Raw genomic sequence first — 55604 nt, forward strand, 5'->3', positions numbered from 1 at the left:
GATGCTCCCACGACCCAGCCATCACAGCCAGGCCCGCAGGGCAACTTCTCTATCTTACCGATCCCGTTTCCGTTGTCAAGTCCGAGTTTCTTCGGCCTGACCGTGGGAACGGACCAGCACCTTCATCCTTTTCACTCAGCGAGTGTCTGGGATTCGGGAGGTGTTCGATGCTTGACGGGAGCCGGTCCGAGGACCTCCGCTCAACCGTTTGGGGCGAACAAGTAATAAGTTACGCGGATCCCGGGGATCCGGCAAATCAGGGCGGACCGCCGGGCGTGTCGCGCGGAAACCCGCCTCACGGCGCTGTCTTCGACGGCGGCGAGAGCACGCCCCTCGATCACGCCCACGCGCGCGCGACTGCGTTCGAGAACAGGTGCGTCCGACTACGGGTGCATTCGACAGGGAGGGAAACCGGCGTCGTCCCTCACTCCCCGCGGTCACTCCGGCCGCCTGCTCGAGCGAGCACGTCGGCCTAGGGAGCCCGTAGGGACAATGAGAACCCGGTAAAAGAAGAAAGCCCCCGGTGCTCACCGGGGGCTTTCATGTTCTGTGGACCTAAGGGGATTCGAACCCCTGACCTCCTCGATGCGAACGAGGCGCGCTACCAACTGCGCCATAGGCCCGTGAACGAGATCTACGCTATCACGACGAAAGCGCTGCTCGCTTCTGCACCGATCAACCGGCGGCACGACGCGAGAGCATCTCCCGCACATGCGCCTCGATCTCGGCATCGTCGACGAATCCCATCTTCGCGTACGGAGACGACGCGGCAGGAAGCTGCACGGGTGCGGCCGGCGCCATCTGCTCGGCGCGCTCACGCAGCGCTGCGACTCTGGCCGCCTTGCGGCGCTGCTCCTGCGCCTCGATCTGGGCCTGCGCCGCCTGCGCGCGTGACCCCGACACGGACACGAGCGGCTCGGGCAGCGGACGCGGAGTCCACGTCGCCGGCCCCTGGTCGTGCAATACAGGCGTCGCGCGCTCCGCGATCGGTGCCTTCACCTCGTGGGTGGCGCGCGCCGCACGATTCGCGACCGCAGCCATCCTCTGCAGCGCGATCCCGGCGGGCAGGATCAACGCCCCACCGAGCCACAGCAGCAAAGACGAACCGGCAGCCACGAGCTGCCAGACGCCGAAACCGACCACGGCAAGACCGAGCAGGAGGGAGATGGTCGCGACCATGCGCACCCTGCGACGGGCACGAGCACGACGGATCACCGGGTCGGCTCGGGTCGCAGCAAGCTCCTGGCGAAGCGACTCGAGCTCGGCGGCCTCACGTTCCGACTGCACCCGCTTGGCGAGCTTCTGCTGAGCCAGCGCCGTGCGGGCGTTCAGCTCGACGTGCACCTCGCCCGGCGTCTCGCTCGTCTCGGCGAGGATGCGGAGCGCCTGGTTCAGTCGAACGGCGTTGCGTTCCGCGGCGTTGTACTGGAAGCGGCCTCTCCACGACGGGAGGAGATAGAGCATCCAGAGGAGCACGGCGACGAGCACGATCACTCCCCCGCTCAGCACCGGCCCGTCCATATCGACAACGGTACGGGTTCGGAGGTGACTGAGCCGTACAGAAGGGCGCGTGTCGCGGCGAGTCCGTCAGGATCGCCCGGTGATCACCGGCTCAGAGAGCGATGCGGTCGGACGGGGGCACCGTCGCGGCGTCGGGCGGCACCTGACCGCTGAGCCAGCGGGCGAGCACTCCCTGAGGGACATCTTCCCGAGTCAGCGCGAACGCGTAGTGGTCACGCCAGTCGCCGTCGATATGGATGTACCGGCGGCGCAGCCCCTCGTAGCGGAACCCGAGCTTCTGGACGATCCGAAGGCTCGCGGCGTTCTCCGGCCGGATGCAGATCTCCATCCGATGCAGTCCGTACTCCGTGAAGCAGGCATCGGTCGCCAGCGCCACGGCGGTGGGGGTGATGCCCCGACCCGCGAAACGCTCACTCACCCAATACCCGATCGTCGCCGAACAGAGGGAGCCTCTCGAGACTCCCCACACGTTCAGCTGCCCGGCGACCTCGCCGTCGTACTCCATGACGAACGGATAGCCCGAGCCGTCACGGTACTGCTGAAGCAGTCGGCGGATGCTGAGCCGCATGTCGAACGAGACGGAACCGTAGGGGACGGTCGCCTCCCACGGCTGGAGCCATGATCTGTTCGCGAGCAGCTCGTGCTGCAACGGACGGGCGTCCTTCGCACGCACGAGCCGCAGCTCGATCGGTCCGTGTCGCATTCCCGTCGCCAGATCCATGCCGCACCGACCTCCGCAGAATCGCCTAGAGGCGCTCTGCGAACTCCTTGAGCCACGGCCGCAGCTCGGGGCCGAGGTCCTCCCGATCCGAGGCGAGCTGGACGATCGCCTTGATGTAGTCGACGCGGTCGCCCGTGTCGTAGCGGCGTCCGCCGAAGACGACACCGACGACGCCGGGGCCCTCGGGATCGGTCGCGAGCTCCTGCAGCGCATCCGTGAGCTGGATCTCGCCGCCCTTGCCCGGCTCGGTGCGCTCGAGGATCTCGAACACGGACGCGGGAAGCACGTAGCGGCCGATGATGGCGAGGTTCGAAGGAGCGTCTTCCGCCGCCGGCTTCTCGACCAGACCGGTCACACGGACGGCATCCGAGCCCTCGATCGGCTCGACCGCGGCCGCGCCGTACATGTGGATGTTGGCCGGGTCGACCTCCATCAGGGCGATCACTGCGGCGCCGGTGCGTTCGTGCTCGGCGATCATGTCGGTCAGGAGCGGATCGCGCTCGTCGATGAGGTCGTCGCCCAGCAGCACGGCGAACGAGCTGTCGCCGACGTGGGTGCGCGCGCGCAGGACCGCGTGTCCGAGACCCTTCGGCTCGCCCTGTCGGACGAAGTGGATGTCGGCGAGGTCGCTGGACTTCATCACGCGCTCGAGGCGCCCCGTGTCGCCCTTCTCCATGAGCTTCACCTCGAGCTCGGGCACCGAGTCGAAGTGGTTGGAGATCGCGTTCTTGTTGCGGCCGATGATGACGAGGATGTCGTCGATACCAGCGTCCGCCGCCTCTTCGACGACGTATTGGATCGCCGGCTTGTCGACGACGGGAAGCATCTCTTTCGGCATCGCCTTCGTCGCGGGCAGGAATCGCGTGCCCAGTCCTGCCGCGGGAATGACGGCTTTGATCTTGTGGTCAGCCATCCTCCCAGCCTAGCGGTGAGCGTCGCCGTAGACTCGGAGCCATGTCGAATGACGTCGAACACGCCAAACGCGCACTCCGCGCCGAACTGCGCGAACGACGCCAGCTCCTCTCCGATCCGCAGCGCGAGGCCGCTGCCCTGGCGATCGGCGAGCGCCTCGACGCCCTGGTAGACGAGCTCGGCGCGCGGTCGATCTCCTGCTTCCTGTCGACGACGACCGAGCCGGGCACCCGTGACTTCGTGACGAGGGCGGTGCGCCGCGGCATCCGTGTCCTGCTGCCGGTCACCCGCGCCGACGGCTTGCTGGACTGGGCGGTGGCCACCGACGACGACGAGGTCGCCGAGGGTCTGCATGGTCTGCCGGAGCCGACCGGAGAAGTCCTCGGGCCGATCGCGGTCAACGACGTCGACCTCATGATCGTCCCGGCCGCCGCCGTGGACCGCACCGGGATGCGGATGGGCTGGGGACGCGGTTACTTCGACAAGACGATCGGCTCCATGGAGCAGTGCCCGCCCGTCTACGCGGTCATCTATGATTCCGAGGTACTCGACGAACTTCCGCGAGAGGTGCACGACCAGCCCGTGAACGGGATCGTGACACCGTCGCAGACTCTCACCCTGTCGCCTCGGCGACGCTGAACCGCAAGGACCCCCATGCCCACCTACGCCTATGCCTGCACGTCGTGCGGACACAAGTTCGACGCCGTGCAGAGCTTCGCGGATGACGCCCTGACGGTGTGCCCCGAGTGCGGCGGCCAGCTGCGCAAGCAGTACGGCTCGATCGGCGTGACCTTCAACGGGTCCGGCTTCTATCGCACGGACTCGCGCGCCAAATCCGGTGGATCCTCAGATGCTTCGACATCATCGAAGACGGAATCGACGACGAGCGCCAAACCGGCAGCTGCGTCGACTCCGGCCTCCTCGTGAGGCCCTGATCTACTGGGGGATCCCATGCTCAAAGGTTTCAAGGACTTCCTGCTGCGCGGGAACGTGATCGATCTGGCCGTGGCGGTCGTCATCGGCACGGCGTTCACCGCGATCGTGACCGCCGTGGTCAACAGCATCATCAACCCCTTCATCTCGCTCTTCCTCAAGGCGGACGCGGCAGGAGAGTTCGGGATCCCCGTTCCGAACATCTACGGGGAGACGGTGACGTTCCCGATCGGCGACCTGATCTCGGCGATCATCAGCTTCCTCGCCGTCGCCGCTGTCGTCTACTTCGTCTTCGTGCTGCCGATGAACACCTTCAAGGCCCACGTCGAAGCCCGCAAGGGCACGCCGGCCGAGGAGCCGGAGGAGGAGCCCGCCGCAGCAAGTGAGGCCGAACTCCTGGTGGAGATCCGCGACCTGCTCAAGGCTCAGCGCGGCGCCTGACGGCCTCCGCTCTTACGCGAGACGCACGGTTCCTCTTCGGAGGGACCGTGCGTCTTTCGTTCGTGGCGCACTCGCCGTCGAACGATCAATAGTGCGGCGGCACGTCCTGAATGAGCTGATCATCGTTCGGGCCCTTCGCACCCTTCGGTCGGGCACGCGGCGGGGCCGGATGATCGGTCCCGGTCTCCGGCGCGGGGTCGCTCCCGGGCACCGGCGTCAGTCGTGCGCGACGCGATCCGGGGACTCGCACCACCCGCTGACGCGGAACATCAGGGTTGACCTGGTCAGTCATTCGGGGTGTCTGCGATATCGAGCGGCTGGGTGTCGTTCTCAGCCCGCGGCACCGTATCGGAGATACCCAGCACGGCGGCGATACGTGTCGCGACCGTCGCCGGATCGCTGTAGAGATCGAACGCATGCACGCGCACGTAGTGCCAGCCGAGGCGACGGAGCACGTGCGGCCGCAGCCGCAGCGTCTCGCGCAGGGACTCTCCGCGCGACTCCGGGTCGGGCTCGATCACGACCGCTTTGCCCCCGTGCTGCGCGACCAGCGGCAGGAGTCCGCGATAGTCGACGTCGACGGAGGCTCCGAGCCTCCGCAGTTCCCTGGCCAGTGCGAGGGTGAGCGGATCGGCCAGATCCTCGAGCCGAGCATCCCTGCCGCGAGCGGCGAGGCCGCCGAGGATAGACATGAGTGTGGCTGCGCCGTGCTCGAGGCGTCCGTCATCGAAGGAGGACGGACGGATCGACGAGACGAGGACCATCGAGCGGCGCGCTCGGGTCATCCCGACCGTGAGGAGACGCTCGCCGTCGGGTGTGGAGAGGTCGCCGAAGTCGCTCAGGACGCGCCCGTGTTTGGTGAGTCCGAACCCGAGCGAGAAGATCACCCGATCGCGGCTCTCGGCCACGGACTCCTCGAGGGTCAGGACGGCGAACGGCTCCGCAGTGTCCCGACCGACGAAGTCCGCTACGTCGGAACGTCCGGCGAAGGCGGCGGTGACAGCGGCGCGCACGCGCTCGGCGTGACGCGCGCTGGCGGTGACGACCATGAGGGATTCGGTCGGCCGGTGCACGGCGTGCTCGACCACGAGGGTCACCACGCGCGCGACCTCGGCATCGGGGCTCTCGACCGCACCGGACACCGGGTCGGGGGTCCCTGTGCCGCCCTCGACGTAGTCGACCGTGAGGCTGCCTCGCCCCAGATACGAACCCGCCCACGGGAGGGACACGATCTCGCCCCCGTAGAACGCGTCGTTGATGAGCTCGGCGAGATCCTCGCCGCCGGCGCGGTAGCTGCGCGTCAGAGTCATCACGGGCAGGAGCTCGGACAGGCGCTCGAACACCGAGACGTCGTCGAACGGCACCTCCGCCTCCCACGTGTCCTCCGGATCGACGGCGATGTGGAACGGCGTGGGACGCTGCGTGACCGGATCGCCGAACGCGACCACCTGGCGTGCTCGACGGATCGCCGGCGCGGCCTCTGCGAGGTTGATCGCTGCGGCATCGACGAGCAGCACGGTGTCGAACTCGACCGACTCCGGGATCTCGGGAACGAGGTACGGGGAGGAGATCCAGACGGGTGCGAGGACGTCGACGAGTGTCGGCGCAGCGCTGACGACCTGCGCCGTGGTCGCGGCGGGCTGAGTCAGCGCACGCCGGAGATGCTGCGACTGCTGGGGTTCATCGACGATCGCGATCCGCCACTGGTTGGCGAGCTGCCATGCGAGCAGGGGGCCCGCCATCGCGGCGTGCGCCTCGTCGACGAGCCGGAAGTCGCGTTCGAGGCGATCCACGACGGCGGTGTTCGCACCGAGGAGCGCGCGGTTGTCCTGCAGGGCGCGCTCGAGGAGCGACTGCCACCAGGCGAACTCGAGCTCCTCCCCCACCTGCGACTCGGCCACGTGCCGCACCGAGAGCTCCGCGAGCAGCGGCTCGAGCCCGAGGAGCGCGAGTCGATCGCGCAGCTGCGCGCGTTCCACGAGGTTCTCGAAGACGTCGGATTTGGCGGCGAGACCGGCAAGAGTGCGGACGAGCCGTGCGACAGGGAGCGATGCCAGCGGCTCGCGGCGGCCCAGCGCGGCATCCAGCTCGGCGAGCTCGGCCTCGACCCGCTGCCAGGCCACGTACACGTCGGCGAGACCGAGCGGGATCTCCGGTGCAACTCCTGCCTCGACGTACCGCTGCCACTGAGTGCGCTGGGTCTGGATCCGCAGCAGCGCCTCGTGCATCTCGGTGACGTGGACGCCGGGACGCACGTACTCCTTCGCCAGCCGCCGCAGCCGCCGCCGATTCGCTCCGGAGAGACCAGGGGCGTCACGACGCGAGCCGTGCGCCTGGATGAGCTCGCCGAGCGGCCGCTCGAAGACGGTGGGACTGAAGCGGTCGAGCGAGTCGCGGATGCCCTGCAGCAGGCGCAGATACTCGCCGAGCTCGTCGATCGTCGCGAACGGTCGCATGTGCGTCTGAGCGATCAGTTCGTAGCCGCGCTCGAGAAGAGCGGGGACGCTGTCCGAGTGCAGCCGACCGGCCAGCTCGTGCGCAGCCCGGGCTGCCTCGGTGCTGGTGAAGGTCACGCCGTACCACGGCGAATCGTTCGGGCCGAAGCGGAACTCGCCGAGACGTGCAGCTTGCGCGAGCGCTTCTGCCGCCTCACGTCGATCTGCCGCGAGCCGGCGAAGGGCATCGGTTCCGAGCCGGGCGGTGGTCGACGGCGGCACCGGCAGCGACGCGAGCCGGGTGAGCTGGCGGGTCGCGTCGAGCACCGAGGCGTTCACGCCGGCGATGGGAGCCGTGAGCGCCTGGCGATAGTCGCGGAGGACCGTCCGGAGGCGCACCAGCGCGTCGTCGACCTCGCTGACCTTGGGGGCCGTCGCCTTCTCGTTGCGGCCGATCGCCCTGACCAGGTCGCGACGCACGCTCGCCGGCGAGATCGCCAGGCTGTCGAGCCCGATACCGGCGAGCCGATGACGAACGCCGTCGAGCGTCGAACGACGGGCCGAGACCACGAGCACGCGCTTGCCGCCGCGGACGAGTTCGCCTAGCGCATTGATCACCGTCTGCGTTCCGCCTGTGCCGGGGAGCGTCGCCACCGTGAGCGAGTGCCCGGCGGCGATGCGCGCGAGAACGGCTTCCTGCTCGGCGTCCGCGTCGAGAAGGAGGTTGTCCGATGCGGGAGCCCGATCGTCGGGTCCGGTGTGGTGGGGCGTGGCCCGAGGCGCCGTCACACGCTCGCGATCGCCGACATGACCGCCCAGCGCGTTGAGGAGCACGTGATCGAGGCTGCCGGCGTCACGCGCCATCGCTCCCGAGACGTCGGCGAAGGTCGACACCACCAGGCGCGGCTCCACCGAGAAGGTGTCGATCGAGCGGGTCAACACCCGCAGGTTGTCGATCACGGGTTGCGGCTTGAAGATCCCGCCGTCGTACGCGAGCGCTGCCAGCGATGCCGCATCGATCGACAGGCCGAAATGGTCCCGGGCGATGCGGACGAGTTCGGGATTGACTTCGAACGCCCCCTGGAGCTTGAGTTCGAAGTCGGAGTGATGCCGGCGGATCGCCAGCGGCCGCAGCAGAACCGGCGCGGCGAATCCTGCTCCGCCGATGCGCCACCGGGCGACTCCGACCGCCAGGTGCACCGCCTCGATTCCGCGGACCGTGCGCAGTTCGGTGTTCTTCGCCGTGATGCGCTCGGCGGCGAGACGCGCCGTGCGCAGACCCACCTCGTCGCGGAAGAGATTCGACAGGAGCGTCGATTTTCCGGTGATGAATTGCGGCAGGCTGCCGGGATGGGCCTTGGAGATGTCGATGCCCGATTCCGGGCTGTCGCGGAAGCTGACCAGCGGAGACGGGCCGCCGAGATCGGCCGCTTCCGCCCTCAACCGGGTGCGCTCAGCCTCGGCGGCATGGGCGATATCGACGCCGGTCGTGGTCTCGTGCAGATCGCCGATGGACACAGCAGCGTCCGCCGCTGTGTTCTCCGCAGTCTTGTCATCACGTCGCCACACAATGACACCCTAGGCGCGAGACCGGGCGAGCTGGGGTATCCCAGGCGGGTTTCCGCCGAATCTCCGCCCTCGAGAGCCGATCCACACTTCTCCTGCCCTGAGCCGATCAGCGTCATGTTCTCCACTCCGCCCGGGAGGCCGGCACTCCCCGCACAGCGATGCCGGTCAGGATGGTCGCATGACGTTCCGCTATGACTTCGCCCCGACTCCGTTCGGCGACGCCCTCGCGGTGTTCTCGGACGAGGGCATCGTGCGATTCGACCTCTCCGAGTCCGAAGACCCGCTGGTGCCCTGGCTTCTCGAGGGCATCACCCGACAGCTGGGCACCGTTCCCGTCCCCGACCCCGGTGCCGCCGACGAGCTCGCACATCTTCTGGCCGACTATTTCGACGGTGATCCGGTGCGCTTCGACCAGCACCTCCGGCTCGACTGGCGGCTGGTGGATGGTTTCGCTCTTGCCGCACTGCAGACGATCTGCACGATCGAATGGGGCGAGACCATGAGCTACGGGGAGATCGCCGTCCGCGCCGGCCACCCCGGCGCGGCCCGCGCGGTCGGCACCGCGTGCAGGCTCACGCCGTTCTCGATCATCGTGCCGGTGCATCGCGTCGTACGGTCGGACGGAAGCATGGGCCAGTACGGCGCGCACCCGGAGCGCAAGCGATACCTGCTCGACCTCGAGGCCGGTTGAGCGGAGCGGACGCAGACGTGGACCCGGCGAGTAGGCCGCCGGGTCCACGTCTTGCTCGGGTCCGATCCTCCGGACCCCTCGGTCAGTGCTCGACTGCCTTCTCCGCGCCGAACCCCGTGAGGGAGCGCACTTCCATCTCGGCGGCGAGCTGCGGAGACTCCTTGCGGGAGCTCGTCACCGTTCCGAGCCAGCCGAGAAGGAAGCCCAGCGGGATCGAGACGATCCCGGGGTTGTTGAGGGGCCATACGGCGATGTCGATCCCGGGGATCATCGATGTCGGCGTTCCGGAGAACACCGGCGACAGCATGATGAGCAGGATCGCCGAGCCGAGCCCGCCGTACATGCTCCACACCGCGCCGCGCGTCGTGAAGCGGCGCCAGAAGAGCGAGTAGAGGATGGTCGGCAGGTTGGCGGAGGCGGCGACGGCGAAAGCGAGCGCGACGAGGAACGCGATGTTCTGCCCCTGCGCTCCGATGCCACCGAGGATCGCCAGGATGCCGATCACGATCACCGTGCGACGGGCCACCCGAACCTCGCCGTTCGGGTCGGCTTCCACCGGGTTGCCGGCAGCATCCTTGCGCCCCTTCTGGATCACGTTCGCGTAGATGTCATGCGCGAACGATGCGGCCGCCGTGATCGTCAGCCCCGCGACCACCGCGAGGATCGTCGCGAAGGCCACAGCGGAGATGAAGCCCAACAGCACCGGACCGCCAAGCCGGAGCGCGAGCAGCGGCGCCGCGGAGTTGACGCCGCCAGGAGCGGCCGCGATCACATCCGCCCCGACCAGTGCGCCGGCACCGTAGCCGAGTACGAGGGTCAGCAGGTAGAAGCCGCCGATGAGCCAGATCGCCCAGACGACCGAGCGACGTGCCTCCTTCGCCGTCGGCACCGTGTAGAAGCGCATGAGCACGTGCGGCAGGCCCGCGGTCCCGAGCACCAGCGCCATGCCGAGGGACAGGAAGTCCCACGGGTTCGCGCCGTACTGCAGCCCCGGAGCCAGGATCGCATCGCCCTTGTCGGAGTTCGCCACGGCGGCCTCGAGAAGGGTGTTCAGGCTGAACCCGTTGATCGCGAGCACCCAGATCGTCATGCCGACGGCACCGCCGATCAGCAGGACCGCCTTCACGATCTGCACCCAGGTGGTTCCCTTCATCCCGCCGATCAAGACGTAGACGATCATCAGCAGTCCGACCACGGCGATCACGATCGACTGGCCGAGCCGTCCGTCGATGCCGAGCAGCAACGACACCAGCCCACCTGCGCCGGCCATCTGCGCGAGCAGATAGAAGAAGCACACGGCGAGCGTCGTGATCGCGGCCGCCATGCGCACCGGCCGCTGCTTCAGACGGAACGACAGCACATCCGCCATCGTGAACTTCCCGGTGTTGCGCATCAGTTCCGCCACCAGCAGCAGCGCGACGAGCCAGGCGACCAGGAAACCGATCGAATAGAGGAAGCCGTCGTAGCCGTTGATCGCGATGGCGCCGCAGATGCCGAGGAAGGACGCCGCGGACAGATAGTCACCGGCGATGGCGAATCCGTTCTGCGGTCCCGTGAAAGAACGGCCGGCCGCGTAGTAATCGGCAGCCGTCTTGTTGTTGCGGCTGGCGCGTATGACGATGAAAAGCGTCACCGCGACGAAAGCCAGGAAGATCGAGATGTTGAAGACGGGATTGATTTCGAGAGCGACCGGATCGACCGCCGTGCGGATCGCGTTCATGCGTTCTCCTGCGCCTTCTCGAGTTCTTCACGGATCTCCGTCGCCAGCGGATCGAGCTTTCGATTGGCGAACGAGACGTACGCCATCGTTATGCCGAACGTGGTGACGAACTGTCCGAGACCGAGGAGGAGCCCGACGGTGATATCGCCCCACACCCGTTGCCCCATGAACTCGGGAGCGAATGCGGCAAGAAGTACGTAGGCGAAATACCACAACAGGAAAAACACGGCTAGCGGAAAGATGAACGATCTCTGGGTGCGTTTCAAACTCTGGAACCGTGGAGACTGCTCGACGGCGATGTAGTCGATCCGACCGTTCGAATCGGCGTGCGTCTGATCACTCATGGGGCCTCCTTGCCACATGTCCGGTCCCCGCGCAGTGGCACTGCGCGGATGCTAAAGTCGACGCTACGAAACGGGGAACGCAGTCGTCACCCCCGGAAGTAGGTAGTTGTGAGCGCACCAGTCCCTCTCGGATCCGAGTCGGAGCTCGTCGCCCAGGCGGTGCGAGAGCTCGCCCGGCGAACACGTTTCCCTGTCGCGTTCGGTGGCCTCATCGAAGAGGGCGTCGTGAGCGTGACCAGCATCGTCGGCGCCCGAACGCGATCGCTGGACGGGCTGCGGGTGCGACCGGAGCGCGGTCTCGGCGGGCGGGCGATGATGGAACTCCGCCCCCGGATGACGAGCGACTACGGCTCGTCGCAACAGATCACCCACGACTACGACGTCTTCGTCCTCGGCGAAGGGCTGCGCACGCTCCTCGCGCTCCCGATCGTCGTGCACGGACGGTCCCGTGGTGTGCTCTATGCCGGCGCGTGGAACGAAGAACAGGTAGGCGGCATCACGACCGCGCCTGCAATGCAGGTGGCGCAGTCCGTCGCCGATGAACTGCGGATCCGCGACGAGGTGCAACGGCGGCTGGAGGCGAGTCCGCTCGCAAGTGACGTCGTGGCGCCCCCGCAACGAGAGGCGCTCCGGGAGAGCTTCGCCGAATTGCGCAGTATCGCGGCTTCCGTCGACGACGCGGCGATACGCGCTCGGATCGCGGAGGTCGAGCGTCGCCTCGTCGCTCTCGCCGCGGACGCGGCGCCCGCGACGACCGCTCCTGTTCCGACCGTCCACCTCTCGCCGCGTGAGACCGACGTGCTCGCGTGCGCCGCACTGGGATCGACCAACGCGGAGATCGCCGCACAACTCGGACTGCGCGAAGGCACGGTCAAGGCATACCTCGGTACCGCGATGTCGAAACTCGACGCTTCCACGCGTCATGCAGCCGTCACCCGGGCGCGGCGTGCGGGGCTCCTTCCCTGAGCCCATCGACGAAGTGAATCATGACGGTGCGATATTCAATTCTTGTCGCATTGCGCTTATGCGGGTAAAGTCACTCGCATGGCGAGACGAATTGTGCACCAGCTGGTCGACGATATCGATGGCAGCGTCCTGGAAGTCGGAGAGGGCGAGACCGTGCATTTCTCGGTCAACGGCACTTCCTACGAGATCGACTTGAATGCCGCGCACGCGGAGGAATTGCGAAAGGCGCTCGAGCCGTATATCGCCGCGGGCCGTCGCGCCGGCTCCTCCAGCACCGCACGTACTTCTTCTTCTTCTCGCAAGCGACCGGCGCGCAACCCTGAGGTCGCAGCCATCCGTGCGTGGGCCAACGAGAACGGCTACACGCTCTCCGAGCGAGGACGCATCCCGGCCCCGATCCTGGACGCGTACAAGGCAGCGCACTGAGTTCGGCCCCTCGCGGGCCGAACTGTCTCAGTCGGACGTCTGCTGTAACCAGGCTTCGTCGCGCAGCGTGATCTCGTCCGTCATGTCCGTGAGGAATCGGATCACGACATCTCGTTCCGAAGGGGACAGACGGGCGGCGGCATAGAACCGCTTGGCCTGCTGCCGACCGACGGTCTCCATCGCCGCGAGCCGCGTCTCCTTCGTGATGCTGATGCTGAGCGCCCTTCGGTCGGTCGGGTGGGGTGCGCGCGTGATATGCCCGCCCTTCTCGAGCCGATCGAGCAGCTTGGTGGTCGCAGCCGTCGACACGTCCAGGTGGTGCGCGATTCCGCCGGGCGTCGCGACCAGGTTCCGGTTCGCGCACACGATCAGATAGTGCAGCGCGCGCATGTCCGTCTCGTTCAACCGCATGTAGCGCCGCGAGGCCTGAGAGAGAGTCTGCTCGGCTTCTCGCAGCCCCGCGAGCGACTCCATCAGGCGCGCGATCTGCCGTAGCTCCTCCGGCGGCACGCCCGTTCGGTCGACCAGCGCGCTTCGAGGGTCGCTGGATTCCACGTCGTAGATCGCGGCGTGGCTCAAGCCGTCCGGCGTGCGGTCGGCCCCGCTCATATCGCCGTCTCCGGGCGGATCCGTCGCCTGCGACCCCGCGTGCGGGGTGGTGCCGGGCTCGGTGTCCATGCGATCATGTTACACACCCACAGTTTCATGCTAAGTTGACTACTCACCAAGTTAGCAATCTTGAGAGGCTCGGAAAAGGGAGATGCCATGGACTACGTGACCCTCCTGGCCGAAGACGGAAGTGCGGTCGGCACGTTGCCGAAGAGCGACGTGCACACGAGCGACACCCCGCTGCATCTCGCCTTCTCCTGCTATGTCCTCGACTCCAGTGGGCGTCTGCTGGTGACCCGCCGGTCCCTCGCGAAGCGGACATGGCCCGGCGTCTGGACGAACAGCTTCTGCGGCCATCCGCGCCCCGACGAGGAGATGGTCGACGCCGTTCGGCGGCGCGGCCTCGATGAACTCGGCATCCGACTCTCCGACATCCGCCTCGCATTGCCCGACTACCGCTACCGCGCCGTCGATGCGAGCGGGATCGTCGAGAACGAGATGTGCCCCGTGCACGTCGCGATCATCGATGGGCAGCCCACGGCCGATCCGGACGAGGTGTCCGAGTGGGCGTGGGTGGAAGTTTCCGACCTGATCGAAGCCGTCACACACGCACCGTTCGCCTTCAGCCCGTGGCTCGTCGAGCAGCTTCCGCAACTGCAACGGCTCGGCAAGGTCTGAGCCATGAGCGCGACGGCGACGGAAGAAGCACTCGGGACGCAGATCGAAGCAGCGTTGCGGCAACGTTTCTCTGCCCACACCGCGGCGGCGGAGAAGTACGGCCCCGAGTTCACGGAGCTCTGGGCAGTGGCGGCTGAGCACGCCCTCGGCGGCAAACTGATCCGACCGCGACTGCTCGTCGATTTGGTGCAGGCGCTCTCGCCGACACCGCTCTCCGCAGAGGCGAGCAGAGCCGCGATCGATGTCGCGGCCGAGGTCGAGTTGCTGCACTTCGCGTTCCTCCTGCACGACGACGTCATCGACGGAGACCTCATCCGACGGCGCGGCCCGAACCTCATCGGCGCTCTCGTCGCCGATCACCCCGAAGCCCCGGCCGAGTCCGCACTGCACTGGGCGCGCTCGAGCGCGATTCTCCTCGGAGATCTCCTCTTGACCGCGGCGGTGCTCGGGTTCGCGAGGGTGGAAGTCCCGGCACAAGCCCGCGATCGTCTGCTCTCGCTGTTGGAGCAGACCATCCTCGAGACGGTCGCCGGCGAGCATGCCGATGTCGCTCTCAGCGACGGCATCATCACTCCTGATCTGCGGACGATCCTCGCGACCAGCGCCTACAAGACGGCGACGTATTCCTTCGTACTCCCTCTGCGCGCCGCGGCTGTGCTGGCCGGGTCGTCGTCGGCGACCGAGCAGCGACTCACGGCGATCGGCCGACACCTCGGACTCGCGTATCAGCTGCAGGACGACCTGCTCTCCGTGTTCGGCGACCCCGATGAGCACGGGAAGGACCCCTTCTCCGACCTCCGGGAAGGAAAGGAGACCGCGATCATCTCGTACGCCCGCATGACGAGTCATTGGGAGGGGATCGAAGAGCACTTCGGCAGACCCGATCTCAGCGGTGCAGACGGCTCGCGCGCCCGCGATCGACTGCGCGAGTGCGGCGCCGAGGCGTTCGTGCGCGGGCTCGTCAGCGAGCACCTCGAGGCCGCAGCGACCGTCCTCGGCGATGCAGAGTCCGCGGGCATCCTCCCGACGTCTGCCGCGCGGACGATCCGCGCGCTGGCTTCCCGTGTCGACGGTCGCGAGCGATGAGCGCGAATCCGCACGATCCCTCCCACGACGCCGCCCTCCGCAGATTCAACCGCACGGCGGAGATCGCGACGAGCGACGTCATCCGCACCTACTCGACATCTTTCGGACTCGCGACCCGCCTTCTCGGACCGAGACACCGTCAGCATGTGCGCAACATCTATGCCATGGTGCGTATCGCCGATGAGATCGTCGACGGTGTCGCGGCCGAGGCCGGGCTGGACAGCACGGCGCAGTCGGCGGCTCTCGCCTCCTACGTGGAGGCGACGCACCGCTCGATGCGCAGCGGGTACAGCAGCGACCTGATCCTGCACGCCTTCGCTCGGACGGCGCGCGAGTGCGGCATCGGCGAAGACCTGACCACGCCGTTCTTCGATTCGATGAGTGCCGACATCGATCGTGAGCCGGGGTTCGCCGCCTACGACGCCGACGCCCATGCCGCCTATGTCTACGGGTCCGCCGAAGTCGTCGGACTGATGTGCCTCCAGGTCTTCCTGCGCGACTCGCCCCGCACCCCCGAGGAGCTCGAGATCCTCCGACGCGGTGCGCGACAACTCGGCGCAGCCTTCCAGAACGTGAACTTCCTGCGCGACCTCGCCGACGACACGGATCGTCTGCACCGCGGCTACCTGGGCGGGACCGCGCGTCTGAACGACGCCGACCGGGATGCCTGGGTCGACACGATCCGTCGACAGCTGGCCGACGCCCGCGCCGCGATCCCGCTGCTCCCGAAAGACGCCCGCGCAGCCGTGCGCAGCGCGCTGGCGCTGTTCGCGGCACTCACCCGCCGCGTCGCGAAGACGCCCGCCGAGGTCCTGTACCGACGGCGCGTGCGCGTCCCCGACCCGATCAAGGCCCTGCTCGCCGCCCGCGCAGTCGCCGTCACCGCGATGGAACGTGACCGATGAGCCGCGTGGTGGTGATCGGTGCGGGCGTCGCCGGCCTCGCGACGGCGGGGCTGCTCGCGCGAGACGGGCACGAGGTCGTCGTCCTCGAGAAGAACGACCGCGTCGGCGGGCGGGCCGGAACGATCGAGCGTGCCGGCTTCCGTTTCGACTCCGGACCATCGTGGTATCTGATGCCCGAGGTGTTCGATCATTTCTTCGCGATGATGGGCACCACGACCGAGGAACAGCTCGACCTCACCCGGCTGGATCCCGGCTACCGCGTGTTCCGCGACCCGGCGATTGAGGATGCGGCGCACGGCGCGGTGACGGTACCCGCAGGCAGGGAGGCAGTCACCCGCCTCTTCGAGGCTCTGGAACCGGGATCTGCGCCAGCACTGGACTCCTACCTGCAGTCGGCAAGTCACGCCGGCGAGATGGCGCAGAAGTACTTCCTCTACAACCCGTTCACCCGGACGCGGTCGCTCCTGGCGCCGGAGGTGCTGCGCGCGCTCCCCCGCTTGTTCACGCTGCTCGGCACTCGACTGCAATCCTTCGCGGCGCGGCGTTTCCAGCATCCTGTCGTGCGCCAGATCCTCGGCTACCCGGCCGTGTTCCTCGGCACGGATCCTCGCAGCGCCCCCGCGATGTATCACCTGATGAGCACCCTCGACCTGGACCAGGGCGTCAGCTATCCGCAGGGCGGCTTCTGGCGGGTGATCGAACGCATCGAGTCCCTGGCCCGCGATGCGGGAGCCCGGATCGTGACCGGCGCCGATGTCATCGGCATCCGCACGCAGGACGGGAACGACGGAACACGTGTGACCGGCGTCGACTGGGTGGACGGATCGGGAGCCTCGCATGTCGAGCACGCCGACATCGTCGTCTCCGCCGCCGACCTGCACCACACCGAGACCAGGTTGCTACCGCGATCGCTGCAGAGCTATCCCGAATCGTGGTGGACTCGTCGCACCAGCGGCCCCGGCGGTGTGCTCGTGATGCTCGGAGTGAAAGGCGCGCTGCCCGAGCTCCCTCATCATTCCCTGTTCTTCACCGACGACTGGGATGCGAACTTCGACGCGATCTTCGGCCCCACCCCGTCCATCCCCGCTCCGGCATCGACATATGTCTGCAGACCCAGCGCGTCCGACCCCGACGTCGCGCCGCCCGACCACGAGAACCTGTTCATCCTGGTTCCCGTTCCGGCAGATGTCGAGCTCGGGCATGGCGGATCCGACGGATCGGGGTCAGCGGAGATCGAGCGAGCAGCCGATGCCGCGATCGACCAGGTCGCGGCGTGGGCGGGCATCCCCGATCTCCGGGAGCGGATCGTCGTACGAGAGACCAAGGGGCCGGCCGACTTCCGCGACGACTATCGCTCGTGGCGGGGCGGGATGCTCGGGCCGGCGCACATCCTGTCCCAGAGTGCGATGTTCCGTGCCCAGAATGCGTCTCGGCGCGTGCAGGGTCTCCTCTACGCCGGGGCCACGACGGCCCCCGGCGTCGGGGTGCCGATGTGCTTGATCAGCGCTGAGATCGTCCTGAAGCACCTCCGCGGTGATCACTCCCCCGGCCCACTCCCGGAGGCGGCTCCGCCGGCGGTCGGAACGGCGGACTCCTGATGGGCGCGTTGTATCTGACTGCGCTGCTGGTCTCGCTGGGCTGCATGCTTCTTCTGGACTGGCGGTTCCGGCTGTTCTTCTGGAGGGACGCGGTCTCGGCCGCCGTCGTGACCCTGGTCGGCCTGGTCTTCTTCCTCCTGTGGGACGTGGCGGGCATCGTGAACGGCATCTTCCTCCGCGGCGACGCGGCGATCGCGACGGGGCTGGTGCTCGCGCCCGAGCTGCCGGTGGAAGAGCCGGTGTTCCTGCTCTTCCTCGTCGTGTGCACGATGATCATCTATACCGGCTCGGCCCGCCTGCTCGCTCGGAGGCGCGACCGGCTCCGGACCAACGGAGACGGCGCATGAGTTACATCCACGTCGCAGCCTGCTTCCTCCTCTTCGCCGCCGGCGGTGGTCTGATCCTGGCTCTCGCCTCCCGTCGACGCGGCCCGGTGCCCGCGGCCGTCCTGCTGACGGTGCTCGTGCTCTTCCTCCTCACGGCCGTGTTCGACACCGTGATGATCGCGAGCGGGCTGTTCCACTACGCGCAGGATCCGCTGCTCGGTCTGCACATCGGCCTCGCTCCCATCGAGGACTTCGCCTATCCGCTGGCGGGCGCGTTGCTCCTCCCGGCCGTGTGGACGGCTCTGCGCGCACGGCGGCGAGCGCGCGAAGCGTCCCCCCAGGATGACGAGGTCCGCGGATGAACGACCGATCCGCACCCGAGCGCCCCTTCGGACGGGATCTCGCGCAGATCGTGCTCTCCTCGCGGCCGATCAGCTGGATCAATACCGCGTTCCCGTTCGCGGCGGCCTATCTCCTCGCCACCCGAGAGCTCGACATCACCTTCGTGATCGGGACCCTCTACTTCCTCGTCCCGTACAACCTCGCCATGTACGGGATCAACGACGTCTTCGACTACGCCTCCGATCTGGCGAACCCTCGCAAGGGCGGCATCGAGGGCGCACTCCTGGCACCTCGCATCCACCGCGCCACGCTCTGGGCGGCCGCCGCCACGAACATCCCGTTCCTCGTCTACCTCGTGGTCGTCGGGAACCCGGCATCCTGGTTCTGGCTCGCCGTCAGCGTGTTCGCCGTGATCGCCTACTCGGCACCCGTGCTGCGGTTCAAGGAGCGGCCGTTCCTCGATTCGGTCACCTCGAGCACGCACTTCGTGAGTCCGGCGATCGTCGCTCTCGCCCTGGTCGGCGCCCCGGTGACGGGCAGCACGATCATCACTCTCGCCGCCTTCTTCCTGTGGGGCATGGCCGCCCACGCTTTCGGCGCCGTGCAGGACATCGGCCCTGATCGGGAGGGCGGCATCTCATCGACGGCCACCGTGATCGGGGCTCGGGCGACGGTGCGGCTCTCCCTCGGCCTCTGGACGGTCGCCGGAGCCGCGATGCTGTTCACCCCCTGGCCCGGCCCGCTCGCCGCCATCCTCGCCCTGCCGTACATCGTCAACGCGGCGCCGTGGTGGAACGTCGACGACGCCGGCTCCGCGTCGACGAATCGCGCCTGGCGTCGGTTCATCGCCCTCAACTACTTCGCCGGATTCCTCGCGACGATGATCCTCATCCTCGCCTGGGTCTCGTGACTGCCGACTCCGCTTCTGAACGACCGTCTCCCGAAAGGCACCTGATGTCTCGCCCCGACTCTCCACCGACTCCGCCCCTGAGGGAGCGCTCGCGAAACCACTCCTGGGCGCGTGTCTTCATCCCCGTGGCTCTGATCCTCGTGTGGCTGGTCGGCGCCTCCCTCGGCGGCCCGCTGTTCGGCAAGGTCGATGAGGTCTCCTCCAACGAGCAGACGACGTACCTCCCCGAGTCCGCACAGGCCACCGAGGTGCAGGAGCTGCTGGGAGAGTTCAACGACAGCGACTCGATCCCGGCGATCGCGGTGTTCACGTCCGAGGACGAGCTCACGCAGACCGAACTCGACGCGATCGCGGATGCTGTGGCGGATGCGCCGTCGGTGGAGGGCGTCGGCGAGGACGTGTCCCCCGCCCTGCCCTCCGACGACGGGCAGGCGGTTCAGGCGTTCATCCCGATCGACAGCGACGCCGAGCTGGCCGACACGACGGCGGCACTGGGCGAGGAGCTGCGCGACGGCGTACCGGACGGCATCACCGTGTACATCACGGGGCCCGCGGGGTTCAGTGCCGACCTGGTCGCGGGCTTCGCGGGGATCGACGGGCTGCTTCTCGGTGTCGCGCTTTTGGCGGTGCTGGTCATCCTGGTTCTCGTCTACCGCTCGTTCCTGCTGCCTCTGGTCGTGCTCTCGACGAGCCTGTTCGCCCTTTGCGTGGCGCTCCTCGTGGTGTGGTGGCTGGCGAAGTTCGAGGTGCTGCTGCTCAGCGGCCAGACACAGGGGATCCTGTTCATCCTCGTGATCGGCGCCGCGACCGACTACGCCCTGCTCCTCGTCGCACGCTTCCGCGAGGAGCTGCGGGTCGCACAGGACAAGGGCGTCGCGCTCCTTGCCGCGTGGAAGGGCTCCGTCGAACCGATCGTCGCCTCGGGCGGCACCGTGATCGCCGGGCTCCTCTGCCTGCTGCTCAGCGACCTGAAGTCGAACAGCACGTTGGGCCCCGTGGCGGCGATCGGCATCGTGTTCGCCATGCTCTCCGCCCTCACGCTGCTTCCCTCGCTGCTGCTGCTCTTCGGGCGGGCCGTGTTCTGGCCCCGGCGCCCGCGCTTCGAACCCGACGTCGTCGCCGCGGAGCACGGCATGCGCACGACGGGACTGTGGGCGCGGCTGGCCGGTTTCATCAAGCGGCGACCGCGGGTCATCTGGATCGTGACGACCCTCGTCCTCGTCGCCGGAGCGGCGGGTGTCACCCAACTCGACGCGAACGGCGTACCGCAGTCCGACCTGGTGCTCGGAGCCTCGGAGGCTCGCGACGGTCAGGTGGCGCTGGGCGAGCACTTCCCCGGCGGATCCGGCAGCCCGGTGTACGTGGTCGTCGATGAGGACCGGCTGCAGGATGCCGCGGACGTCCTTCTCGCGAACGACGGGATCGATGCGGTCTCCGTCACCGCCGCGGACTCCGCCAGCGGCACCGCCCCCGTGACCGAGGAAGGCATCACCGCTGTCGGCCCTCCGGGCACGCCCGCGCCCGACCCCACGACGGTCGACGGGCAAGTGCTGCTTCAGGGCACGTTGACGGACGCGGCCGATTCGGACGCCGCTGCCGCCACCGTGCGAGAGCTGCGATCCGACCTCCAGGGCACGGAGGCGCTCGTGGGCGGCGTCACCGCGACCTCGATCGACACGAACGACGCCTCCATCCACGACCGCAACCTGATCATCCCCGTGATCCTCCTCGTGATCATGTTGATCCTGATGCTGCTGCTGCGTTCGATCCTCGCGCCGGTGCTGCTGATCCTGACGACAGTTCTGTCGTTCGGAACTGCGATGGGCGTGTCCGCGCTGGTGTTCGACGGAATCTTCGACTTCCCCGGTGCGGACCCGGCCGTTCCGCTCTTCGGGTTCGTGTTCCTGGTGGCGCTCGGCATCGACTACAACATCTTCCTGATGACGCGCGTCCGCGAGGAGTCGAAGCAGCACGGCACCCGCGAGGGAATCCTTCGGGGCCTGTCGATCACGGGCGGAGTGATCACCTCAGCGGGTCTCGTGCTCGCGGCGACCTTCGCCGCGCTCTCCGTGATCCCCATCCTGTTCCTCGTGCAGCTGGCGTTCATCGTCGCGTTCGGGGTGCTGCTGGACACGTTCGTCGTCCGTTCGCTGCTCGTCCCGGCGCTGACGTACGACATCGGCAAGGCGATCTGGTGGCCGTCCAAGCTGTGGCGCCGCGGCAAGGACTGATGCGCGAGGGGGCGTGCGGACGGTCGCCTAGACTGGACGCACGCCCTCGTAGCTCAGGGGATAGAGCAGCCCTCTCCTAAAGGGCAGGTCGCAGGTTCGAATCCTGTCGAGGGCACGACGTCGAGGAGGGGCCGCCCGGAGGGTGGCCCCTCCTCGACGTCTCAGGCCCCCGTCAGCGGGCCCCCGCCGGCCAGGAGGCTCCACGCGCCGCCCCCTGTTCCCACCGTTCCGCGCCTCCGAACTCGCGGCGCGTGGAGGGGCCGGTGGAGGACTCGAGGGCACCGACGCGCCTCACCAACTCGCGGCGCGTGGAGGGGCCGGTGGAGGACTCGAGGGCACGACGCGCCTCACCATCTCGCGGCGCGTGGACAGGCCGGTGGAGGACTCGAGGGCACGTCACGCCGCCAGTGCCAGGTAGGGCTCCCACCGTGGGTCGCTGCGCTCGGTTCCGCGCACCGTCCAGGCGGTGCCGTGCGGAGGGCGAGGGGTGAACCGCAACTGCCAGCGCATCTCCTGCGGGGTGCGGTCGCTCTTGATGTTGTTGCATCGAAGGCAGCAGGCCACCAGGTTCTCCCAGGAGTCCGCTCCCCCGCGTGAGCGTGGCAGCACATGATCGATGGTCGAAGCCGCCTTGCCGCAGTATCCGCAGCGGTGATTGTCGCGACGCAGCACACCGCGGCGAGTGACCGGCACGCGTCTGCTCGTCGGCACCCGGACGTACCGGGCGAGGATGATGACAGCCGGGCGTTCATACACGCCGTGGGTGCCCCAGACGGGGTCGTCCTCCACGCGTTCGATCACGGTCGCCTTGTCGTTCATCACGAGGACCAGGGCTCGCTTGAACGACACGATCGCAAGCGGCTCGTATCCGGCATTCAGGACCAGTGTGCGCATTCGTCATCCTCTCGATCCGCCGGGACGGCTTCCCGGCACTCTCGAATCACACGAGGTCGCGCAGATGGCAGAGCGATCGTGGGGACGAAAAAAGGCGCCGTCTAAAGACAGCGCCTTTCGCGCACGGCAACGCCGTGGCTTCCCCGCGGGCTATGCAGAAGGACGTGACGACCGAGGGCATCCATGGTTCGGATGGTCGGTATTCGCTCCATCAGCCTCTCCCACCTGTACGACAACGGGATCAGGCTAACCCATCCAGCTGCATGCGAGGCGAAACGGCGGGTGAATGGAGCGAGGCGTGTCCGGGAATCAGCCGGCGTTGACCGAGAGCCACGACATGGGCTCGACGAGTCCGCCGTTGATCCAGGTCTCGAAGTGGAGGTGGTTCGCGGTCGAGCGCCCGGTGCTGCCGACGTAGCCGATCAGCTGGCCTGCCGCCACCGTCTGTCCGACCTGCACCTGGCGCGAGCCGTAGATCATGTGGCCGTAGGTGGTCTGCACGCGCTGACCACCGACGACGCTGTCGAGCATGACGCAGACGCCGTATCCGCCGATGCTCTCCGCAGATGCACGGACGACGCCGGCAGCGGCGGCGTAGATCGGGGTGCCGGCGGGAGCGAGCATGTCTGCGCCGTTGTGGCCGCCGCCGATCGTGCGGCTGACGTTCCAGGAGCCCATCGGGAGCGGATAGCGCACCTCGCCCGAGCCCGGCGAGGTCAGTGCGTAGCCGGCGGTGTTGAACTGGCCAGACGACGACGCCGTGGATGCCTTCGCCGCGGCGGCAGCGCGGGCGGCAGCAGCCTCTTCGGCCTTCTTCTTCGCGATCTCCTCCGGAGTCGTCGCGCTGAAAGTGCCTCGGCTCAATGGAGCGGCCGTGGCCTGAGAGGCCACGACCAGGGACTGCGCGTCGACGGCGGCGAGCTGCTGCAGGGTCGTCGGAGCGGCTTCGCTCGGCTTCGACTGCGCGAAGGCAGGAAGGGCGATGCCGGCGACCAGTGCACCGACGGCTCCGAAGATGGCGATCGATCGGAGTGGCTTGACGGCCTTGCGAGCAGTCGCCCGCGCACCTGCGCGTCGGGCGAGTACTCGGTCTTCAGATGTCTTCTTCGCGGGCTGTTCGATGTCTGCGGCCAAAACGTGGTCCTCCTGGGCCCTTGCGCTTTCGGGTAGCGCTGGCTCGTCGGCACTCTGCTCTCGTGGCATGAACGCATCTCGGGCACTTTGCGCGTTCCTGCCGTGAAGACGACGAGCCTCAAAGGCGTATCTTCGCGATCCATCTCCAGCGGGCTTCTTCGCTGGCGACTCGACCGAGGTTACCGGAAGATAACGATCATGTCACCCCGGGAACCTGACAATCGTCGCAGAGGGCGGTCGTGGAGTGCTCCGTCGCCCGCAGTCGGGCTCGGAATCCCCCTCGGATCAGGCGGGTTCGCCCACCAGGAAGATGTGCGACGCAAGCTCCACGGGGAGCTCGAGACCGTCTTCCTTGCCGTCCATCTGGATGAGGACGTAGCCCTCGCTGAAGCGGAAGTCGCCGTGCGCCCCGGGAACCACCCCGGCGTCGCGCAGCTGCTCCAGCAGCTCGGGGTCGACCTGTGCGGGCTCGGCGAGGCGGCGCACGGTCCCCTCGACGGGCTCGCCCGCGGCGTTGAGTCGTTGGACGAGACCGATGACGCCCTCGTCGAAAGTGCGAGCCGGCAGGTCGCCGAGCTGGTCGAGACCCGGGATCGGGTTTCCGTACGGCGATTCGGTCGGGTGACCGAGCAGCTCCACCAGTCGTCGCTCGACCTGTTCGCTCATCACGTGCTCCCAGCGGCAGGCCTCTTCGTGCACGTACGCCCAGTCGAGTCCGATGACGTCCGACAGCAGACGCTCTGCGAGACGGTGCTTGCGCATCACGTCGACGGCCTTTCGGCGGCCGGCGTCGGTGAGCTCGAGGGTGCGGTCCTCCGAGACGATGACGAGACCGTCTCGTTCCATGCGCCCGACCGTCTGCGAGACCGTGGGACCGGAGTGGCCGAGCCGTTCGGAGATGCGCGCGCGCAGCGGCACGATGTTCTCCTCCTCGAGTTCGAGGATGGTGCGGAGATACATCTCCGTGGTGTCGATCAGATCGGTCATGTGCAGGCCCTCCGAGGTTCTTAGGCAAGCCTACATTCCCGGACGGACATCCGGCCGCCGACGGTCGGGGCCTCGCCCGGCGCCCCCTTAGAATCAACCCATGGCGATCGAGATTCCCCGTGACCTCCTGCCCGCTGACGGCCGCTTCGGCTGCGGTCCCTCGAAGGTGCGCCCGGCGCAGCTCGAGGCGCTCGTCTCATCCGGGGCGACGATCCTGGGCACCTCCCACCGCCAGGCCCCCGTGAAGAACCTCGTCGGGAGCGTGCGCGAGCAGCTCGCCGCCCTCTTCCGGGTCCCCGAAGGCTACGAGATCCTCGTCGGCAACGGCGGCTCGACCGCGTTCTGGGACGCGGCGGCCTTCGGCCTCATCGAGCGACGCAGTCAGAACCTCGTCTTCGGTGAGTTCGGCGGCAAGTTCGCCGCATCCGCCGGAGCCCCCTGGCTCGAGGCGCCGGACGTGCGCAAGGCGGAGCCCGGATCCCTGACCGCCGCCGAGGTCGTGCCCGGTGTCGACGTGTACGCCTGGCCCCACAACGAGACCTCGACCGGTGTCGCAGCGCCCGTCCAGCGCATCGAGGCCGACGGCGCACTGACCGTCATCGACGCCACGAGCGCCGCCGGCGGGATCGACTTCGACGCAAGCCAGGCCGATGTCTACTACTTCGCCCCGCAGAAGAACCTCGGCTCGGACGGCGGACTGTGGTTCGCGGCGGTTTCGCCGGCCGCGATCGAGCGCATCGAGCGCATCGCGGCATCCGGTCGCTACATTCCCGAGTTCCTGAGCCTGAAGAACGCCGTGGACAACTCCCGGCTCAACCAGACGCTCAACACCCCCGCGATCACGACGCTGCACCTTCTCGACAGCCAGCTGCGCTGGATCCTCGAGAACGGCGGGCTCGCCTGGGCGGCGTCCCGCACATCCGAGTCGTCTTCGGTGCTGTACGACTGGGCCGAGGCCTCAGCGGTTGCGACACCCTTCGTGGCGGACGCCGCGCATCGCTCTCCTGTGGTCGCCACGATCGATTTCGATGACAGCATCGACGCCGCGGCGATCGCGAAGACCCTGCGCGCCAACGGCATCGTCGACACCGAGCCGTACCGCAAGCTCGGCCGCAACCAGTTGCGCGTCGCGACCTTCGTGTCGATCGACCCGGACGACGTGCGTCAGCTCACCCGGTCGATCGACTTCGTGCTGGAGAACCTGGGCGCCTGAGCGCCCGGGATTCACTCCTCTTCGTCGACCTCGCCGGCGTCCGCATCCAGGGCGTCGGCGTCTTCGTCTTCGTCGGACGAGTCGTCGAGTTCGTCGATATCGACCCCGTCGAGGTCGCCCGCGTGGAGGATGTCCGCGGCACGGTCATCGTCATCGTCATCGTCATCGTCGAGCTCGTCGTCGTCGAGGATGTCGTCATCGAGCGCGTCCTCGTCATCGATGCCATCGGCATCGTCGAGGGTGTCGGCGTTCTCGTCCCCCGCGGCGGTCGCTGCCTCCGCGAGCTCGACCTGATGCGCACGATACTCCGCCAGGCGTTCCGCCCACGGCACCCATTCCGGCGCCAGAAGCGCGCCGTCTCCGGGCAGAAGCTCGATCTCGAGGACTGTGGGGTCCTCATCGTCCACCTGCGCGACGGTCACGGTCCAGTACCAGCCGGGGTAGCCGGCGAGGCGGTTCTCGAACCGCAACGACACCGAGCCGTCCTCCTCGACGAGGTACCCGGCTGCGGGCCCGACGGTGGACGCCGGCGTGATCTCCCCCAGGGCTGCCAGGGCGAGATCGTGGGCGCCGACGAGACGCGCGTCGGCGTCAGGCTTCGAGGTCATCAGCGACCTTGCGCAGGACGGCAGCGATCTTGCGGCCGTGTCCGGAAGCGGGGTAGCGCCCGCGGCGCAGGTCCCCGCCGATACCGTCGAGCAGCTTCACGAGGTCTTCGACGATGATCGCCATGTCATCGGCAGGCTTCCGCTTGGCCTTCGACAGGCTGGGCGGCGCTTCGAGCACGCGCACCGACAGCGCCTGGAGACCGCGCTTGCCGTCGGCCACGCCGAACTCCACGCGCGCACCCGCCTTCACAGCGGTGCCGGTCGGCATCGCTGAGGCGTGCAGGAAGACGTCCTGGCCGTCATCGCTGGCGATGAAGCCGAAACCCTTGTCTTCGTCGTAGAACCTGACCTTGCCGGTGGGCATGGGAGAACCTCGCTGGAATCGATATGCAGAACGATGGGCGCGCTCGTGCGCGTACCCCCAGCCTACCGGTCGCCCGGGCCACGGAACCGAAGGCCGCGGAACGAGTAGGCTGGGACGGATGAGCACGCAGAATTCCGAACCGGATGTCCCCATCCGCCGGGTCGATCGCTTCCTGGCCTTCGGTGCGCTCGGAATCGCTGCAGCGTCGGTCGTGTGCTTCTTCGCCATCATCATCGGCACCTGGGTCGGAATGGATCAGGCCGCTTTCGGCGAGGGAGCGTGGCCGATCATCGCGGCGATCCCCTATTGGGGACTGCCCCTCGCCTTCGTGATGATCATCGCTCTCCTCACGATGAGCTTCATCCGGAAGGGCCGCGCGTCTTCGCGTTCGTGAGGCATCGGCCATGAGCACTCACGCGCGACCGCTGGCTGATTGGCTGTCGGCTGCGAGCGATGACGACCTCCGAAGGCTGTTCGCGGCGCGGCGGGTGCGACCGGACGTCAGCTGGCAGGACTTCTTCGACGCGGCGGAGTCGCTGCTCGACCCCGCCTCCCTGTCGAAGGTGCTCCCGTCGCTGACCGCAGCCGAAGCGAGGGCGCTGATGGATGCCGCATCGGGAGAAGGCGCCGGAGTCCTGCAGGAGAACCTGACAGCGCTCGCCCTGCTCCGCCCGGATGGCACACCGTATCCTCCCGTGGCGGCGGCCCTCGCCGGGCGTCCGGTTCCGGACGTCTCCGCAGCTCAGCCGGCTGCCGATCCGTCGTCCGAGACAGCATCTGCCCACGCCGCGGAGCGCGCGTTCACGACCGTCGCCGTGCTCGCAGATCTGCTTCTCGTCGCGAGAGAGAATCCCTTTTCGCTGCTCACCGGCGGCGGGGTGAACGCCGGCGAGAAACGACAGCTCGGCGAAGCCGGCGTCCCCGTCGAGATCGTGGACACGCTCGTGTCGATCGCGCTCGAGTCCGGGCTCGCCGTCGCGGCGGACCGCCGACTGCGGTCGAGCCGCGCCGCGGAGGACTGGCTGCGATCCTCGGCCGTCACACGCTGGAGCGTGCTGGCGACGTCGTTCCGGGACGCCCTCCCACGCGGTGTCCGTTCGCCCGGCGGCGGCTGGATCGCGCCTCAGGCATGGGGCGACGCGCATCCCTGGGATCCGACCTGGCCCGATCGCGCCCGCGTCCTGCGCGAGGCTGCGCGACTGCTCGGCTTGATCGCCGAAGACGGCAGCGAACCGGAATGGGCGGTCGGCCTGCGCAGCGGAGGTGCGGCCGACCCGCGCGCACTCGTACGGCTGCTGCCGGCCGAAGTGGACCGGATCTTCCTGCAGAACGATCTCACGGCCATCGCCCCCGGGCCCCTCGAGCCCGCGCTCGACGTGCGTCTGCGCACGATCGCCGCCCGCGAATCGGCGGCCCAGGCCTCCTCGTACCGCTTCACCGCGGAGTCTGTGGCACACGCCTTCGTCGCCGGCGAGACCGAGCAGTCGATCCTCGATTTCCTCGGTTCCCTCTCCCTGACGGGTATCCCGCAGCCGCTCGGATACCTGATCGCGCAGACCGCGCAACGGCACGGCCTCGTCCGCGTGTTCACCGATGAGGAGACCGGGCGCACACGGATCGAGAGCACGGATTCGCATCTCATCCAGGCCATGGCCGTCGACCAGTCTCTGCGCCCCCTCGCACTCGCCGCGCACGTCGGTTCGCTCACCACGCGCGTCGGACGGGAGACCGTGTACTGGGCGCTCACCGACGCACGGTATCCGGCGACACTGGTCGGAGCCGACGGCGGCCTCCTCGTGCGCGAGCGACACCCGGCCGCCCCGGCGACGCAACCCGAGCCGGACGCCGCCGACCTGACGCCCCTCATCGCGCGTCTGCGTTCCCACCAGGGGCCGGATGCCGACGCCGCCTGGCTCGACCGGGAACTGGAGGCGGCGGTGCGCGCGAAATCCGTCCTGCAGGTCACAGTCGGCATGCCGGACGGCTCGACACGAGAACTCCTCCTCGAGGCGACCGGGATGGGCGGTGGCCGTCTTCGCGGCCGCGACCGCGCGGCCGACGTCGAGCGCACTCTCCCGGTGTCGAGCATCCTCGCAGCGACGATCGTCGCGCCGTAGGCCGAGTGCCTTCCGCGACCGGTAAACTGGACAGCTATGTCTGATGGCCCCCTGATCGTCCAGAGCGATCGCACCGTGCTGCTCGAAGTCGCCCACGCCGACGCCGAGAGCGCCCGCCATGAACTTGCGATCTTCGCCGAGCTGGAGCGCGCTCCCGAGCACATCCACACCTACCGGATCACCCGCCTCGGGCTGTGGAACGCACGCGCCGCCGGGCACACCGCGGAGGACATGCTCGAGACGCTCGACCGCTGGTCGCGCTTCCCGGTCCCGCCGTCGGTCTCCGTCGATCTGCGCGAGACGGTGAACCGCTACGGACGCCTGGTCATCGAGCGCGACGATGAGGGGACGCTGATCCTGCGCTCGACGGATCCCGCGGTCCTCGCCCAGGTCGCGAACAACAAGCGCATCCAGCCCCTCCTGATCGGGCATCCGACTCCCGAGACCTTCGTGGTGGACGCCTGGGCACGCGGGCAGATCAAGCAGGAGCTGCTGAAGATCGGCTGGCCCGCCGAGGACCTCGCCGGGTACACGCCGGGCACTCCGCACGAGATCGATCTCGCGGAAGACGGCTGGCACATCCGCCCCTACCAGCAGGACGCCGTCGACGCCTTCTCGAAAGACGGGTCGGGCGTCGTGGTGCTGCCCTGCGGGGCGGGCAAGACGATCGTCGGAGCCGGCGCGATGGCGGCCACCAAGACCACCACACTGATCCTCGTCACCAACACCGTCTCCGCCCGCCAGTGGCGCGACGAGCTGCTCAAGCGCACGAGCCTCACCCCGGAAGAGATCGGCGAGTACTCCGGCCAGGCCAAAGAGGTCAAGCCCGTCACGATCGCGACCTACCAGATCCTGACCGCCAAGCGCAAAGGCGAATACGCACACCTCGCGCTGCTGGACGCGCTCGACTGGGGCCTCATCGTGTACGACGAGGTCCACCTGCTCCCGGCGCCGGTGTTCAAGCTCACCGCCGACCTCCAGGCCCGCCGCCGTATCGGGCTCACCGCGACGCTCGTGCGCGAGGACGGTCGCGAGGGCGACGTTTTCAGCCTGATCGGCCCCAAGCGCTTCGACGCGCCGTGGAAGCAGATCGAGGCCCAGGGCTTCATCTCCCCCGCCGCCTGCTACGAGGTGCGCGTGGACCTCCCGCCGAGCGACCGGCTCGAGTACGCCGCGGCGACGGACGACGAACGATACCGACTCGCCGCTTCCGCTCCGGCCAAGGTCAAGGCGGTGCGTGAGTTGATCGCGAAGCACGAGGGCGAGCGCATCCTCGTGATCGGGCAGTACCTCGATCAGCTCGAGTCCCTGTCGGCGGCGCTGGACGCTCCCCAGATCACGGGCGCGACCCCGATCGACGAGCGCGAAGAGCTGTATCGCGCGTTCCGCGAGGGCGACATCTCGCTTCTCGTCGTGTCGAAGGTCGCGAACTTCTCCATCGACCTGCCCGAGGCATCGGTCGCCATCCAGGTATCCGGCTCGTTCGGATCACGCCAGGAGGAGGCGCAGCGACTCGGCCGGCTGCTGCGCCCCAAGCAGTCCGGGCACACGGCGAGCTTCTACACGCTCGTCGCCCGGGACACGATCGACCAGGACTACGCGCAGAACCGTCAGCGCTTCCTCGCTGAGCAGGGCTACAGCTACACGATCATGGATTCGGCCGCCATCGCTGCGTGAATCACGCTTCGGCTGTCGTACGGCTCAGCCGTGCAGCATCCGATCCAGGCGATGGGTGCCGCTTCCGACGGCGGCCCGGCTCGCGGTCCGCGCGATGCCGAGCCTGCCCGCCCAACGATCGGCGAGAAGCGCGTAGACGACCATCGCGATCGTCGACGCGAGCAGATCGACCGGCGTTCCCGTGGTGGCGTTGGCATCGACCAGGCCGACGGTGCCGAGCAGGAAGATGAGCGCATTGTTGACGATGTGCAGGGAGATCGCTGCTTCCAGACCGCCCGTGCGCCAGCTCAGCCACGCGGCGACGATCGCGAACATGCCCACGCTCGCCGCCCCCCAGATGTCGTAGCCGTGGCCGAGGACGAACAGCGGCACCGGAAGCAGGATGGCGAACGCCGGATGCCGCAGCCAGCTGCCGACGAGCTGCATCAGATATCCGCGGAACACATACTCTTCCGCGGCGGCCTGCAACGGGATCAGCAGCAGCACGAGCAGCACCATGACCCACAAGGCGGGATGGGAGAAGTCGACGGCGATCACCTCCCCCGTGGCGGCCGCCCAGCCGAGCACGACGGCGAAGTAGATCACGAATACCGCGAGTGCCAGCAGCAGGCTCCTGCCGAGCCAGCCCATCCGCAGCCGTCCGGTGACCGATGACAGCAGGCCGACGCCGCGCCCCTCGACGATGCGCGAGGCGAGCAGCAGCGCCGGGATCATCAGGATCAGCGGCACCGCCAGCGCCAGGAAGAGCCACGGGCGATCGAGGTCGAAGTACTGGACGGTCGTGAGGAGGACCTGCATCTCCGCTCCCCACCCCGGCACCAGCACCGAGGCGACGACGAGCGGCACGATCAGGAGCAGCAGCATCGCGACGTAGAGCGCCACTCCGACGACTCCGGTCACGAGCATCCGCCACCAGCGGTACCTCGGCCGCAGGTGCGCCAGTCGGTGGTAGGGGATCTGTTCGGCGCGCGAGGACCGGGCCGGAGCGATGGCGGATGCGGGGGCGGCGGAGGCGTCCTCGTTCGAGCTCATGCTTCCATCCTCTCAACGATGCAGAGGTGTGCGAGTGCGCGCCGTTCCGGACAATAGTCAGCATCTGCATGGCCGAAGTCACCATAATGGGGACATGACTGCTCCGCGCATCCTGGTCGTCGACGACGAACCCAACATCCGTGACCTGCTCTCGACGGGTCTCAGCTTCGCCGGATTCCAGGTGAAGACGGTGGCCAACGGCGCCGCCACGATCTCGGCCGTCCTCGAAGAGGAGCCGGACCTGATCATCCTCGACGTCATGCTCCCGGACATGAACGGGTTCAGCGTCACCAAGCGTCTCCGCGGCGCCGGGTTCACCGCTCCGATCCTTTTCCTGACGGCGAAGGACGGCACCGAAGACAAGATCGAAGGCCTCAACGCCGGCGGCGACGACTACGTCACCAAGCCCTTCAGCCTCGACGAGATCGTCGCGAGGGCCCAGGCGATCCTGCGACGCACGATGCAGGCCGACGAGGAGTCGATCATCCGCGCAGGCGAACTGTCGATGGATCAGGACACACACGATGTCCATGTGGGCAAGGAGCCGATCGAGCTGAGCCCGACCGAGTTCAAGCTGCTGCGCTACCTGATGCTCAATCCGAATCGCGTGCTGTCGAAGGCGCAGATCCTCGACCACGTGTGGGAGTACGACTTCAACGGCGACGCCGGAATCGTCGAGAGCTACATCTCGTACCTGCGTCGCAAGATCGACCCGTACACCGAGGAGTCGCTGATCCAGACCAAGCGCGGGTTCGGCTACATGCTCAAGGTCGGCAAGTCGGTCTGACGACCGACCCCGACCATCGGCGCCGCCCTGCGGCATGGTGAACGCCCGAGGAGGACCGCATGGCGCACAAGCCCGATGCGGTCACCGCCTGGTGGCGTCGAATCAGCCTGCGCGCGAAGGTCACCGGCGTCACGGTGGCCGTGCTCGCTCTCGGTCTTCTCGTCGCGGGGCTCGGAACCGTGCCGATCCTGCGCAACGCGCTCGTCGCCAACATCGACGCGCAACTGCCCGCACTGGTGTCCAGCGATCTGGTCGAGCGCTACTTCGAGGCGACGACGATAGACGGGGTCACGACGTACACCCCGCGTGAGGAGCAGCCGCGGGACTTCTCTTTCGCGATCTACGACGCGACAGGGGTGCTCCGTGCCACTGCTCGCGGCACGTCGGGCCAGGCTCCGCTCTTCCCCTCCGAGTACTCGCTCGCCAAGGCGACAGCTGACACGGATCAGATTCCGCTGGAGATCCCCGGCGCCGACGGCACCGTCTTTCACGGCGCGGTCGCCGTGGTGGGATCGGAGGGCGGCGCCTTGCGCATCCAGCTGGTCGCCCTTCCGCTGGCGCCCGCCGACCGCATCATCAGCCAGTACTTCGGGATCTACATCACCATCGCGCTGATCACGATCCTCATCGCGGCCCTTCTCACCCGAGGGCTCGTCACGCTCACCTTCCGCCGGCTCGGACAGGTCGAGGCGACAGCCATGTCCATCGCGGCAGGCGACTTCCGGCAGCGGCTGACCGACCTCGAGCCGACCACCGAGGTCGGGCGACTGAACACGGCGATCAACACCATGCTCGATCGCGTGGACGGCTCGCTCGCGCAGCGCGACCGCAGCGTCCAGCACATGCGACGCTTCATCGGGGACGCGAGCCATGAGCTGCGCACGCCGCTGGTGAGCGTGCGCGGCTACGCGGAGCTGTATCGCATGGGGGCCATCAAGGGCGAAGAGGATACGGCCCGAGCCATGGAGCGGATCGAGAAGGAGGCCATCCGCATGGGCGTCCTGGTGGAGGATCTTCTCGCACTCGCCCGTCTGGACGAAGAGCGCGAGCCCGAGATCGTCGCTCTCGACCTGCGGCCGATCGCACGGGATGCCGCCCTCGATCTGCGCGCCGCGGCTCCGGGGCGGACGGTGACCGTGATCGACCGCACGGTCGAGGCGATGTCCCCCATCCCGCTGCGGGAGACGTCTTCCCCTCAACCCGACCCGACGAGCGCGCCGCCCGCGCGAGGGCTGTCCCGCACCGCACTGTCGCGCCTGCGTCGTCGCCCGCGGCAGCCCGAGCCGGCTCCGGCGATCGACTTCACCGAGATCCCCGACATCCCTGTGCGCACCCCGCCGATCGTTCTCGGCGAGGAGAACAAGGTGCGCCAGGTCGTCACGAACCTGCTGGGCAACGCCCGCCGCTTCTCCCCCGAGGACGGTCCGATCGAGATCGTCGTCGATTCGGACCGGGTGCGCGGCACCGGCAGCATCTCGATCGTGGATCACGGGGAGGGCATCCCCCCACAGATCCGGGAGCAGATCTTCGAGCGCTTCTGGCGGGCCGACACCTCCCGCGCACGGGAGACCGGCGGTTCCGGCCTCGGGCTCGCGATCGTCGCGTCGATCATGAAGGCGCTGCACGGCGGCGTCGCGGTCTCGGAGACGCCCGGCGGTGGAGCGACCTTCACGGTCACGCTTCCGCTCGCGCCCGCGCGCGCCACACCCGAGCACCTTCTCGAGGACACCCAGCCCCTGGAACGGCTCGATCTGAGCTGACGGCTCTGCACGATCGACTGTCGGTCGGGGTTCTGCACACCCACGGCGAGCAGGCGTCGACGGGACGGATCGGGCGCGACCGGCCCCCTAGCGTCGGAACTCCAACAGAAGGAGTTCACATGTCCGTCTTCACCGTCGACACCGAAGCCGTCCACGCCGCGCACGGGGCGACCAGAGCCACCATCGAGCGGCTGCAGAGCGAGTCGGCAACGCTCATGGCCCAGTTGCGCCAGCTGCAGTCCTCCTGGGTGGGCAGTGCTTCTGCTGCGTTCCAGGGCTGCGCGGAGCAGTGGCAGGGTGCGCAGCTCCATGTCGAACAGGTGCTCGACTCGATCGGTACCTCGCTCGGCTCGGCAGCCTCTCAGTATGCGGACGCCGACCAGTACTCGGCCAGCCTGTTCCGCTGAATCGCGCCCGGCACAACGCAGAACGCCCCCGGCCGGAGCCGGGGGCGTTCTGTCATGAGGGCTGGATCAGAAGTCCATGCCGCCCGACGGGTCACCCATCGGAGCAGCAGCCTTCTCGGGCTTGTCCGCCACGACGACCTCGGTGGTGAGGAAGAGCGCCGCGATCGAGGCTGCGTTCTGCAGCGCCGAGCGGGTCACCTTCGCCGGGTCGATGATGCCCGCACCGAACATGTCGACGTACTCACCCGTGGCCGCGTTGAGGCCCTGGCCCGCGGGGAGCTCGGAGACCTTGTTCGCGACGACGCCCGGCTCGAGACCGGCGTTGAGAGCGATCTGCTTGAGCGGAGCCTCGATCGCCACGCGGACGATGTTCGCACCGGTCGCCTCGTCACCCGTCAGCGCCAGGCCGTCGAGGGCCTTGGTGCCGGACTGGATCAGCGCGACGCCACCGCCGGGGACGATGCCCTCTTCGACGGCTGCCTTCGCGTTGCGGACGGCGTCCTCGATGCGGTGCTTGCGCTCCTTGAGCTCGACCTCGGTGGCCGCGCCCGCCTTGATGACGGCGACGCCACCGGCGAGCTTCGCCAGACGCTCCTGCAGCTTCTCACGGTCGTAGTCGCTGTCGGTGTTCTCGATCTCACGACGGATCTGCGTGACGCGACCCTCGATCTGGTCGGCCTCACCGGCGCCCTCGACGATCGTGGTCTCGTCCTTCGTGACGATGACCTTGCGCGCACGGCCGAGAAGGTCGAGCGTGGCGTTCTCCAGCTTGAGGCCGACCTCTTCGGTGATGACCTGACCACCGGTGAGGATCGCGATGTCCTGCAGCTGCGCCTTGCGGCGGTCGCCGAAGCCGGGAGCCTTGACGGCGACCGACTTGAAGATGCCCTTGAGCTTGTTCAGCACGAGCGTCGCGAGAGCCTCGCCCTCGACGTCCTCGGCGATGATGACGAGCTCCTTGCCGTCCTGGATCACCTTGTCGACGATCGGCAGCAGGTCCTTGATGTTGGAGACCTTCTGGTTCGCGATGAGGATGTAGGGGTCTTCGAAGACCGCTTCCTGGCGCTCCGGGTCCGTGACGAAGTACGGGTTCAGGTAGCCCTTGTCGAAGCGCATGCCCTCGGTGAGCTCGAGCTCGGTGCCGAACGTCTGCGACTCCTCGACGGTGACGACGCCTTCCTTGCCGACCTTGTCGATCGCCTCGGCGATGAGCTCACCGATGGCCGGGTCTGCAGCGGAGATGGACGCCGTGGCGGCGATCTGCTCCTTGGAGTCGATCTCCTTGGCGCTCGACAGGAGCTCCTCGGTGATCGCAGCGACGGCCTTCTCGATGCCGCGCTTGAGCGAGATGGGGTCGGCGCCGGCTGCGACGTTGCGCAGACCCTCGCGGACCAGAGCCTGTGCGAGGACCGTGGCGGTGGTGGTGCCGTCACCCGCGACGTCGTCGGTCTTCTTCGCGACCTCCTTGACGAGCTCCGCGCCGATCTTCTCGTACGGGTCGTCCAGCTCGATCTCCTTGGCGATGGAGACACCGTCGTTCGTGATCGTGGGGGCGCCCCACTTCTTCTCGAGGACGACGTTGCGACCGCGCGGGCCGAGGGTCACCTTGACCGCGTCGGCGAGGATGTTGAGGCCGCGCTCGAGGCCGCGGCGGGCCTCCTCATCGAAAGCAATGATCTTTGCCATGAGTTTTTTCGTCCCTCCTGGACGTAGACGTTGGGTTTAGCACTCAGAGTATGAGAGTGCTAACGCCATTCTGGCACTCGACACCTTCGAGTGCAAGCCGCCGGAGGAGGGCGCATCCCCGGGTCAGGAGGCGGGCGCCTCGTCGGGCGTCTCGGGTGCCGAGGTCGACCGATCGAGACCGATCACGACGGTGAACTGCTTCTGCCCGTCCTCCGTCTGCCCGGAGTAGTAGTCGCTCTGCTGCACCGCCGCACCGCCGAGGACGTCAGCGAGCCCGACCGCTGCGAGTTCGTCTGCCTCCTCGACGTAGAACACCGTCGTGGTGGCGAAGTCCTGGCTGGAGCTGTCGCCGGCGAACACGTTGTCAGCCGCCCAGCCGTTGTTGATCAGCGTGTCGCGCATCTGCGTATCGAGGCCCTCGTCGGGCGTGCCGTTCAAGATCATCACCGAGATGCTGGGATCGACGATGCCGGTCTCCTGCGGGGTGGGAGCAGCGCTCGGCGCCGCCTCGGGGAACAGAGAGACACGCCCCATGACCACCAGGGATCCGAAGATGCCGGCGATGATGAGGACGAGAGCGGCGACGAACGACCAGAGCAGCACGACCCAGCCGTTCATCCCCGGCGCTTCGGCGCGGTGCGCTCCCACTCGTCCGGAGGTACGGGGCGCATCATCGAAGCGATCGCGGAGGGGCTTTGACACCCCTCGATGCTAGCGGCACCTTCCTGTCAATCCGGTTCACCGCACGAGCGGACCCTCCGTGCCGCTGCGCCATCGGCTCGAGATGGCTCAGCCGACGAAGCCGGGCAGCCGCGCGGTACGCCGTGCCGCGCGCGAATCGCGGATGCGGCGGAGGCGACGCACCAGCATCGGATCGTACTCGAGCGCGGACTCGGACTCGATCAGTCGTCCGAGCAGCTGGTAGTAGCGTGCGGCGCTCATCCCGAGCTGCGCGCGGATGATCTCTTCCTTCGCCCCGCTGTGGCGCGGCCACGCCACTTCCAGGGCGAGGATCGCGCGATCGCGCTCCGTGAGATCTCCGAGCATGGCTCCAGGTTAGGACGCAACCGCCGCCACTTCGGGTCGCCACTCCCACCATCGCCCGAGCGGATCCGCGGCCGCGCGCACCTGCCCGTCGAGCGCGACCACGAACCCCGGCCACCGATCCGCATCGACCGGCGGATCCCACACGTCTGTGATCGCGGGCGGATCGATCGTGATCCAGCGGGCGTCCGTGCGCGTGATCCTCGCGATCAGCGCCGTCCGCTCCGCCCGGGGGATGTGCACCAGCACCCCGGGAGTGGTGATGACGAGCGTCGCCCGCGGCGGTGCCGCCGCCGCCAGCGCGGCGAGGTGAGTGCCGGCGTCCCCTTCCACCAGAAGAGGAGGGTCGCCGGCTGCGATGTCGAGGGCGGCTTCGATGCGCTCTTCGCGCTCCGACTCCCCCGGCCACACGAGACCACGCAGCCAACGACGATCACGCTCGTCGGCGGCATCGAGCGGTACCAGGTCGATCCCGGCGCGCCACACGACTTCCGGCATCCGGAGCGCAGGAAGCGGACCGGTCACGCGACTCTCCAGCACGACCGTCGAGACGCCGTCGGCCGGGTCGAGCGCCGCACGCAGCTCCCCGCCCTCAGCGGTGAAGCGATACGAGTACCGATCGGGATAGAGACACAGTCCCGCCGACGCCCCGATCTCGAGCAGCGCGATCGGCCCCTCGATCTCGGAGAGTACCGGCAGGAGCGCCGCGAGACGGAGCGGCTCGTTCGTCTGCAGCGACCTCCGTGCGCACTCGGCGACGACCTCGTCCGCATGCCGGAGCACGAAGCCACGCCACCGCGCGTACTCGTCGAGCGGAACGCCGAGCATCCGAGTGACGGCGAACACGAGCGGGGGCTGGCGTCTCGTCTCCGGGATGCGGAGCAGGACGCGCCGCACCTCTTCATCCTCGGCGACCCCGGCGGCCCACTCGGCGTAGAGGGCGCTCCGGCCCGGCGCCTCATCACGGGCGAAGCGCGCGTAGCGCTCCTGCACAGCATCGGTCATCCGTCCATTGTGACGCGACGCACCCGAGGCACCGCCACAGGAGGGAGAATGGAGTCGACTGAGGAGGACACATGTCGTACAGCGTGGACAAGACCGAAGACGAATGGCGCCGCGAGCTCGGCGATGAGCAGTACGCCGTGCTGCGTCAGGCCGCGACCGAGCGGGCCTGGACGGGTGAGCTGCTCGACGAGGAGCGCGCCGGCCTCTACACCTGTGGGGCGTGCAACGCGGAGCTGTTCAAGAGCGGAACCAAGTTCGACTCCGGATGCGGCTGGCCGAGCTTCTACGAGTCGATCCGCCCCGATGCGGTCGAGCTCATCGAGGACGACAGCCTGGGCATGGTGCGGACGGAGGTGCGCTGCGCGAACTGCGGCTCGCACCTCGGCCACGTGTTCCCCGACGGGTTCGGCACGCCGACCGGAGACCGTTACTGCATGAACTCGATCGCATTGAACTTCACCCCCGACGCCTCGTGAGTGCTCTCGACGCGGTCCGCGCGCGTCAGTCCTGGTCGAAGGTCGAAGACACGGCGCCGGGCCGCGAAGAGCTGCTGACGCTCGTCGCCGCGGCCGGCCGCGTCGCTGATCACTCCTCGCTGCGTCCGTGGCGGCTCATCGAACTGCGCGGCCCCGATCGCGAGGCGCTCGGCGCCGCCATCGCCAAGGCGCAGGGAGACTCCACCCCGTCGTCGAAGCCCCTGCGCGCACCACTGCTGATCGCGGTCGTCGCCAGCTACCGCAAGAGCGAGAAGGTCCCGCGGTGGGAGCAGGAGGCCGTGGCGTCCGGAGTCGCGCACACCCTGAGCCTGCTCCTCGACGAAGCCGGCTGGGGCGTCATCTGGCGCACGGGCCACTACACACGTGCGAAGGCCGTCGCGAAGGCCCACGGCCTCGACAAGAACGAGGAACTCCTCGGCTGGCTGTACGTGGGCGGCAAGCCCGCGGGCAAGAAGCCGGGCCGCCGCAAGGCCGTGGATGCGCGCAAGCTGATCACCCGGATGCCGAAGACCGGGGCCAAGAAGGCGAAGAAGAAGTAGCGCGTCAGCGCCGGCGTCTGCGGGGAACGGCGACGATCACGGACGCCACCGCGACGACGACCATGGCGATGACCTGCCAGAGCGCGGGCCCCGCCGCCGGAGGCCAGATCAGGTCGATCACGACCGAGGTCACGAGCTGTCCGAGCACGGAGCCCAGCCCCATCAGGAGAACTCCGGTGTGCGCGACGATGAACGCGCCGAGCAGGATGTAGGCCGCTCCGAGGAACCCGCCCAGGTACAGCCAGGGTTCGGCCGGCAGGGCATCGGGCATCCCGCGCAAGGCGATGCTCGTCCCGGCCGCGAGCAGCAGCACGACGGTGCCGGTGATGAAGCTCATCAGAGTCGCTGCGAGCGGCGACTGGACCCGCTGCGAGAGGCGACCGTTCGTGGCCGCCTGCCACGCGATACCGACTCCGGCGGCGAACGGCAGCAGCAGCATCCACAGCGGAGCGGCGGCGAGCACGTCGCCCGACATCGAGATGGCGACAGCGGCGAGCGCGAGAACTCCGCCGGCGACCCGGCCGGGGGTGACCGCGACGACGCCGGCGGGACCGAACCCGATCCGATCCAGCACGAGCCCGTGCAGCGTCTGCCCCGCGACGACGCCGACGCTGAACAGAGAGACGCCGAGGATCCCGGCCGTGAGCCCCTGGGTCGAGACCGTGAGGGCGCCGCAGGCGCCGCCCAGCAGCATCCAGAACGGGATCGTGTGACGTCGGATGCCGCTCCAGAGGCGTCCCGCTCCGCGCCGGGCGGACGGGATGCAGCAGATCACGGCGACCAGCGCCAGCAGGCCCACCGAGAACGAGAGGAGGCCCGCGACGATCCCGTCGTCGACGCGAACCCCGAGGACGCCGTTGATCCGGGCCTGGATCGCCGTCATGACGCCGATCGCCACAGCACCTCCGAGCGCCAGGGGCGCGGGGAGTCGACGGGATTCTGGCACCCGTCGACCCTACCGGAGGCCCGGATCCGCCATGGCGAGACGGATGTCGGCGGCCGGCGCTACGCTGGCGGCATGTGCGCGAGCTACGGTCTCGATCCCCGGTTCACCGATGCGGAAGTCCTCGCCGCCGCCGACGATGCGGTGCTCGAGGGCCTGCGTGTCTGGGCGGAGGAGAATGCGGGTGAGACCATCCGCCCGACCGGGAAGAACCTCCGCAACCTCAACCCCGTGATCGTGCAGCCCGACGCTGCTCCGACTCTGGAACCGGCGTGGTGGGGTTTTCTCGTGAACGGGGAACCCGCGAAGTTCCCGTCGATCAACACCCGGTCGGAACGCCTGCAGGAGCGTCCAGGCGGAGCGAAGTCGCGAGCGATCGTCCCGGCGACGAGCTGGTACGAGATGCAGAAGCCCTCCCGGCAGTGGAACGAGTTCATCATCGACGACGGCACCCTCTTCGGCATGGCGGCGGTCACCCAACGGGGTCGCACCGCAGACGGCGAGTGGTACACCTGCTATTCGATCGTGATGCGTCCCGCCCCCGACCACCTCGTCGAGCTGCACGATCGCATGCCGCTGCTCGTTCCGGCCTCATTGAGCCACGACTGGCTGACGGCGCCGCCGTCGAGGGAGATCATCGATGAGGCGATCCTCGCGTCGGATGAGATGGCCGCGCGAGTCCAGGCCCGCCCCCGCTCCTGAGTCCTAGCCGTCCACCACCGGGAGGACACCCCGAGCAGAAGGACGGTACCTGAGGAGGACGCGCGGCTGAGGAGCCCTCCGTAGCGTTGTACCCATGATCACAGCAGAAGGCCTCACGAAGAGGTTCGGAGACAAGACGGCCGTCGATGACGTGTCGTTCACCGTCAAGCCGGGCAGCGTCACCGGCTTCCTCGGCCCCAACGGTGCCGGCAAGTCGACCACGATGCGCATGATCGTGGGCCTCGACCGGCCGACGTCCGGACGCGCCGAGATCGCGGGTCGCGAGTATCGCAAGCTTCGCGCACCCCTCACCGAGGTCGGCGTCCTGCTCGACGCCAAGGCCGTGCACACCGGTCGGACGGCGCGCAATCACCTTCGCGCGATGGCGGCGACCCATGGGATTCCCTCCTCGCGCGTCGACGAGGTCATCGAGCTCGCGGGCATCGGGTCGGTCGCCCGCAAGCGTGCCGGGAAGTTCTCGCTCGGAATGGGACAGCGCCTCGGTATCGCCTCGGCACTGCTCGGCGATCCGCACACGCTGATCCTCGACGAGCCGGTCAACGGCCTCGACCCCGAGGGCGTCCGCTGGGTGCGCCAGTTCGTCCGGCACGCGGCATCCGAAGGACGAACCGTGCTCCTGTCGAGCCACCTGATGAGCGAGATGGCGCAGACCGCCGACCACGTCATCGTGATGGGTCGCGGCCGGGTGCTGGCGGATGCTCCGCTCGCCGACCTCGTGCGCTCCTGGACGCAGAACACGGTGCGCGTGCGCACTCCGCGGCCCACCGAGCTCGCCGCCGCCGTCGGCGGCCCGGACGTGGAGATCGTGAGCTCGGCTCCCGACCTCCTCGACATCGTGGGACTTCCCGCCGCCCGGATCGGCGACCTCGCCGCGGACCGCGGCATCCCGCTGCACGAACTCACCCCCACCACCGGTTCACTCGAGGACGCCTACCTCGCCCTCACCGGCGATTCCGTCGAGTACCGCACCAAGGAGATCTCATGACCACGACACAGGCACCCGCGCCCGCGCGGCCGCGCGTCGACACCGGTCGCCGGCTGACATTCGTCCGCGCGCTCCGCGGCGAATGGATCAAGCTCGCCACGCTGCGTTCGACATGGTGGTCCATCGGGATCGCCGCGGCTCTGACCATCGGGATCGCCGTGCTCATCGCGCAGGCGATCGACATGCCGGGGTTCGAGCCGATTCAGGCCGTCGTCATGCCGATCCAGTTCACGATGCTGCTGGCCGGCATCATCGGTGCGATCTCGGTGACGGGCGAGTACTCGACCGGCATGATCCGTTCGACGCTCACGGCCAACCCGATCCGCGGCTCGGTGCTCGCGGCCAAGTCGACCGTGCTCGCGGTCTTCATGTTCGTCTCGTCTCTGGTGATCTTCGGCCTCGCGGCCGTCGCGGTCTCGCTCATCGTGGCGCCGCGCGATCAGAGCATCGAATGGTCGAACCCTGCCGCATCCTTCCTGCCCATCGTCGTCTCCTCCCTCGCCATGGCGGTTTTCGCTCTGATCGGAGTCTCCTTCGGGTTCATCCTCCGTTCCGGGGCCGGAGCGATCGCGGCGACCGTCGGTGTCCTGTTCGTGCTGCCGATCGTGGCGAACTTCTTCTCCTTCGCCGGTGAGGCATGGGCATGGGTCATCGAGGCATCCGCCTACCTCCCGGTGGCCGCAGCGCAGAGCGCGATCCTGCCGGGCGACGGCGCAGCACTCGATGCACCGGTCGCGTTCCTGACCCTCGCATGCTGGGTCGCCGGCGGAGCACTCGTCGCCTGGGGCGTGCTGCGCACCCGCGACGCGTAAAGTCGGCTTGTGAGCAGAACGCGAAGCCGCAGCGACTCGATCCGAGAGGACGAGGAGCTGCGGCTTCCGCGTGCGCCGGGGCTCTTCCGGCGATTCTGGGCGCGGCATCCGCTGTTCGCCGACGTCCTGCTGACGCTGCTCTGCCTGCTCCTCTCCCTCGCCCCGGCGGGTCGGTTCGCCGAGGAGTCGGTTCCGGAATCCACCTACATCGCGATCAACATCGCCACGCTGGCGATGATCGTGGTGGCGTGCAGCACACTCCTGTGGCGACGACGGGCGCCGCTCGGTCCTTTCGTCGCGGCGGTGATCCTGGGAACGGTCGGCTTGTTCACCGGGTTGTCCAGCGGCATCATCCTGCTGCTCGTCGCCTGTTACGGTCTCGCGGTCTATCGCTCGTCGCGCGCGGCCTGGACCTGCTACGGAATCGGCGCGGCGTGGTTCCTCCTGCTCAGCGGACTCCTGATGCTCACCGGCGTGATCGTGATGCAGAACGGACTCGACACCGCGCTCAGCTACATCGTTCTCGGCCTGATCGGCACGCTCATCGGCGTCAACGTCGGCGGCCGCAAGCGCTATCTGTCGGCCGTCATCGATCGCTCGCGGCAGCTGCTCGTCGAGCGTGACCAGCAGGCGCAGCTCGCCGCCGCATCCGAGCGGGCGCGCATCGCTCGGGAGATGCACGACATCGTCTCCCACTCGCTGACGGTGATCGTGGCACTGTCCGAAGGCGCCGCGGCGACGCCCGACCGCGAACAGGCACGCAAGGCGGCGACCCACACGGCGGACACCGCTCGTGCCGCCCTGACCGAGATGCGATCCATGCTCGGTGTGCTGCGGGATGATGACGCGTCTCCGCTGCCCCTGGCCCCCACGAATCCGGCCCGGCCGCGCGACACGGTCGAGGCGGCCCAGCGCGCCGGATACCCCGCGACGCTCACGGTCGTGGGGCACGCCGAGGTCTCCCCCGCCGTCGCGCATGCGATCGGACGCATCGTGCAGGAGGGCGTGACGAACGCGATGCGTCATGCCCCCACCGCCTCGACCATCGGTGTACGACTGGACTACGCACCGGATTCCGTGACGATCGACATCGTCAACGACGGCGTGTCCGGCGGCATCGGGACCGAGGGCTTCGGTCTGCGCGGACTCGCCGAGCGCGCCGCCCATGTCCAGGGAAGCGTCGAGTCCGCGCCATCCGGTGCAGGACGATGGGTTCTGCACGCCGTGCTGCCGACGAAGGCGACCGGCCCGGCCGTACCGAGCGAATCGATGGAGGACGACCGATGACGGATGCGATCAGGGTGCTTCTGGTGGATGACCAGGAATTGATCCGCGTCGGGTTCCGGATGGTCCTCGAAGCAGAGGGCGACATCGTCGTGGTGGGCGAGGCCGGCGACGGGCGGGCGGCGATCGCCCAGAGCGCCGCACTCGCGCCGGACCTGGTGCTCATGGATATCCGGATGCCGGAGCTGGACGGCATCGCCGCCACGGAGGCCATCGTGCGAGACCACCCTCAGACCAAGGTGCTCGTGCTGACCACGTTCGATCTCGACGAATACGCCTTCGGCGCCATCCGCGCAGGCGCGAGCGGTTTCCTCCTGAAGGACGCACAGCGTCACGAGATGATCTCCGCAGTGCACGCCGTGCACCGCGGAGACGCGGCGCTCTCCCCTCGGATCACGCGGATGCTGCTCGAGCACGTCACCCCGCAGCTCGGCTCCTCGTCCACCCGGACACCGGATGCCGCGGAGAGCGCGGCGTTGGAATCCCTCACCGATCGTGAGAGAGACGTGTTCCTCGCGATCGGGCGCGGACTGACCAATGCCGAGATCGCCCGCTCCCTCTACGTCGGCGAATCGACCGTGAAGACCCACGTCGGTCGGGTGCTGGCGAAACTCCACGCGCGCGACCGCATCCACGCCGTGATCCTGGCGCACAGACTCGGCCTCGTCGGAAACGAGACCTGACGCATCAGGCGCCGGCGGGGGTCCATTCCGACACGCGGTCGAGCAGCCGCACCTCCTCAGCGGAGAGCTCGAGTCGAGCACCCGCCAGCAGGTCCGGCACCTGTGCGATCGTGCGAGCACTCGCAATCGGCGCGACGACGGTCGGCTGCGCCCGCAACCAGGCGAGAGACGTCGCGGCGACCGACGTCCCGTGAGCATCGGCGACCTGCTCGAGCGCACCGATGATCCGCAACCCGGCCTCAGTCGCGTACTTCGCGGCGAACTGCGCGCGGGGGGAATCCTGCTCCGAGCTGTCGGTCGAGCGATACTTGCCCGTCAGGAATCCGCTCGCCAGGGCGTAATAGGGAACCAGCCCGAGGTCGAACTCCTCGGCGACCGGGATGATGGTGTCCTCGACCTCATTGCGATGAACGAGGTTGTAGTGCGGCTGAACGGCCACCGGCACGGCGACACCCGTGCGCCGCGCGATCTCGATCCATTCCCTGATGCGCTCCGCCGAATAGTTCGACACCGCCACGTGACGAACCAGACCGTCTTCGACGAGTTGTCCGAACGCGGCGACGGTCTCCTCCAGCGGAACGGTCTCGTCATCGAAGTGCGCGTAGTACAGATCGATCTCGTCAGCGCCGAGACGCCGGAGCGAGGCCTCGGCCGCCTTTCGCACGTTCGGTCCGGAGAGGCCGCGGAACTGCGGGTGCTGGCTCACCTTGGTGGCCACGACGACACCGGACGGCTTACGGGATGCGAGCCACTCCCCGATGATCGTCTCGCTCTCGCCCCCCTCGTTCCCCGGCACCCAGGAGCTGTACGAATCGGCCGTGTCGATGAAGTCGCCACCGCCGTCCACAAATGCATCGAGCACGGCGAACGAGGTATCGCGATCGGCCGTCCAGCCGAACACGTTGCCGCCGAGCGCGAGCGGGAGGACGTCAAGATCACTGGTGCCGATACGAGTCATGACGAAGACAACCGCGGATCGGGATCCACGCATTCCCGGATGACGTCATGTTTCCGCATCGGCGGGGGACGAGTTCGTCTTCGGCGTCTCGCCCTCGTCGTAGATCTGCGAGGGTCGCCCGACGAGCCGTGAGTCCGGAGCGTGGGCGACCAGCGGATCTTTGCCCGGGTAGTCGAAACGGGCGAGGACGCACCTCATCGCTTCGAGTCGAGCCCGCATCTTGTCGTTCGACTTGATGACGATCCACGGCTCGGATGGCGTGTCCGTGTGGAAGAACATGGCTTCCTTCGCCGCCGTGTAATCCGCCCAACGGTCGATGCTGGCGAGGTCAGTGGGGCTCAGCTTCCACTGTTTGACGGGGTCGTCGCTGCGCCGTCTGAACCGACGACGCTGCTCCGCCTCTCCCACCGAGAACCACAGCTTGATGAGGCGGATGCCCGAGCTCACGATCATCCGTTCGAACTGCGGAGCGGTCTGCATGAACTCCTCGTACTCCGTGGACGAGCAGTAGCCCATGACCCGTTCGACGCCGGCGCGGTTGTACCAGGAGCGGTCCATCATCACGATCTCGCCGCCGGAGGGCAGATGCGCGATGTAGCGCTGGAAATACCACTGCGTCCGCTCCGCATCCGTCGGCTTGTCGAGAGCGACGACCCGAGCGCCGCGAGGATTCAGGTGCTCCATGAAGCGTTTGATCGCCCCACCCTTCCCCGCCGCGTCCCGTCCTTCGAACAGGATGAGCAGCCGCTCGGAGGAATGTTTGATGTGCGACTGGAGCTTCAGGAGCTCGATCTGCAGCAGCCGCTTCTCCCGTTCGTACTCGGCCGTGGAGATCTTCTTCGTGTAGGGGTAGTCGTGCTGCCACTCCGGGGTGACCGTCGCTGTCTCGGGTGCGCTGCTCAAGATCTCGCCCTCTCAGGTGCTCTGAATCCCCGAATTCGCGCAGGCAAGCGCAGGTGGCCGGAGCGGGGAGGCGGCCACCTGCGCGTCTTCTACCTGGCACGATCCGTCGGCCCGCCAGGAAACCTGCCTGATGTGTAACATATCATTGACTGAAGCGATACATCGGAATGCGTGGTCACCACCAGGCCGCTATCGTTCTGGCATGGGAACGATCCAGTACGGCAACGGGGATGACATCCACATCGAGGACCGCGCCCTCGCGCACCTGAAGGTGGTCATCGCCACGAAGCTCCGCCGCAACGAGAGCTTCACCCTCTCCTGGCGGCACCCCGAAGGCCAGCAGGTGGGACGTTCGACGATCTGGCTGCATCCGTCGATACCGTTGCGCTTCACGTTCGAGGAGCCGGAGGCGCCGCAGCTGAACCCGAAGTGGATTCAGGATCTGATGCAGTCTGCGAGTTCCACGGGCGGCATCAGCCTCATCGAAGAGGTGATCGACGCACCCGAGGCCGCCGCCGAGAAGTGAATCCGCGAACCCCACTCTCGTGAGGGATTGAAGAGCCGACTACGGGACTCGAACCCGTAACCCCCGTATTACAAGTACGGTGCGCTACCAATTGCGCCAAGTCGGCGGATGCCACCAGCTTAGCGATGGCATCGACCCGGCTTCGACCTACGGAGTCGTCGTGGGCGAGGGGGTCGCCGTCGCGCGGGAGGCATCGCTCGCCACGCTCAGCACGAACTGCGAGAACTCGGCCGGGTCGTCCAGCGCCCCGACGTAGGCCTCGCCGTTCGCGACGATCATCGGCGCTGCGGTCAGCACCAGGTCGTCGGAGCCGGCGAGCGGTCCGTCCAGAGCCCTGGTCGTCGCCTCCTTCGCCCAGCCCACGAAGTCGCCGTCCTCGATGCACGAGCGCACGGCCTTGGCGTTGTCGACGCCGACCGCGCCCGCGAGGTTCGCGAGGTCCTCGTCGGAGAGGCCGTCGCTGCCGACCTCGGGCTGGTCGTCGAGCAGGTCGTGATTGAACGCGTAGAACTGTGCGGGCGAGTGCGTGGCGACGCATGCCGCAGCCGCGGCCGAACGAAGCGAGTACTTGGTGCCGTTGGAGCTGGCGGTGAGCAACGCGACCGGGTGGTAGCTGACCGTGACCGCGTCCTCGCTGATCCAACCGGCGAGCTGTCGAGCATTGGCACGCTCGAACTCACCGGCGTCGGGTGAGAGGTAGTCGACGTATACGTGGATGTCGACCTTCTCGGACGCCGTCGGGTCAGGCGTCGGGCTGGCCGATTCGCCGGCATCGGACGCTTCGGGACTCGGGGTCTCCGGCACGGCACCCGTTCCGGCGAACGATTCGAGATCGGTGACGACGACGCCGTCCGACTCCATGCCGGTCGGTGTGAGCCTCGGCTTGGAGACCTGGGAGGACACCGCGAGCGTCACCGCAGTGCCGATCGCGCCCACCGCGACGAGCGCTACCGCGCCGATGATGATCCGTCGCATGAGGCGCGCCCTGGACTGCTGGGCGTGCACTCTCTGAGCCTTCTCCCGTACGACCTCGCGGGAATTGCGAGGCGTCGGGACGTTCGGCGTTTCGTCGCTCGACATCGTTCCTCTGTGAGTCTCAACGGGGGTCCGGGTTGGCCCCGACCGCCGCTCGGCGACGATCGCCGCTGCGCGCGGCCGAGTTCGATGGTAGTCAGTGAGGCTGAGAAATACCCAGGTACCGCCGTTCATGTCATACTGATCCCGACCCAATGACGGGTCACGGCGGGGTCACCCGCCGCTTCATCACTACGGATCGTCCGGCACGTACCTGCCGGTGAAGGAGAAAAGACAATGGCATCTGTGACTTTCGACGAGGCCACCCGCCTGTACCCCGGCGGAACCCGTCCGGCCGTCGACAAGCTGAACCTCGAGGTCGGTGACGGCGAATTCCTCGTCCTCGTCGGTCCTTCCGGTTGCGGCAAGTCCACGTCCCTCCGTATGCTGGCCGGCCTCGAAGAGGTCAACGCCGGCCGCATCCTCATCGGCGACCGCGACGTGACCGACGTCCCGCCGAAGGACCGCGACATCGCGATGGTCTTCCAGAACTACGCGCTGTACCCGCACATGACCGTCGCCGAGAACATGGGCTTCGCGCTCAAGATCGCCGGCGTCGGCAAGGAAGAGCGTGCATCCCGCGTGCTCGAGGCCGCCAAGCTCCTCGACCTCGAGCCCTACCTGACCCGCAAGCCGAAGGCCCTCTCGGGTGGTCAGCGTCAGCGCGTCGCCATGGGTCGCGCCATCGTGCGTCAGCCGCAGGTGTTCCTCATGGACGAGCCGCTGTCGAACCTCGATGCCAAGCTCCGCGTGCAGACCCGTACGCAGATCGCTTCGCTGCAGCGTCGCCTCGGCGTCACCACGGTCTACGTCACGCACGACCAGACCGAGGCTCTGACCATGGGCGACCGCATCGCGGTCCTCAAGGACGGCCTGCTGCAGCAGGTCGGCTCCCCGCGCGACCTGTACGAGAAGCCGAACAACGTCTTCGTCGCCGGCTTCATCGGCTCGCCCGCGATGAACCTGTTCGCCGCTGACCTCGCCGACGGCGGCATCCGCTTCGGCTCCGAGGTCGTCCCGCTCGACCGCGACACGGTCGGGCGCGCGAACGGCAGCCAGGTCACGGTCGGCGTGCGCCCCGAGGACATCACGGTCGGACCGGCCGACGGCAAGGGCCTCCCGGTCGTCGTCGACCTCGTCGAGGAGCTCGGCGCCGACGGCTACCTCTACGGCCACACCGAGATCAACGGCAAGCGCAGCGACATCGTCGCCCGCGTCGACGGTCGCAGCCACCCGAACGCCGGCGAGACGGTCACGCTCGCTGCGAACCCGGGCCACGTGCACGCGTTCGACATCGAGTCCGGCGAGCGCCTGAACGACAAGCCGGTCGTCTCCGCCTGATCGGATCCACAGACGCGGCGCAGGCTGACTTCGGTCACCTGCGCCGCGTCTCTTTTCCGCCTCATCTCGACCAGGGAGCATCATGCAGGATTCGCTGCGGATCACCGCCAGCAAGATCGATCCGGGACTGCTGGCCCTCCCCTGGTCCACGACGCTGGCGAAGTGGCCCTCGGAACACATCGTGTCGCTCCCGAAGGGGCTGTCCCGTCACCTCGTGCGCTTCGCCGATCTCTCGGGCCGGGTGATCGCGGTGAAGGAGACCACGGCGGAGATGGCCCAGCGCGAGTACGACATGCTCGGCAACCTCGCCCGCCTCGACGTGCCCTGCGTCGACCGGGTCGCGGTGATCGCCGGACGTACGGATGCCGAAGGCGAGGCTCTTCCGGCCGCCCTGGTCACCTCCCACCTGCGCTTCTCGATGCCGTACCGCGCCCTGTTCACCCGGGTGCTGCGCCCCGACACCGCGACCCGCCTCGTGGATGCCCTGGCCCTGCTGCTGGTGCGCCTGCACAACGTCGGCTTCTACTGGGGCGACGTCTCCCTGTCGAACACGCTGTTCCGCCGTGATGCAGGCGCGTTCGCCGCATATCTGGTCGATGCGGAGACGGGTGAGCTGCATGAGGAGGGCCTGACCGACGGGCAGCGCGCCTACGATCTCGACCTGGCCCGCACGAACATCGCCGGCGAGATCATGGACCTCGCCGCGGGCGGTCGCCTCGAACACGGGGTGGACGCCGTCGCGATCGCCGACGGAATCGTCTCGTCGTACAGGTCGCTGTGGGCCGAACTCACCGCACAGGAGTCGTTCTCGGCGGCGGAGACCTGGCGCATCACGGAGCGGGTCGAGCGCCTGAACGCCCTGGGCTTCGACATCGACGAGATGTCCATGTCGACGACCGCCGACGGCACCGTCGTCGAGATCCAACCCAAGGTGGTGGACGCCGGCCACCATCAGCGCCGGCTGATCCGCCTGACCGGCCTCGATGTGGAGGAGAACCAGGCACGGCGCCTGCTGAACGACCTCGACGAGTTCCGTGCCCGCTCGACGAAGCAGTGGGCCGACGAGGAGATGTACGCGCACGAGTGGCTCACCCGTGTCTTCGAGCCGGTGGTGCGGGCGATCCCGTACGAGCTGCGCGCCAAGCTCGAGCCCGCCGAGGTCTTCCACCAGGTGCTCGAGCACCGCTGGTACCTCTCGCAGGCGCAGGGGCGCTCGGTTCCCCTCGCGGAGGTGCTGACCAGCTACATCAACGAGGTGCTGCGACACCGGCGCGACGAGGCGACCATCATGGGTCCGCCCACCGAGACCATGAGCCTGCCCGTCGTCACCGGTGTGACGCCGGTTGCCGACGAGGACGAGGACATCGACTGGCGCGACCTGGTCTGACGCGCGGACGCGCGCCGAGTGCACGGGGTGTTGCCGAGCGCACCGCATGCCGGCGTCGACGAGCCGTACATTCGGCGAAAACTCGTGCAGTCGCCGAGGATCGGAGCGTCAGTAACCGACCGTGAACCGCTCGCGGTGGTGGTTGCCCTGCTCGATCTCGTCCACCACGGCGACGGCGAAGTCCGCACCGGAGATGAACGACTTCCCATCCGCATCACGGACAATCACGTCACCGCCGTCGCGGTAGTGTCCCGTGCGCTCGCCTTCGGCCCACGGGCCGAACACCTCAGCGGGGTGGATGAAGAACCAGTCGAGGTCGGCACCCGTCGCCTCGAGGAGCGCGAGGGAGTCGATGCCGACCTGCGCCTCGTGCTTGTACTCCTCGGGGAAGTCCTGATCGAACAGACGCGGTCCTCCGGGAGCCACAAGGCTGCCACCCGCGCCTCCGACGACGCCGAGACGCGTCTCCGTGCCCGCGAGGCGGTCGACGACGTTCGACAGCGCCTCGAGCGCCCGGTCCTCCATGTCGCCGCGCGGCGAGAGCGCCGACACGACGGCGTCCGCTCCGACGAACGCCTCGGCGAGAGGACCGAGGTCGAGGGCGGAGCCCTGCAGATACGCGGCCCCCGCCACCGGGTCGGTGGGCACGGAGCGGGAGATCGCGATGACCGCATGGCCGCGACTCACCGCCTCGCTGACGATGTGACGACCGGCGTAACCGGTGCCTCCGAGCACGACGATGCGAGCCATGATCTGCCTTTCCTCGGACGGTCTAGTTCTTGGCGGCGCGGAGCGACGCGACCTGGTAGAGCGCGACCGAGGTCGCGATGCCGGCGTTCAGCGACTCGGTGGCCGCCGAGATCGGGATGGAGACGATCTGATCGCAGGTCTCGGAGACCAGGCGTGACAGGCCCTTGCCCTCCGAGCCGACCACGATCACGACGGGACGATCGGCCAGCTGCAGCTCGGGCAGGGACACATCGCCGTCACCGTCGAGGCCAAGCACGAAGACACCCTGCTTCTTGAACTCCTTGAGCTGCGTGGTGAGGTTGGTCGCCAGCGCCACGGGCGTGCGGGCGACGGCTCCGGCGCTGGTCTTCCAGGCAGCGGAGTTGACACCGGCCGAGCGGCGCTGCGGAAGGATGATGCCGTGACCGCCGAACGCCGCGGTGGAGCGGATGATCGCGCCGAGGTTGCGGGGGTCCGTGATGCCGTCGAGCGCCACGAAGAGCGGCACCTCGCCCTTGTCGATGACCTGCTCGAGAAGATCCTGCGGGTGCGCGTACTCGTACGGCGGGACCTTGATCGCGACGCCCTGGTGCACGCCGTCGAAGCCGGCCATACGGTCGAGTTCCGGACGGGTGACCTCCATCACGGGGATCCCGCGATTCGTGGCGATCGCCAGCATCTCCTTCACGCGGTCGTCCATCTCGACGCGCTGCGCGATGTAGAAGGCCGTCGCCGGAATCTTCGCCCGCAGCGCCTCGAGCACGGAGTTGCGACCCGTGACGTTCTCGGTGTCGTCTCCTGCCTTCGCCTTCGGCGCGCGGTTCGAACCGCCACCGGAGCCCTGGCGACTGCCGCCGGGGCGACCCTTGCCGCCCGTCGCTGCGGCGTAGCGCTCGGCCGCGGCCTTGCGCTTGCCCGCCGGGTGCCAGGCGCGGTCCTCCGCCTTCGGCGTCGGTCCCCGCCCCTCGAGCGCCTTGCGCCCGAGTCCGCCGGTGCCCTTGGTCGGGCCCTTCTTGTTTCCCTTGCTCGCGCCGGGGCGCCCTGGCTTAGCCATCGATACTCCAATGAGTTCCGGCCGGAGTGTCCTCCAGCGTGATTCCTGCGGCGGCGATCGCATCTCGGATGCGATCCGCCGCCGCCCAGTCCTTGTCAGCGCGCGCCTGTGCGCGCTGGGTGATCATCGTCTGGATGAGTGCGTCCAGAGCGGACGCCGATGCGCCACCCTTCGTCGATGACGTCGGGGTCAGGCCGAGGACGGACGTCATCGCCAGGACGGCACGAGCCGAGTCCAGCGCCACGTCGGTCTCGCCCGCATCGAGTGCGGAGTTCCCTGCGCGCACCGTCTCATGCACGACGGCGAGGGCCTGCGGCACGCCGAGGTCGTCGTCCATCGCGGCCGCGAACGCCTCGGGAAGGCTCTGCGACGCGAACCATCCCAGTCCCCCACCGGCAGCACGGAACGCGCGCTGGAGGAACGACTCGATACGGCCCAGCGCCGCTTCGGCCTCGGTCCACGACGACTCGCCGAGGTCGAGGCTCGAACGGTAGTGCGCCGCAGCGAGGGCGTAGCGCACCACCAGCGGTTCGTGGTGCTTCAGAACGTCGGCCGCCAGCGTGAAGTTGCCGAGCGACTTGGACATCTTCTGTCCGTCGACGGTCACGAGCCCGTTGTGCACCCAGTAATGGGCGAAGCCGTCGCCCGCGGCGGTCGACTGCGCGAGCTCGTTCTCATGGTGCGGGAAGCGGAGGTCCAGCCCGCCGCCGTGGATGTCGAACTCGGCACCGAGATAGCGCTTCGACATCGCCGAGCATTCGATGTGCCAGCCCGGTCGGCCCGCGCCCCACGGGGAGGCCCACGTCGCATCCGCCGGCTCCGCCGGCTTCGTGCCCTTCCAGAGCGCGAAGTCCTGTGGATTCCGCTTACCGCGGGGATCAGCATCCTCGGCCGCCTCCATGGCGTCGAGCGACTGATGCGTCAGCGATCCGTAGTCGGACCACGAACGCACATCGAAGTACACATCTCCGGAGCCGTCCGGAGCCGGGTAGGCGTGCCCGCGCTCGATCAGCAGCGCGATCAGTTCCTGCATCTGCGGCACGGACGCCGTAGCGCGCGGCTCGTAGGTCGGAGGGAGGATGCCGACGCTGGCATACGCCGCGGTGAACTCCCTCTCCATCCGGTAGGCGAGCGCCCACCACGGCTCGGCATCCGTCGCGTTGGCGAGCACCTTGTCGTCGATGTCGGTGACGTTGCGCACGAACGTGACCCGACCGTACCGGTGCTCGAGCCAGCGACGCAGGAGATCGAAGCTCAGGGCCGCCCGGACATGGCCGATGTGGGGCCCGGACTGCACCGTGGGTCCGCAGACGTACATCGTGATGTTCTCGGGATCGAGAGGCACGAAGTCGCGCAGCAGCTGTGCGCGGGTGTCGTAGAGGCGGAGGGTCACCGCACAAGCCTACTCGGGGACTGCTGAGCGCCCGCCCCGTGGAGACGATTCACCGAGGTTGTGACGTTCCGCCGACGTATCGGGGGGTATTTCTCGGCCGATCGTCACATGCTCCGCGGAACGTCGGCCACCACCACCGCGGCGATGGCCGTGACGGCGATGCCTTCACCGCGACCGGGGAATCCGAGGCCGTCGGTCGTCGTGGCCGTGACCGACACCGGAGCGCCCAGAATCTCCGACAGGACCGCCTCCGCCTCCTGACGCCGAGGGCTGAAGCGCGGCCGGTTCCCCTGCAACTGCACGGAGACGTTCCCGATCGCGAACCCGGATTCGGCGAGCAGTTCACGCGTGCGAGCGAGGAAGACGTCGGCATGCGCGCCGGAGTACTCGGGGTGGGACGTGCCGAAGTGCTCACCGATGTCGCCGAGGCCGGCCGCTCCCAGAAGCGCATCGACGATCGCGTGGGCGACCGCATCGCCGTCGGAGTGCCCGGAGAGCGGCTGCTCCCCCGGCCACTCGAGGCCGGCGAGCCAGAGGTTCCCGTCGCCACCGAAGGCATGGACGTCCGTGCCGATACCGACTCGAGGGATGCCCGCGGGTTCGATCGATGCCGGGCGAGCGGCCGGTGTCGATGCGTCCAGCAGGTGCCTCGCACGTTCCAGATCGCCGGGAGTGGTGATCTTGAACGCGCGGGCGGAGCCGTCGATGTGCCGCACCCTGTTTCCGGCGGCCGCGAACAGGGCAGCATCGTCGGTGTACTCGATCCCGTCGGCCATCGCCGCCTCATAGGCTGCTTCGAGCTCTGCACGGGGAAACCCCTGAGGTGTCTGTGCGGCGGCCAGCTCGGAGCGGTCGACGGCGGAGACCACGGCGCCGTCTGCCACCTTCTTGAGCGTGTCGACCACAGGCAGCACGGGGATCACCCCCTCCCCCGGGACGACCGCCTGAGCGACCGCATCGATCTGCGTCGGAGGGGTGAGGGCGCGAGCGGCGTCGTGCACGAGGACGGTCGTGACATCTCCCCAGAGCGCGGCCAGACCCGCAGCCACGGACTGCTGTCGGGTGGCACCTCCGGTCACGACGCGGCCGAGGTCGCGTCGATCACCTGCCGCCGCCTCCAACTCCGCCAGCGCATCCCCTTCGTACCCGGCCGGGGCGACGACGATCACCTGCGCCGGAGCCGCGGCGAAGACGCCGTCGAGCGCGTGGCGGAGGATCGAGTGCGCGTCGATTCCGACGAGCGCCTTCGGTGCCCCTGCATCCAGGCGGGTGCCGGAGCCGGCGGCGACGACGATGATCGCGATGTCGGGAACGGGAAGCAGAGTCACCATCTCACGCTACCGCGTGGCGGGTACGACGAAGGGGCGGATGCCGAAGCATCCGCCCCTTCGCAGAGAACTCAGGAGGCGAGGACCTCGTCGAGCAGTGCGCCCGCCTTGTCCTCGTCGGTCTTCTCCGCGAGCGCGAGCTCGGAGATGAGGATCTGACGAGCCTTCGCCAGCATCCGCTTCTCGCCCGCAGACAGGCCGCGGTCCTGGTCGCGGCGCCACAGGTCGCGGACGACCTCGCTCACCTTGATCACATCGCCGGAGGCGAGCTTCTCGAGGTTCGCCTTGTACCGACGAGACCAGTTGGTGGGCTCTTCGGTGAAGGGTGCGCGCAGCACCTCGAAGACATGATCGAGACCTTCTTTT

The 55604-nt window shown here is 68.2% G+C and carries 57 protein-coding genes and 3 tRNA genes (1 of these 60 running past the window's edge); 32 read left to right on the plus strand and 28 right to left on the minus strand.

Annotated elements, in window-relative coordinates:
* Positions 1 to 550: 550 nt before the first annotated feature.
* The 4 genes from DW298_RS03600 to galU form a co-directional block, all read right to left on the minus strand.
* Positions 551 to 623 (minus strand) — tRNA-Ala (locus DW298_RS03600).
* 52 nt (positions 624 to 675) lie between these two features.
* Complete coding sequence (locus DW298_RS03605; RefSeq protein ID WP_136041118.1) at positions 676 to 1521, minus strand: hypothetical protein; 846 nt, start codon at positions 1519 to 1521, stop codon at positions 676 to 678.
* Positions 1522 to 1612: 91 nt separating this feature from the next.
* The gene (locus DW298_RS03610) at positions 1613 to 2242 is read right to left on the minus strand and encodes a GNAT family protein (RefSeq protein ID WP_240745008.1); all 630 of its coding nucleotides are present in this window, start codon (positions 2240 to 2242) and stop codon (positions 1613 to 1615) included.
* Positions 2243 to 2267: 25 nt separating this feature from the next.
* The gene (gene galU, locus DW298_RS03615) at positions 2268 to 3155 is read right to left on the minus strand and encodes a UTP--glucose-1-phosphate uridylyltransferase GalU (protein WP_136041119.1); all 888 of its coding nucleotides are present in this window, start codon (positions 3153 to 3155) and stop codon (positions 2268 to 2270) included.
* A 41-nt stretch (positions 3156 to 3196) separates the two neighbouring features.
* Between galU and DW298_RS03620 the strand changes: the two genes are divergently transcribed.
* Genes DW298_RS03620 through mscL form a run of 3 tightly spaced genes read left to right on the plus strand, consistent with a single transcriptional unit; the run spans position 3197 to position 4528 of the window.
* A complete protein-coding gene (locus tag DW298_RS03620; RefSeq protein WP_136041120.1) occupies positions 3197 to 3793 on the plus strand; it encodes a 5-formyltetrahydrofolate cyclo-ligase in 597 nt (198 codons plus the stop codon).
* 15 nt (positions 3794 to 3808) lie between these two features.
* Entirely contained in the window at positions 3809 to 4081 is a 273-nt protein-coding gene (locus tag DW298_RS03625) for an FmdB family zinc ribbon protein (RefSeq protein ID WP_136041121.1), read from the plus strand.
* A gap of 24 nt (positions 4082 to 4105) precedes the next feature.
* The gene (gene mscL / locus DW298_RS03630; protein WP_029262715.1) at positions 4106 to 4528 is read left to right on the plus strand and encodes a large conductance mechanosensitive channel protein MscL; all 423 of its coding nucleotides are present in this window, start codon (positions 4106 to 4108) and stop codon (positions 4526 to 4528) included.
* Positions 4529 to 4812: 284 nt separating this feature from the next.
* Here mscL and DW298_RS03640 read toward each other — a convergent pair whose 3' ends face one another.
* Complete coding sequence (locus DW298_RS03640) at positions 4813 to 8481, minus strand: ATP-binding protein (protein WP_136041123.1); 3669 nt, start codon at positions 8479 to 8481, stop codon at positions 4813 to 4815.
* A gap of 229 nt (positions 8482 to 8710) precedes the next feature.
* Between DW298_RS03640 and DW298_RS03645 the strand changes: the two genes are divergently transcribed.
* The gene (locus DW298_RS03645; protein WP_136041124.1) at positions 8711 to 9223 is read left to right on the plus strand and encodes a methylated-DNA--[protein]-cysteine S-methyltransferase; all 513 of its coding nucleotides are present in this window, start codon (positions 8711 to 8713) and stop codon (positions 9221 to 9223) included.
* A gap of 82 nt (positions 9224 to 9305) precedes the next feature.
* Here DW298_RS03645 and DW298_RS03650 read toward each other — a convergent pair whose 3' ends face one another.
* Together DW298_RS03650 and DW298_RS03655 are read right to left on the minus strand one after the other, a co-directional pair.
* The gene (locus tag DW298_RS03650) at positions 9306 to 10943 is read right to left on the minus strand and encodes a cation acetate symporter (RefSeq protein WP_136041125.1); all 1638 of its coding nucleotides are present in this window, start codon (positions 10941 to 10943) and stop codon (positions 9306 to 9308) included.
* Positions 10940 to 11287, minus strand: coding sequence for a DUF485 domain-containing protein (locus DW298_RS03655; protein ID WP_136041126.1), 348 nt, complete (start codon positions 11285 to 11287; stop codon positions 10940 to 10942). Before DW298_RS03655 ends, DW298_RS03650 begins: the two co-directional genes overlap by 4 nt.
* A 108-nt stretch (positions 11288 to 11395) precedes the next feature.
* Here DW298_RS03655 and DW298_RS03660 point away from each other — a divergent pair, with 108 nt between their 5' ends.
* Positions 11396 to 12253, plus strand: coding sequence for a LuxR C-terminal-related transcriptional regulator (locus DW298_RS03660; protein ID WP_136041127.1), 858 nt, complete (start codon positions 11396 to 11398; stop codon positions 12251 to 12253).
* 78 nt (positions 12254 to 12331) lie between these two features.
* Complete coding sequence (locus DW298_RS03665) at positions 12332 to 12679, plus strand: Lsr2 family protein (RefSeq protein WP_136041128.1); 348 nt, start codon at positions 12332 to 12334, stop codon at positions 12677 to 12679.
* A 27-nt stretch (positions 12680 to 12706) separates the two neighbouring features.
* Here the strand turns inward: DW298_RS03665 and DW298_RS03670 are convergent, their stop codons facing one another.
* On the minus strand, positions 12707 to 13357 hold the full coding sequence (locus DW298_RS03670; RefSeq protein ID WP_136041129.1) for a MarR family transcriptional regulator: 651 nt from the start codon (positions 13355 to 13357) through the stop codon (positions 12707 to 12709).
* Positions 13358 to 13444: 87 nt separating this feature from the next.
* Here DW298_RS03670 and idi point away from each other — a divergent pair, with 87 nt between their 5' ends.
* The 9 genes from idi (at position 13445) to DW298_RS03715 (ending at position 21479) form a co-directional block, all read left to right on the plus strand.
* Positions 13445 to 13966 (plus strand): isopentenyl-diphosphate Delta-isomerase, encoded by a 522-nt coding sequence (gene idi / locus DW298_RS03675; RefSeq protein ID WP_136041130.1) that lies wholly within the window; start codon positions 13445 to 13447, stop codon positions 13964 to 13966.
* Positions 13967 to 13969: 3 nt separating this feature from the next.
* The gene (locus DW298_RS03680) at positions 13970 to 15052 is read left to right on the plus strand and encodes a polyprenyl synthetase family protein (RefSeq protein ID WP_136041131.1); all 1083 of its coding nucleotides are present in this window, start codon (positions 13970 to 13972) and stop codon (positions 15050 to 15052) included.
* A complete protein-coding gene (locus tag DW298_RS03685; RefSeq protein WP_136041132.1) occupies positions 15049 to 15957 on the plus strand; it encodes a squalene/phytoene synthase family protein in 909 nt (302 codons plus the stop codon). The genes DW298_RS03680 and DW298_RS03685 overlap by 4 nt, the downstream gene beginning before the upstream one ends.
* A complete protein-coding gene (gene crtI / locus DW298_RS03690) occupies positions 15954 to 17555 on the plus strand; it encodes a phytoene desaturase family protein (protein ID WP_136041133.1) in 1602 nt (533 codons plus the stop codon). Before DW298_RS03685 ends, crtI begins: the two co-directional genes overlap by 4 nt.
* Positions 17555 to 17902 carry a lycopene cyclase domain-containing protein gene (locus tag DW298_RS03695; RefSeq protein WP_136041134.1) on the plus strand — a complete coding sequence of 116 codons (348 nt, stop codon included), beginning with the start codon at positions 17555 to 17557 and terminating at the stop codon, positions 17900 to 17902. Before crtI ends, DW298_RS03695 begins: the two co-directional genes overlap by 1 nt.
* The gene (locus tag DW298_RS03700) at positions 17899 to 18243 is read left to right on the plus strand and encodes a lycopene cyclase domain-containing protein (RefSeq protein ID WP_136041135.1); all 345 of its coding nucleotides are present in this window, start codon (positions 17899 to 17901) and stop codon (positions 18241 to 18243) included. The genes DW298_RS03695 and DW298_RS03700 overlap by 4 nt, the downstream gene beginning before the upstream one ends.
* On the plus strand, positions 18240 to 19133 hold the full coding sequence (locus DW298_RS03705) for a prenyltransferase (RefSeq protein ID WP_136041136.1): 894 nt from the start codon (positions 18240 to 18242) through the stop codon (positions 19131 to 19133). The genes DW298_RS03700 and DW298_RS03705 overlap by 4 nt, the downstream gene beginning before the upstream one ends.
* Before the next feature lie 44 nt (positions 19134 to 19177).
* Positions 19178 to 21364: an MMPL family transporter gene (locus DW298_RS03710; RefSeq protein ID WP_136041137.1), complete on the plus strand. Its 2187-nt coding sequence runs from the start codon at positions 19178 to 19180 to the stop codon at positions 21362 to 21364.
* A 42-nt stretch (positions 21365 to 21406) separates the two neighbouring features.
* Positions 21407 to 21479: transfer RNA gene (locus DW298_RS03715), tRNA-Arg, on the plus strand.
* A 281-nt stretch (positions 21480 to 21760) separates the two neighbouring features.
* Here DW298_RS03715 and DW298_RS03720 read toward each other — a convergent pair.
* From DW298_RS03720 to DW298_RS03730, 3 genes are all read right to left on the minus strand, one after another.
* A complete protein-coding gene (locus DW298_RS03720) occupies positions 21761 to 22258 on the minus strand; it encodes an HNH endonuclease (RefSeq protein WP_136041138.1) in 498 nt (165 codons plus the stop codon).
* Positions 22259 to 22567: 309 nt separating this feature from the next.
* On the minus strand, positions 22568 to 23392 hold the full coding sequence (locus DW298_RS03725) for a M23 family metallopeptidase (RefSeq protein WP_136041139.1): 825 nt from the start codon (positions 23390 to 23392) through the stop codon (positions 22568 to 22570).
* Positions 23393 to 23677: 285 nt separating this feature from the next.
* Positions 23678 to 24379, minus strand: coding sequence for a metal-dependent transcriptional regulator (locus DW298_RS03730; protein ID WP_029262734.1), 702 nt, complete (start codon positions 24377 to 24379; stop codon positions 23678 to 23680).
* Positions 24380 to 24479: 100 nt separating this feature from the next.
* On the opposite strand from DW298_RS03730, the gene serC reads away from it, so the two are divergent.
* Positions 24480 to 25592, plus strand: coding sequence for a phosphoserine transaminase (gene serC, locus DW298_RS03735; protein ID WP_136041140.1), 1113 nt, complete (start codon positions 24480 to 24482; stop codon positions 25590 to 25592).
* A gap of 11 nt (positions 25593 to 25603) precedes the next feature.
* On the opposite strand, the gene DW298_RS03740 is transcribed toward serC, so the two are convergent.
* Positions 25604 to 26200, minus strand: a complete 597-nt coding sequence (locus DW298_RS03740; protein ID WP_136041141.1) for a DUF3027 domain-containing protein — start codon at positions 26198 to 26200, stop codon at positions 25604 to 25606.
* A complete protein-coding gene (locus DW298_RS03745) occupies positions 26184 to 26564 on the minus strand; it encodes a cold shock domain-containing protein (protein ID WP_029262737.1) in 381 nt (126 codons plus the stop codon). The genes DW298_RS03740 and DW298_RS03745 overlap by 17 nt, the downstream gene beginning before the upstream one ends.
* Positions 26565 to 26682: 118 nt before the next feature.
* On the opposite strand from DW298_RS03745, the gene DW298_RS03750 reads away from it, so the two are divergent.
* The 3 genes from DW298_RS03750 to DW298_RS03760 are packed head-to-tail and all read left to right on the plus strand — an operon-like array spanning position 26683 to position 30358.
* On the plus strand, positions 26683 to 26958 hold the full coding sequence (locus tag DW298_RS03750) for a multidrug ABC transporter ATPase (protein WP_136041142.1): 276 nt from the start codon (positions 26683 to 26685) through the stop codon (positions 26956 to 26958).
* Positions 26959 to 26968: 10 nt separating this feature from the next.
* Positions 26969 to 28681 (plus strand): helicase-associated domain-containing protein, encoded by a 1713-nt coding sequence (locus DW298_RS03755; protein ID WP_136041143.1) that lies wholly within the window; start codon positions 26969 to 26971, stop codon positions 28679 to 28681.
* 36 nt (positions 28682 to 28717) lie between these two features.
* A complete protein-coding gene (locus tag DW298_RS03760; protein ID WP_136041144.1) occupies positions 28718 to 30358 on the plus strand; it encodes a DNA repair helicase XPB in 1641 nt (546 codons plus the stop codon).
* A gap of 24 nt (positions 30359 to 30382) precedes the next feature.
* Here the strand turns inward: DW298_RS03760 and DW298_RS03765 are convergent, their stop codons facing one another.
* Positions 30383 to 31390, minus strand: a complete 1008-nt coding sequence (locus tag DW298_RS03765; protein ID WP_136041145.1) for a type II CAAX endopeptidase family protein — start codon at positions 31388 to 31390, stop codon at positions 30383 to 30385.
* Positions 31391 to 31484: 94 nt separating this feature from the next.
* On the opposite strand from DW298_RS03765, the gene DW298_RS03770 reads away from it, so the two are divergent.
* From DW298_RS03770 to DW298_RS03780, 3 genes are all read left to right on the plus strand, one after another.
* Complete coding sequence (locus DW298_RS03770) at positions 31485 to 32177, plus strand: response regulator transcription factor (protein ID WP_136041146.1); 693 nt, start codon at positions 31485 to 31487, stop codon at positions 32175 to 32177.
* Between the two features lie 59 nt (positions 32178 to 32236).
* On the plus strand, positions 32237 to 33937 hold the full coding sequence (locus DW298_RS03775) for a HAMP domain-containing sensor histidine kinase (protein WP_136041147.1): 1701 nt from the start codon (positions 32237 to 32239) through the stop codon (positions 33935 to 33937).
* 119 nt (positions 33938 to 34056) lie between these two features.
* Positions 34057 to 34344, plus strand: coding sequence for a WXG100 family type VII secretion target (locus DW298_RS03780; protein WP_136041148.1), 288 nt, complete (start codon positions 34057 to 34059; stop codon positions 34342 to 34344).
* Positions 34345 to 34410: 66 nt separating this feature from the next.
* On the opposite strand, the gene groL is transcribed toward DW298_RS03780, so the two are convergent.
* From groL to DW298_RS03800, 4 genes are all read right to left on the minus strand, one after another.
* Entirely contained in the window at positions 34411 to 36030 is a 1620-nt protein-coding gene (gene groL, locus DW298_RS03785) for a chaperonin GroEL (RefSeq protein ID WP_136041149.1), read from the minus strand.
* Positions 36031 to 36153: 123 nt separating this feature from the next.
* Positions 36154 to 36732 carry a LytR C-terminal domain-containing protein gene (locus tag DW298_RS03790; protein WP_342589073.1) on the minus strand — a complete coding sequence of 193 codons (579 nt, stop codon included), beginning with the start codon at positions 36730 to 36732 and terminating at the stop codon, positions 36154 to 36156.
* Between the two features lie 87 nt (positions 36733 to 36819).
* Positions 36820 to 37077, minus strand: coding sequence for a DUF3263 domain-containing protein (locus DW298_RS03795; RefSeq protein ID WP_136041150.1), 258 nt, complete (start codon positions 37075 to 37077; stop codon positions 36820 to 36822).
* Between the two features lie 9 nt (positions 37078 to 37086).
* Positions 37087 to 38079, minus strand: coding sequence for a DUF2332 domain-containing protein (locus tag DW298_RS03800; protein WP_136041151.1), 993 nt, complete (start codon positions 38077 to 38079; stop codon positions 37087 to 37089).
* A gap of 71 nt (positions 38080 to 38150) precedes the next feature.
* Here DW298_RS03800 and msrB point away from each other — a divergent pair, with 71 nt between their 5' ends.
* Both msrB and DW298_RS03810 read left to right on the plus strand, forming a co-directional pair.
* Positions 38151 to 38555, plus strand: coding sequence for a peptide-methionine (R)-S-oxide reductase MsrB (gene msrB / locus DW298_RS03805; RefSeq protein ID WP_136041152.1), 405 nt, complete (start codon positions 38151 to 38153; stop codon positions 38553 to 38555).
* On the plus strand, positions 38552 to 39115 hold the full coding sequence (locus tag DW298_RS03810) for a nitroreductase family protein (protein WP_136041153.1): 564 nt from the start codon (positions 38552 to 38554) through the stop codon (positions 39113 to 39115). Before msrB ends, DW298_RS03810 begins: the two co-directional genes overlap by 4 nt.
* A gap of 4 nt (positions 39116 to 39119) precedes the next feature.
* Here DW298_RS03810 and DW298_RS03815 read toward each other — a convergent pair whose 3' ends face one another.
* Positions 39120 to 40031: a DMT family transporter gene (locus DW298_RS03815; RefSeq protein ID WP_136041182.1), complete on the minus strand. Its 912-nt coding sequence runs from the start codon at positions 40029 to 40031 to the stop codon at positions 39120 to 39122.
* Between the two features lie 102 nt (positions 40032 to 40133).
* Between DW298_RS03815 and DW298_RS03820 the strand changes: the two genes are divergently transcribed.
* The 5 genes from DW298_RS03820 to DW298_RS03840 all read left to right on the plus strand — a co-directional run bounded on the left by DW298_RS03820 (position 40134) and on the right by DW298_RS03840 (position 44545).
* Entirely contained in the window at positions 40134 to 40760 is a 627-nt protein-coding gene (locus DW298_RS03820) for an SOS response-associated peptidase family protein (RefSeq protein WP_136041154.1), read from the plus strand.
* A 94-nt stretch (positions 40761 to 40854) separates the two neighbouring features.
* Positions 40855 to 41766, plus strand: coding sequence for an ABC transporter ATP-binding protein (locus DW298_RS03825; RefSeq protein WP_136041155.1), 912 nt, complete (start codon positions 40855 to 40857; stop codon positions 41764 to 41766).
* Positions 41763 to 42578, plus strand: coding sequence for an ABC transporter permease (locus DW298_RS03830; protein ID WP_136041156.1), 816 nt, complete (start codon positions 41763 to 41765; stop codon positions 42576 to 42578). Before DW298_RS03825 ends, DW298_RS03830 begins: the two co-directional genes overlap by 4 nt.
* Before the next feature lie 9 nt (positions 42579 to 42587).
* Positions 42588 to 43865 carry a histidine kinase gene (locus tag DW298_RS03835; protein WP_136041157.1) on the plus strand — a complete coding sequence of 426 codons (1278 nt, stop codon included), beginning with the start codon at positions 42588 to 42590 and terminating at the stop codon, positions 43863 to 43865.
* The gene (locus DW298_RS03840; RefSeq protein WP_136041158.1) at positions 43862 to 44545 is read left to right on the plus strand and encodes a response regulator transcription factor; all 684 of its coding nucleotides are present in this window, start codon (positions 43862 to 43864) and stop codon (positions 44543 to 44545) included. Before DW298_RS03835 ends, DW298_RS03840 begins: the two co-directional genes overlap by 4 nt.
* 4 nt (positions 44546 to 44549) lie before the next feature.
* Here the strand turns inward: DW298_RS03840 and DW298_RS03845 are convergent, their stop codons facing one another.
* Both DW298_RS03845 and ppk2 read right to left on the minus strand, forming a co-directional pair.
* Positions 44550 to 45503: an aldo/keto reductase gene (locus tag DW298_RS03845; protein ID WP_136041159.1), complete on the minus strand. Its 954-nt coding sequence runs from the start codon at positions 45501 to 45503 to the stop codon at positions 44550 to 44552.
* Between the two features lie 45 nt (positions 45504 to 45548).
* Entirely contained in the window at positions 45549 to 46406 is an 858-nt protein-coding gene (ppk2, locus tag DW298_RS03850; protein ID WP_240745009.1) for a polyphosphate kinase 2, read from the minus strand.
* A gap of 202 nt (positions 46407 to 46608) precedes the next feature.
* On the opposite strand from ppk2, the gene DW298_RS03855 reads away from it, so the two are divergent.
* Positions 46609 to 46932: a hypothetical protein gene (locus tag DW298_RS03855; protein ID WP_136041161.1), complete on the plus strand. Its 324-nt coding sequence runs from the start codon at positions 46609 to 46611 to the stop codon at positions 46930 to 46932.
* A 33-nt stretch (positions 46933 to 46965) separates the two neighbouring features.
* On the opposite strand, the gene DW298_RS03860 is transcribed toward DW298_RS03855, so the two are convergent.
* A tRNA-Thr gene (locus DW298_RS03860) sits at positions 46966 to 47038 on the minus strand.
* Positions 47039 to 47079: 41 nt separating this feature from the next.
* Positions 47080 to 48012, minus strand: a complete 933-nt coding sequence (locus DW298_RS03865; RefSeq protein ID WP_136041162.1) for a thioredoxin domain-containing protein — start codon at positions 48010 to 48012, stop codon at positions 47080 to 47082.
* A 231-nt stretch (positions 48013 to 48243) separates the two neighbouring features.
* On the opposite strand from DW298_RS03865, the gene ugpC reads away from it, so the two are divergent.
* Together ugpC and DW298_RS03875 are read left to right on the plus strand one after the other, a co-directional pair.
* Entirely contained in the window at positions 48244 to 49347 is a 1104-nt protein-coding gene (gene ugpC / locus DW298_RS03870; protein WP_029262761.1) for a sn-glycerol-3-phosphate ABC transporter ATP-binding protein UgpC, read from the plus strand.
* 82 nt (positions 49348 to 49429) lie between these two features.
* Positions 49430 to 50734, plus strand: coding sequence for a DUF4032 domain-containing protein (locus tag DW298_RS03875; RefSeq protein WP_136041163.1), 1305 nt, complete (start codon positions 49430 to 49432; stop codon positions 50732 to 50734).
* A gap of 108 nt (positions 50735 to 50842) precedes the next feature.
* Here the strand turns inward: DW298_RS03875 and DW298_RS03880 are convergent, their stop codons facing one another.
* The 5 genes from DW298_RS03880 to DW298_RS03900 form a co-directional block, all read right to left on the minus strand.
* Positions 50843 to 51484, minus strand: coding sequence for an NAD(P)H-binding protein (locus tag DW298_RS03880; protein ID WP_136041164.1), 642 nt, complete (start codon positions 51482 to 51484; stop codon positions 50843 to 50845).
* A 22-nt stretch (positions 51485 to 51506) separates the two neighbouring features.
* Positions 51507 to 52517 carry a 23S rRNA (guanosine(2251)-2'-O)-methyltransferase RlmB gene (gene rlmB, locus DW298_RS03885; protein ID WP_136041165.1) on the minus strand — a complete coding sequence of 337 codons (1011 nt, stop codon included), beginning with the start codon at positions 52515 to 52517 and terminating at the stop codon, positions 51507 to 51509.
* A complete protein-coding gene (cysS, locus tag DW298_RS03890) occupies positions 52510 to 53910 on the minus strand; it encodes a cysteine--tRNA ligase (protein WP_136041166.1) in 1401 nt (466 codons plus the stop codon). Before cysS ends, rlmB begins: the two co-directional genes overlap by 8 nt.
* A gap of 104 nt (positions 53911 to 54014) precedes the next feature.
* On the minus strand, positions 54015 to 55241 hold the full coding sequence (ispD, locus tag DW298_RS03895) for a 2-C-methyl-D-erythritol 4-phosphate cytidylyltransferase (protein ID WP_205820249.1): 1227 nt from the start codon (positions 55239 to 55241) through the stop codon (positions 54015 to 54017).
* A gap of 68 nt (positions 55242 to 55309) precedes the next feature.
* Positions 55310 to 55604, minus strand: the 3' portion of a protein-coding gene (locus DW298_RS03900) for a CarD family transcriptional regulator (protein ID WP_017201416.1). The gene runs 188 nt beyond the window's last position; 295 of the gene's 483 nt are visible here — the last part of the coding sequence; its start codon lies off the right edge, out of view; it ends in the stop codon at positions 55310 to 55312.

Source organism: Microbacterium sp. A20 (assembly GCF_004794515.1).
Taxonomy (GTDB): Bacteria; Actinomycetota; Actinomycetes; order Actinomycetales; family Microbacteriaceae; genus Microbacterium.

Excerpts from the sequence above, each read along its gene's own strand:
- DW298_RS03605 (WP_136041118.1), bottom strand. The coding sequence starts at position 1,521 with ATGGACGGGCCGGTGCTGAGCGGGGGAGTGATCGTGCTCGTCGCCGTG.
- DW298_RS03610 (WP_240745008.1), bottom strand. The coding sequence starts at position 2,242 with ATGGATCTGGCGACGGGAATGCGACACGGACCGATCGAGCTGCGGCTC.
- galU (WP_136041119.1), bottom strand. The coding sequence starts at position 3,155 with ATGGCTGACCACAAGATCAAAGCCGTCATTCCCGCGGCAGGACTGGGC.
- DW298_RS03620 (WP_136041120.1), top strand. The coding sequence starts at position 3,197 with ATGTCGAATGACGTCGAACACGCCAAACGCGCACTCCGCGCCGAACTG.
- DW298_RS03625 (WP_136041121.1), top strand. The coding sequence starts at position 3,809 with ATGCCCACCTACGCCTATGCCTGCACGTCGTGCGGACACAAGTTCGAC.
- mscL (WP_029262715.1), top strand. The coding sequence starts at position 4,106 with ATGCTCAAAGGTTTCAAGGACTTCCTGCTGCGCGGGAACGTGATCGAT.
- DW298_RS03645 (WP_136041124.1), top strand. The coding sequence starts at position 8,711 with ATGACGTTCCGCTATGACTTCGCCCCGACTCCGTTCGGCGACGCCCTC.
- DW298_RS03650 (WP_136041125.1), bottom strand. The coding sequence starts at position 10,943 with ATGAACGCGATCCGCACGGCGGTCGATCCGGTCGCTCTCGAAATCAAT.
- DW298_RS03655 (WP_136041126.1), bottom strand. The coding sequence starts at position 11,287 with ATGAGTGATCAGACGCACGCCGATTCGAACGGTCGGATCGACTACATC.
- DW298_RS03665 (WP_136041128.1), top strand. The coding sequence starts at position 12,332 with ATGGCGAGACGAATTGTGCACCAGCTGGTCGACGATATCGATGGCAGC.
- DW298_RS03670 (WP_136041129.1), bottom strand. The coding sequence starts at position 13,357 with ATGGACACCGAGCCCGGCACCACCCCGCACGCGGGGTCGCAGGCGACG.
- idi (WP_136041130.1), top strand. The coding sequence starts at position 13,445 with ATGGACTACGTGACCCTCCTGGCCGAAGACGGAAGTGCGGTCGGCACG.
- DW298_RS03680 (WP_136041131.1), top strand. The coding sequence starts at position 13,970 with ATGAGCGCGACGGCGACGGAAGAAGCACTCGGGACGCAGATCGAAGCA.
- DW298_RS03685 (WP_136041132.1), top strand. The coding sequence starts at position 15,049 with ATGAGCGCGAATCCGCACGATCCCTCCCACGACGCCGCCCTCCGCAGA.
- crtI (WP_136041133.1), top strand. The coding sequence starts at position 15,954 with ATGAGCCGCGTGGTGGTGATCGGTGCGGGCGTCGCCGGCCTCGCGACG.
- DW298_RS03695 (WP_136041134.1), top strand. The coding sequence starts at position 17,555 with ATGGGCGCGTTGTATCTGACTGCGCTGCTGGTCTCGCTGGGCTGCATG.
- DW298_RS03700 (WP_136041135.1), top strand. The coding sequence starts at position 17,899 with ATGAGTTACATCCACGTCGCAGCCTGCTTCCTCCTCTTCGCCGCCGGC.
- DW298_RS03705 (WP_136041136.1), top strand. The coding sequence starts at position 18,240 with ATGAACGACCGATCCGCACCCGAGCGCCCCTTCGGACGGGATCTCGCG.
- DW298_RS03710 (WP_136041137.1), top strand. The coding sequence starts at position 19,178 with ATGTCTCGCCCCGACTCTCCACCGACTCCGCCCCTGAGGGAGCGCTCG.
- DW298_RS03720 (WP_136041138.1), bottom strand. The coding sequence starts at position 22,258 with ATGCGCACACTGGTCCTGAATGCCGGATACGAGCCGCTTGCGATCGTG.
- DW298_RS03730 (WP_029262734.1), bottom strand. The coding sequence starts at position 24,379 with ATGACCGATCTGATCGACACCACGGAGATGTATCTCCGCACCATCCTC.
- serC (WP_136041140.1), top strand. The coding sequence starts at position 24,480 with ATGGCGATCGAGATTCCCCGTGACCTCCTGCCCGCTGACGGCCGCTTC.
- DW298_RS03740 (WP_136041141.1), bottom strand. The coding sequence starts at position 26,200 with ATGACCTCGAAGCCTGACGCCGACGCGCGTCTCGTCGGCGCCCACGAT.
- DW298_RS03745 (WP_029262737.1), bottom strand. The coding sequence starts at position 26,564 with ATGCCCACCGGCAAGGTCAGGTTCTACGACGAAGACAAGGGTTTCGGC.
- DW298_RS03750 (WP_136041142.1), top strand. The coding sequence starts at position 26,683 with ATGAGCACGCAGAATTCCGAACCGGATGTCCCCATCCGCCGGGTCGAT.
- DW298_RS03755 (WP_136041143.1), top strand. The coding sequence starts at position 26,969 with ATGAGCACTCACGCGCGACCGCTGGCTGATTGGCTGTCGGCTGCGAGC.
- DW298_RS03760 (WP_136041144.1), top strand. The coding sequence starts at position 28,718 with ATGTCTGATGGCCCCCTGATCGTCCAGAGCGATCGCACCGTGCTGCTC.
- DW298_RS03765 (WP_136041145.1), bottom strand. The coding sequence starts at position 31,390 with ATGAGCTCGAACGAGGACGCCTCCGCCGCCCCCGCATCCGCCATCGCT.
- DW298_RS03770 (WP_136041146.1), top strand. The coding sequence starts at position 31,485 with ATGACTGCTCCGCGCATCCTGGTCGTCGACGACGAACCCAACATCCGT.
- DW298_RS03775 (WP_136041147.1), top strand. The coding sequence starts at position 32,237 with ATGGCGCACAAGCCCGATGCGGTCACCGCCTGGTGGCGTCGAATCAGC.
- DW298_RS03780 (WP_136041148.1), top strand. The coding sequence starts at position 34,057 with ATGTCCGTCTTCACCGTCGACACCGAAGCCGTCCACGCCGCGCACGGG.
- groL (WP_136041149.1), bottom strand. The coding sequence starts at position 36,030 with ATGGCAAAGATCATTGCTTTCGATGAGGAGGCCCGCCGCGGCCTCGAG.
- DW298_RS03795 (WP_136041150.1), bottom strand. The coding sequence starts at position 37,077 with ATGCTCGGAGATCTCACGGAGCGCGATCGCGCGATCCTCGCCCTGGAA.
- DW298_RS03800 (WP_136041151.1), bottom strand. The coding sequence starts at position 38,079 with ATGACCGATGCTGTGCAGGAGCGCTACGCGCGCTTCGCCCGTGATGAG.
- msrB (WP_136041152.1), top strand. The coding sequence starts at position 38,151 with ATGTCGTACAGCGTGGACAAGACCGAAGACGAATGGCGCCGCGAGCTC.
- DW298_RS03820 (WP_136041154.1), top strand. The coding sequence starts at position 40,134 with ATGTGCGCGAGCTACGGTCTCGATCCCCGGTTCACCGATGCGGAAGTC.
- DW298_RS03825 (WP_136041155.1), top strand. The coding sequence starts at position 40,855 with ATGATCACAGCAGAAGGCCTCACGAAGAGGTTCGGAGACAAGACGGCC.
- DW298_RS03830 (WP_136041156.1), top strand. The coding sequence starts at position 41,763 with ATGACCACGACACAGGCACCCGCGCCCGCGCGGCCGCGCGTCGACACC.
- DW298_RS03840 (WP_136041158.1), top strand. The coding sequence starts at position 43,862 with ATGACGGATGCGATCAGGGTGCTTCTGGTGGATGACCAGGAATTGATC.
- DW298_RS03845 (WP_136041159.1), bottom strand. The coding sequence starts at position 45,503 with ATGACTCGTATCGGCACCAGTGATCTTGACGTCCTCCCGCTCGCGCTC.
- DW298_RS03855 (WP_136041161.1), top strand. The coding sequence starts at position 46,609 with ATGGGAACGATCCAGTACGGCAACGGGGATGACATCCACATCGAGGAC.
- DW298_RS03865 (WP_136041162.1), bottom strand. The coding sequence starts at position 48,012 with ATGTCGAGCGACGAAACGCCGAACGTCCCGACGCCTCGCAATTCCCGC.
- ugpC (WP_029262761.1), top strand. The coding sequence starts at position 48,244 with ATGGCATCTGTGACTTTCGACGAGGCCACCCGCCTGTACCCCGGCGGA.
- DW298_RS03875 (WP_136041163.1), top strand. The coding sequence starts at position 49,430 with ATGCAGGATTCGCTGCGGATCACCGCCAGCAAGATCGATCCGGGACTG.
- DW298_RS03880 (WP_136041164.1), bottom strand. The coding sequence starts at position 51,484 with ATGGCTCGCATCGTCGTGCTCGGAGGCACCGGTTACGCCGGTCGTCAC.
- rlmB (WP_136041165.1), bottom strand. The coding sequence starts at position 52,517 with ATGGCTAAGCCAGGGCGCCCCGGCGCGAGCAAGGGAAACAAGAAGGGC.
- ispD (WP_205820249.1), bottom strand. The coding sequence starts at position 55,241 with ATGGTGACTCTGCTTCCCGTTCCCGACATCGCGATCATCGTCGTCGCC.